Below are 49066 nucleotides of genomic sequence, written 5' to 3'. Positions count from 1 at the left end.
AGATATTTAGTTCCAGCCCCCAGATTCATCTGTGGAATCAATCTAAAATCTAAAATCTAAAATCTAAAATCGACTGATGGACGCAAGCCCCCGACAGGAGTCGTGGAAAGCCAAAAAAATTAGATATTTAGTTCCAGCCCCCAGATTCATCTGTGGAATCAATCTAAAATCTAAAATCTAAAATCTAAAATCGACTGACCGGCCTCTGCAAGCTGTTGAGTATTTAACCATGGCCCCACATGAACCCAGCGCCTTTTCCAAGAATTTGCCCGATCCGAAGCGGCTGCCTGCTGTTGAAATAGACGAAATACTCACTAGCATTCAACATTCTCACAGTTTCTATTACAAAGTGATGAATCTTGAGGTTTGGGCGCTGGTGGAAACCTTGGATGGGATGTTTCCCGGCGCTTGGGGTCAGTTTATGAGCAACCGCCAACTTGCAGTTAAACAGTTTTTGGAACGCGATCGCGTTCCAAATTCTCCGGTTGATGCTGAGGATGCGGGGGAGAAGTCCGATCGAAGTCAGAAGAAGGAAGAAGCCGGGAGTCAGGAGTCAGGAGTCAGAAACAAGCAGGAAGAAGAATAAAAGCAGATTTTCAGCTTTAAACCCCCCGTACTCCCAGGGCGGTTTCATTCTCACCAAAAACATGAATTTTGTAGGGGCCGTGCTACCCCTACAAGAAAATGAAACCGCCCTGCGGTACTCCCGTGATTAAGAGGAGTAGGGGGGATCGAAACTCAGCTACAAGCGACATTTATTATGGGTTTCAATCTTAAGTTGACATACAGCGGATTCCAGGTTTATAAAGTACACCCCAGAAACCGGGTTTCTTCTGGATTTCTCGCCAGAAACCGGTTTTATTCAAGAAACCCGGTTTCTCTGTACTTCACTTACCTGGAAAGTGCTGTAAATGCCGATCGCCCGTTAGCGAAGCCCTCGAAGAGGATCGCCCTTACAGGTGAATTTTGGCATCAACTTGAGGCAATCCCATGCTGTAGTTGACAGCGCGGCTGTTGAGATTGTAGCTGATTTGACCTTTTTGTAAGAGCGATCGTACCAAGTGTTCCAACTCCGAACCGATGCGGCGGAGGTTGTACTCGGTCAAGTCTTCGCCCTCGTAAGCGTCTACGAGTTGGTCAAATTTGGCATATACCTCTTTGACTGACTCGTCATTCCAGTTAAGTTCGTTATCTGGGTCAATGTCGAGGGTCAAAAGGTCGTTGCTGGGTACGAGTTCGTTATCTTCGAGGATGGCGGTGTATATGCGAATATGGCGGGTTGTTGACTTAAGCTGCATGACTTCTTATGTGTAAAGATTTTTTGCTGAATTAATTGTAATGGCACAGAGATGCGCGGGGAGGGTTGGCGATCGTCAATTTCTCGGAATCCCGAAATTTTTTAGTTGTTCGGCAGTCCAATTTTTGTAATATTCAGTTTTCTCTAAAGCATCGGAAGCTGGCTTCAGCTTAGAATTTACTTGAACAGTGAAGCCCGGATACGGCATCCTCCTAGTATGAAGCCCGTCAATATTAAAATCTTCTTCGGGATGGATGTGAAAAGCCAGCAAGCCCAATTCTGAAATCTGATTATTCAATTTGTCTATCAATTCTTTAGTTTCGGGCGCAGTAATTGCGGTTTTTTCGGGATTAATTACTACCATGATTTCAAATTCCGAATTGTAAAATTCATAAATCGATTTCATTATGGCAGAATCGCGATCGAACTCAGTCCGCGCTGAAAACCGCTCGATTTTGAATAAAATTTGATTAGCCAAACGTGCTTTTTTAGTGAAGGGACAAATCGGTAAATCGCTGAAAACTGGATGCGGTAACTCGACAAACTCGGTCATCCATCTGAGGGTAGATTCTATAATTTCCGTGTCAAATTCATTCATCGACAATCTATGTATTTGATATTTCACACTCATCATACTCTATTTGTATGGAGGGCGATGCACACCATTGGTGTCAATTTAACGCTATTTCCCTCAGTCCGGCAGGGGTTTAAACCCCTGCCTCATAGCAAAAGTCCTCTGAAGAGGACTGAAGAACTCATTAGTCCTCTTCAGAGGACTTTTGCTATTAGCCAGGGAATTCATTCCCTGGCGGACTTTCGGTTAAATTCACACCAATACATTGCCCACCTTGCTGTTTACTATTGGCGATCGAATTCATTCGTGAATTGTGCCATCTGGCATAATTGCACCTGCGAGTTTTGCCTTTTCCAGATTTACCACCCCACTTAGATTCGCTCCCTTTAGGTTGGCTTTTTCTAGGTTTGTACAATTCAAATCTGTACCGCGCAAATCGGCTGAGCTAAGTGTTGCCCCACTCAAATCTACCTGCACTAAACTTGAGCCGCAGAGATTAGCCTCAGTCAAATTAGCCCCACTCAATTTTACTGAGTAAAGCTGTACTCCCACCAGATTTACGCCTGTCAGGTTAGCACCGCTTAAGTTTGCATTGGCTAATTTTGTATCTTTCAAATCGGTTTGGCTCAGGTCGGCCGCAAGTAGGTTAGCATACTCTAAATTTGCCTGTTTCAGATTTGCTCCACTCAAGTTGGCCACAGCTAGTTTTGCACCTCGAAGGTTTGCTTTACTCAAGTTAGCTTCACTTAGGTTTGCTGTAGTTAGGTCAGCACCCTTCAGATTTGCTTGACTCAAATTTGCTGCACTCAGATTCGCCTGAAGCAGTTTTGCGGCCTCCAAATTGGCTTTGGTTAAGTTTGCACCGCTCAAGTTAGCTTCACTCAGGTTGAAACAATTTAAGTCAACACCAGCTAGGTTTACGTTGGAAAGTGAAGCATTAGCAACGATTAAGTAAGCACCTGCTTTAACAGGGTCAAATCCTGTGGGGAAAATAGTCTGTGCGTTGCACAGCGCTTGTTCAAGTTTTGCTCCCTCAAGGTTTGCCCCTTCAAGGTTTGCCACGAATAGGTTAGTATTACTTAGGTTTGCATTACTCAGATCAGCATTCATCCATTGTGTTTGCCTCAAATTTAAGCCAGTCAAGTTTGCTTTACTGAGGTTAGCCATACTGAAATTCGTCCCCGGCGACAAATTAACATCGCTGAGATTTACTCCACTCAAATTAGCTTCACTTAGGTTTGCATAAAGCAAATTTACTTCACTTAAATTTGCATTTATGAATTGTGTTTTGCCTAATTGTGCTGATCTGAGATTCGCTTTGTTAAGGTTGGCATCACATAAATTTGCCTCACTCAGGTTAGCGCTTGATAAGTTTGCTTCAGAGAGTTCTGCACCGCTGAGATTAGCGCTACTCAAATTAACCTCAACCAGGGATTTTCCGCTCAGATTTACTCCGGCTAGATTAACTCCCGTAAAATCTCGTTCTCCCTGATTATACCGTTGCAAAAAATCCTCAGCACTGATAGTGGGTTCCAGATTTTCTAGTCCAGAATCATCAATTTTTGCCTCTTCCTCAGATTCCACAGTATCCGCATTCGCAGGAGTAGCCACCGACTGTTCTACCGCTTCGCTAGATACTGGAATCGGTGTCTCCTCGATCGCCTCTTCGCGCAATAACCGATCCACCCGATCGCTAAACCGCCTCACAACCTCAGCATCATCAACCTTCTCACCAGCATTCGAGCTTTTCTCAACCGCATTCTCAACATAATACTTATCTACAAAACTTTGCAACCCAGCATTATATCCCTGTCCTACGGCCTGAAACCTCCATTCGCCATTCTTCTTATACAAGCGTCCAAATTCTAAAGCCGTTTCTTGGGAAAATATCTGATTTAAATTGTACCGAACCAATTCGCTAATATTCTCTGAATTGTAAAGCCGGATAAAAGCATTTGTAACTTGACTAAAACTTTGATTCTTTTCCTGTCCCTCGTGAATAGTCACCACAAACACAATTTCCTGAATCGCCGAATTAATTTTACTCAAATCCAGATAAACCGTCTCATCATCTCCCTCAATTTGTCCATTCCTGTTGTCTCCCGAATGCCGCACCGCACCATCCGGCGATGTCAGATTGTTGTAAAATACAAAATACTTTTCATCAGGAATCCGACCGTCCGCCGCTAACATAAAAACAGATGCGTCAATGTCGCAGTTTTGTGCTGTCTGGCTGACTTGCCAACCCAGGGCGATCGCAATTTTACTGAAATTAGGAGTTTCTTTAGAAAGATTGAACCTTTCACCCTTCGTTAATTCGATACTCATATGCGATAATTCCCTTACCTCATAAATGGTATTAATTATCTCATCTATGTTAACCCGATCGCAAATTGGATTTTATCTCGAAGACATCGAAACCCCAATTGGCAGAACCGTCAATTTAACTCTTACCGGACTAATTCTCCTATCTTCGACCAGCTTCATCGCCGAAACTTACCCGATTTCGGAAACTGTCAGAATTAATTTGCAAACTCTCGATACAGCGCTTTTAGTTGTTTTTGTGTTTGAGTATTTATTGCGACTATGGTGTGCCGAAAATCGAGTTAAATTTATTTTTAGTTTTTTTTCAATTATTGATTTGCTGGCAATATTACCATTTTTACTGGGATTTGTCAACGTCAGTTTTATCCGAATTTTTCGCTGGTTTAGAATTCTCCGACTCATCCGCTTTCTGGAATTAAAAATTTCTATTTTCCGCATCAGCAGCGAAGATGGCGTGATTTTTGCTCGGATTTTGTTTACTTTGCTGGCAATAATTTTTGTTTATTCTGGTTTAATTTATCAAGTCGAACATCCGGCAAATCCCGAAAGCTTTGCAACTTTTTTGGATGCTGTTTATTTCTCGGTTGTCACCATGACGACTGTGGGATTTGGCGATGTTACGCCGATTTCGGAATCCGGCCGTTTTCTAACTATTTTGATGATTCTGACGGGAATTGCTCTAATTCCTTGGCAATTGGGGGACTTGATTAAACACTTAGTTAAAAGTGCTAATCACGGAGAAGCTGTTTGTAAAAGTTGCGGTTGGTCTGTACACGATGCTAATGCTAGATTTTGTAAAATGTGCGGTACTCAGTTAGATAATGGTTGACTGTTGACTGTTGACTGTTGACTGTTGACTGTTGACTGTTGACTACTGCCTCACCCTAGATAATTCATCCGTGTATCCGTGTCAAAATCCGTGTAGTGCTTTCCTTCTTTAAGCTAAGGGTAACAAAATTTCAAATTCAGTGCCTCTGCCTAACTCCGATCGCATTCTGAACGCACCGCCGTGTTTACCCGTCACTATTTGATAGCTAACTGCTAAACTGGTTTCTTTGAGGGCGCGTTTTTCCGTAGAGAATGATTCTATGATTTTTTTGTACTTACTAGGTGACATTCCTGGCCCGTTATCTGCTATGCAAATCGAAACCCAGCGAACATGAAGTTTATCTAAATCCGGCGCAGGTTCGGGACAGCAGACTTGAGTTGTGATTTCAATTTTAGGCTGGCGATCGGCGTCTCTGACTCCTCCACCTTTGAACTCTTTTGCCAATTCTTGACCGACTGCTTCATTAATTAATGTATGAATAGCATTGGTCAAGATATTCATAAATACTTGGTTTAGCTGTCCTGCATAGCACGGCACTGGTGGCAGGTAGCCGTAGTTTTTCACTACTTGGATTTCCCTAGTCAAACGACTTTTGAGCAGCAAAAGTATGCTGTCTATGTTGGCGTGCAAGTCGGTGGGTTTGGGATAAATATCGTCGATGTGGCAGAAGTTCTGCAAACTGGTTGCTAACTTGCTCAAACGTTCTGCGCCTGATTTGATGCTGGCAACAGTTCGGAGAAAATCGTTTTGCAAAAAGTCATAGTCTATCTCTTCTTTGAGCCGTGCTATTTCCGGCGGGGGTTCGGTACAGTGCGCGTCGTAAGCTGAGAGCAATTCCATCAAGTTTTTGCTGTAGTCGGTGACGTAGGTTAAATTCCCCCAGATAAAGCCTACCGGATCTAAAATTTCGTGGGCTACTCCGTTGACTAAACGCCCTAAACTAGCCATTTTTTCGCTTTGAATCATTTGAGTTTGGGCTCTTTCGTAGCGGACTTGAGTTTCTATGCCGCGAATTTGCCAGTACGCGATGTTTAGTGCGTTAGGGTCTAAGAGGCGGTAAGATTGGGAGTCTATTTGGACGACGATCGGTTCTGCCTGCAATTCGGGCGATCGACGCAGAGCTTGTGGGGCTGCTGCCAAAATGGTTGTACTCTCTGCGAGCAATAATATTTCGAGGCGAGCGTAACTGTAGAGAACTTTCAGCGGCAGGTGCAAAAATAGCTCTGGGCCTTGGGGTTTGAGCAAATATTCCAGCAGTTGCCTGCGGGATATCATGCCAGCAAACTCTTCTGCTTCCATCAACACGACTCCCGGCACTAGGGGATGCTGTTCAAACATTTCGGCAACTGCCACGGCTAAGCAGCTCGATTTAACCTGAAAGTCATACAGGGGCAAATCCCAGAGTGTAGACTCTAGGGAAAGGTCTTGATGGCTGCCTTCGGAGAGTGAAGGGCCAAGGAGTTTGGAACTGAATTTATTTGCCACTGGAACTTTTAGTTGCCGAAACGCTGGGAAATTGAAATGAGAACCTACTACTAAGCTACCCTATCATTTCACTTTTCTGAGCGAACAACCCAGAATATTCTGGAGTTGATCATGTTGTGCCAACTATAGGCAGGAGAATTTCAAATTCAGTATTCTTACCTGGTTGCGATCGCAATTTGAGTTGGCCCCCGTGCTTTTCTGTGACGATTTGATGGCAGATAGCCAGCCCCATACCGCTGCCTTTGCCTGCTGGTTTAGTGGTAAAAAAGGTGTCAAATATCTGCTGGTGATTTTCTGGGGCAATGCCGGGCCCGTTATCGGCAATGCAAATTGCCACCCGCTTGCCGAGTTCGGTTTCTATAACTTTAGTGGTAATTTCGATTTGGGGCTGCCAGTTGTCCCCGCACGGGGTGTGTATTTCTCGATCTGCTGCGTACTCTGTCAGGGCGTCTAGAGCATTAACTAACAAATTCAAAAACACCTGACTCAACTGTCCGGAGTAGCCGCTAACTAGCGGCAGTTCGCCGTAATTTTTAACCACTTCTATGCTGTTTTTAAAGCGGTTTTTCAAAATTAACAGCGTCATCTCCACGCATTCGTGAATGTCTGTCTCGGCTGGTTTTGTCTCGTCCATGTGAGAGAAGTGGTGCAGCCCGTTAACTATTTTTAGCAATTGCGAGGCTCCCAACTCCATCCCTTCTAAGGTAATCGGCAAATCTTCTTGTAAAAAATCAAATTCAATTTCCTTTTTAAGGGCATCAATTCGGGGACAGGGTGCCGAATATTCTTCTTCATAAACCGACATTAGCTGTAGCAAGTTTTCAAAATAGGACAGCAGAAAAGTTAAATTTCCCCAAATACAGTTCAGCGGATTTCTGATTTCGTGGGCGACTTCTGCTACAATCCTGCCCAAACTCGCCATTTTTTCTGTTTGGATGAGTTTGGCTTGGGTTTGTTTGTGGAGTAACTTATTTGTTAATTGGTGAATTCTTGATTGAGCGACCATTAATTGGTGTACGTCTAACAGCTTGTAGGTCTGGGGGGCTATTTCCACTACTACGGGTTCGTAAACTAATTCTGCTGACCTGTAAAGAGATTCCTGAGCCGCTTCTACTATTAATTTACTGCCTGGAACCACCAGCAAATCTTGTTTGGAAAACCTGTACAATACCTCTATCGGTCGCTTGAAAAACATTTCTAATCCGTAGCGACGGTTAATTTTTTCAAAAAATTGACGCCTGGATATTATGCCTACAAAATTACCCCGATCGGTCAAAATGACGCCGGGAAGCATGGAATTTTGTTCAAAAGCCTGGGCTACTTCTTTTGCCTGTTGAGTTAATTCAATTTGGCAGTTGTAAAGTGGCAGGTCTAGGAGAGTTGATTCTAAGGAGATGTTCCAAGTACAAATTTCAGGTATATGCAACACTGATAACTCCGAGCTAGTCTCACGCACAGCAAACATAGATGAAACCCCTGTTAAAAATTGTATTCATGAACAACTTAAGTTGCTATTAATTCATAACGGGTAATTGGTAGCGGGTAGTTGCTAATTTGTCAAATTACAACAGCACCCGATGGGAAAACCCGATCGCAGTAGCATTATCTGCTAAAGATTTTGTTTCTAAGTCAATATTAAACGATCGAAGCTTTTGTGGAACTTACGGAGTAGGCGCTTTAAACTTTTTACCATGATATACCTGCGATCGGGTGTTTTCGGAAAATTTTTAATATTTATAACTAATTATTGTGATAAATTATACCATTTTTCCAGTTATCGAAGGGAATTGGAGAACCGCGAGCGGGTTATCAGTGAATATACGGGCATCCTTCAAGGGTTCGAGGGCCCGGATTAGCCATCGTCCAAGGGGCTTGAGGCTGCAACTGTCCAGACTGGGGCCCAGGCCAAAGGAAGTTCGGCAACGGATTCGCTTTCTTCGGATGTAACTGAGATGTTGCACCATTCTCAACAAGCTTTTTATGAACAGGCTTTTCGGCCTGTTCCACAAGAAAATTCACTCTTTGACAGAACAGGCCCGAAAGCCTGTTAAGCGAGAATGGTGCAAGATGTGAGATGTAACTGAATGTAACGGATAGAAGGCTTTAGTTATCTAGGAGAGAAGGAAGAAGCAATGTTCCGCAAGGGTTTGTGGAATTAAGAACATCCTAACCGTATTGGCTGTTGCTATTCCACTCAAAAGAAATGCAACTTTAGGCAACTTCCGAACCTCGACAGTCATCAGTTTTTTGCAATCTGCAATCTCCAATCAGCAATCTCCAATTCTCTTAGGGTTCCACCTCCGGCCAGAGGCGTTCTAGCTGATACCGCCAAGCGGCAAGAGTGTTTTCGCGAGACTCTCGGCCTAGTTCCATTTCACCCATCAATCCCTCTGCGTAAAAACGGTCTAAAGTCTGAAGGGTAGTTTCCACAGACTGTCCCTGCATCTTCGCAGCTTTGATGATTTGACGGATGCGGCTTTCTATCAAACCGTCGAAAAAGTCAGACAAACCTCTCTCTTGCAAAGCCAGCAGTCTGGCGACGGCGGCTGAGAAATCGGAGGCTGCGAGTGTGGCCGGGCTGTGCTGAAATACTCCCCACAAAACGTTTTGATGTAAGGCGTAGCGAGTTTCGAGGGTGGTGTCAAAGTTAGCTTCTAGCAGTTTATCAAGAAATGGTTGAGCTTCCTGGGCATCGGCGATCGGCAGCAAAATCCGCAGCCAACTCCCGTCTTCTGAAAGGAGGACTAACAGGCGAAAATTGGGGGTTTCTACTTGCCAAGAAGTGGCAGCAGGCATCTCAACACTCTCACCAAATAAGTCTTTAAGGGTATTGCTAATTTCTTCGGGAGTCATAATGATTTTAGATTTTAGATTTTAGATTTTAGGTGTCAAAATTTGTCGTATTTACCAGTATCGCATAGTATCAACTCCATCTCTAATCTCTAATCTCAAATGGATTTAGTAAAAGTAGGATGTATACCGAGCACATTTCAACGCTTGGTGTTTAGGCGTGCACCTTACCCTATCGATATTTACCAATATCGGTCAATCTAAAATCTAAAATCTAAAATCTAAAATTGGTTTATGGTAGCCAGCGGGGGTGATAGCCGGCAAAGGGAAGTTCTTCTGGCTGTAGTTTGGCGGGAGAACCGTCTGCGGGTATTTCTACTAAGGGTAGCAGCCAGAGGCGGCTGGTGGCGATCGACTGTCCACTATCGTTGCGGGGACTGTCTGCTGCTGAGGGAGTTGCTGCTGTGACTGATTGGTCGAAAATTAATGCCAGTCCGTCGGGAGATAAACTGATTTGGGTATCTAATTGGTTGGGCAAAATCAGCAGCGGTTTGATGGTTCCTACCAAACGAGTACCCTCTTTTTTGAGGTCGATGGTGGCGATGAAAGGCTGTTCTTTGTAGCTTTCTGTTTTGAGGCGTTGGGCTAACAAACAGTAGAGACGCTGAACTTGGTTGTCTTCGTTTTTGCGGGGATCGAAATAAACAGCCATAATGCTGCCGGGAATACGCAATATTTCTTGTTCTACACCTTGGTTATCTAAGATGAAAAGCGATCGAGTAAAATCGCTGTTGTATTTAACATAGGCGGCGGCCGAGTTGTCGCGGGCCATCCCCAATACTTGTTCGTATTTTGGCAAAAATTCGACTGGATCTGCTTCGGGTTTGAGGGGGACGATCGCTAATCCTTGTTTTTGAGATATTACCATCGATATGCTATCGGGGCGAATCATAAAATCTCCGCCTTGTTCATTTTCCAATGGTCTGGGCGGCACTTTTTCTTCCACAATCCAAGGACTGAAATCGCCGGGATTGCGGCGGTTGACGCGCTGGACAACTATGATTTTTCCGTCGGCTGAGAGGTCGAATTTGAGGTTTTGGTAATCTTTGGAGTCTAAGATTTTGTCGATTCTACCGGCTGGGTATTTTGGTTGATTTCCTGAGCCTGATTGGGGGTTGAGGCCGGTGGTGACTGTGAAGAGTTCTTGATTGAGGGTGCCGCGAGTACGGGCGATAGATCGATCTGTGGCGGAGAATAAAATGCGATCGCTGTCGGGATATGGTTTAAAATCGGTGACAACTAAATCTTTGGGAGTCAGCGGTATTGGTTTCGAGTCGCTGCTGGTGAGATTGACTAGCATTAATCTGCTTTCTGTTTCGCCTTGGACACCGATGTAAGCAAAAGCTCGATCGCGGCTGCGAAAGGAACTGCTAAACGGTTGCATTAGCGTTCCTTTATTTTGGTTTTTTTCTCCGAAATACTTGTCGGTTGCTCCGGCGAGTTTTAATGTGTAGGTAACGCCGTAGGGTGCTGGATCTTTGAGGGTGTAAGCCATGCGCCTTCCAGCCCAACTAAATTTACCGGGGAGGGGGGGTTCTAGCTTTAAGTTTTCCTCGACGGTGGGCTGGTTCATCGGCCGAAAGAATGTGAGGATAAAGCCGGTATCTTCGGCGCCGATTTGTTTGTTTTCCCAGGTAAATTCTCGCACTCTGGGTGCTGTGCGATCGCCGCTCAGCAGCAGCAGCCCGATTAAGAAGCTCAGCACTAGCATGAGGATGATGGCCGTGCGGTCGATCGGCTGTTTGAATGGCCCAATAGCGAAGGGTGAAGGATTAATTTTTTTCTTAAAAATACTCACCAATCTTTCTCTCCTACTTTCTGCTGAAAATTAACTACCAAATTTTCCCTATTAAATTTTACACTTATGGGCCCATTCCTAACACTCACCCAGCCATTTTTTTACCACAGTAAATGGCTGCAACGAGTTAGTTCCCGTAACAAACCTAGTTTTTGAAACTTGTGGTGCCTCCAGGACTGAATGAAACTTAAGATATTAATTAGGTGGGACACGCTGCAGTTTCAACAGGTTTGTTTACTGAAACAGTTGATTGATGGGGATTAAATCCATCGGTGATATTTTATCTATCGGCAGATCCAAACCAAAAGCCACTCTACATGAAATTAGAGTTGCCAGCACCCCTAAAAACAGTGCTGTTAATTGAATATCCTGCCAAAAACAAGTTAGTCCTTCTTTCCACAAACCGTAGTTAGTTACTGCGTAGGTAGGAAGGTCGCCTAGAGCTACAGCAATCACGGCACCTAAATTACCTTTTAAGTGATATCCCAGCGGTATACTTATACATAGATTCACAAAAGTCAGCAGATTTCCCATAGCTTGGTACTGAGACTTTCCTACGGCTAACAGACAAGAACCCATCAGATTGTAGAGGGTGGTGTGCCAGATACCTAAAGCCAAGATAGGCATCATCCAAGATGCCGCCTCATACTCTTTCCGATACAGTGTTAAAATTAACTGATCTCCGAAGCTCACAAAAATTGCTAAACCTACGGCTAATGGTATTAGAATTAACTTGCGGTTCTTAAGTATCTTCGCGCGCAACTCCTCCCGCGGCAACTCTGCCAGCATAGAAATCGAGGGAAAAATGACCCGGCCGCTAATGGCGATGATGACTTGGCGCGGCATATCGCCGAGAGTAAAAGCGATGCCGTAAATGCCCAAGGTTGTTAAAGTAAATATTTTCCCCAGGATGAGTCTATCGGCTTGAGAACACAAGAAATACAAAGCCGTAGACAGAAATATCCATTTCCCATAAGAAAATATTTCTTTAACTGCTTCTTTATCCCAAGCAAAGCGGTTTGACTTGCCGGGAATCAAAAAATGGCTCCATACTAACTCTATTAAAGCTCCACTCAAGCCGCCTGCAACGATCGCCCAGACGCTGCGATCGAACCAGGCCCAGACAATCATTACTGTAGTAGAAAAAATCTGTTGGCCCAACTCAAAAATTACTACTTTCTTCACTGCCATTTTGCGTTCTAGGCTGGATGTGGCAGTGGATTTAAAGCCTCCTATTAAGGAATTTATACCTATTACTGGAATCAACCACTCCAGACGGGTATCTCCATAAAAACTCGCAACAGGCTGGGTAATTATAATCAAACAAATCCAAACGAAAAAGCTGCGAATGACTTGCAGTGTCCAAGCGGTGTTGAGAAATTGAGGATCTTCCCCGCGCTTATTCTGGATGATGCTTGGGCCTAGACCTATGTCTGAAAATAAGTTGATCCCTATGATGAAAACGTAGGTTAGACCTACGAGACCAAATAGTTCGGGTAAAAGCAGACGCGTCAGGATTAAGTTACTGCCAAATCGGATAATTTGACTGCTTGCATAACTGGCGATCGTCCAGGCCGCACCTTTGATAGCTAATTTTTTTTCTGCTGACATATACTCAGAATTTATTTACTAATGACGAGTGTAGTTGCTGAATTTACTTTTGGCAACTACTACAGGATGCTTTTGCAAGTTTGATCGCTGACTGTACAGTATCTTAATTTGTATACGCAGGACGGTTCTGGACTGTCGATCTCGCAATCAAGGTAAAATTTAATCTGATACTTATTCCACATCTAATAATCATAAGGGTTTTTTGGTTCAGGAATTGGTTTGAGGGAGGATGCTTGAATGGTTAATTTGCGCTTGCCTTGCAGTTCTTCTACGATCGTTTCTCCTTCTATTTCTAGCCAACTGTCTGGGGCAAAGGCGGCGCGGCTTTGACCGATCGGTAGTTTTACAGGCAACCCGATCGGATAGGCGTCTGCCGCGCAGCAGGTAATGATAAAACGCCCGAGCCACATATATTGTTCGGCTATGTTGGGGGGGTGAATTACAAATCCTTGAACTTTGACTTTTTGACCTCTGTATGTATCCGGTTCGGGGTTGAAATTTAACAGCCGCACCCATTCGACGAGCGATCGATTTTCTGGTTTGGTAGTATTGCGAAATTCTTGGGGTTGCAGTCTGGTGATGGGCAGGGCTTCGGTGAGGCCCCGTTCTAAAGCTGTCTGGCTGGTAAATGTGCGTGGCGTTATTAGTAAACCTATTAATGCGACGCTCAACATTAAGGTGCTGCCGATACTGGGGGGAAACAAAGTAACGTGTTCAACTTCTGTGATTCTGAGAGAGTTATTTGCTGTTGATGTCCGCGATTGCTTTGTGGTGCGATCGAGTTTTAAGAGTTCCCAAGTTTTTAAACCGCCAATAACTATTAAGCCGATTCCTCCTGCTAGAGTCAAGCCAAAGTAATTGGGGTGAATGAGAATGCTTAATTTGCCCGTGATCCAATATTTGAGGAGCAATATTCCCCAGGCTAAGATAGCTAGGGCATCCAGCCAGGGGCTAATTTTTTTTAAATTCATTTTTTAAGAGTGACTGGGAAGGAAGAGGGTAGAAGGAAAAGAAAAAAAACTATCCGTATATCGGTGACTTCTGTGTCGGGGAGCAAGGTAATTGAAAATAGCCCAGCGAAAATCATCGTATGAGTTGTCTGTTTGAGCTAGTTTATTAACCTAAATGCAAGTTAATAGAAAGGGTCATTAAAAAGGTTAACTGAGCTGCTAATACAATTAAGTAAACTACGGCTCTACCTTTGAAAATTGACAGCATTAAACCGATACCTTTGAGGTCAATCATCGGGCCGAAAACGAGAAATGCTAACAGCGAACCGCTGGTAAATGTGGAAGCAAAAGACAGGGCAAAAAAGGCATCTACTGTAGAACAAATCGATACGACTGCAGCTAATAGCAGCATGGCTAGAATCGAGGAAACGGGGCCTTGGCCGAGGTTGAGAATTAGTTCGCGGGGGGCGCCAACTTGAATGATGGCTGCGATCGCACTTCCGATTACCAACACTCCTCCTAATTCGCGCAACTCCTGTACCATAGTATCTAAAAGCAGGCGCAGACGCTCTTTAGAAACGGGGTGGAACATTGAGGAAAGTTTCGAGGTTTTTTCTGTTTTGGCTGTTTGTAATGGCTTCCAGTTGTCTTGTAGCAAAGATTCGATCGGCACCACCCCCCCCGGCTGACCGAGCATAAATGTTCCCGACTGCAACAGCAGCGGAGTGTTAGCTTGGACGAGTTCTTTTTCGGAAAACTCTGGTTTTGGCAGAGGAATCGCACGGGCTACAGAGGGTTGCAGCAGAGGCCGCAAGTCTTTTTGGGCGCTGAACACCCAGCCGATAATTGTGGCTATAGACAGAGAAAATACCACCCGAAAAACTACAATTTCTGGCTGATCCCGAAATGCCGTCCAAGTAGCCCAAATTACCACGGGGTTGATGGTGGGGGCCGCCAGCAAAAAGCCGATCGCGGCTGGTGCGGGTACTCCCTGCATCAGTAACCTGCGGGCTACGGGCACGTTACCGCACTCGCACACGGGAAACAAAAAGCCGATCGAACTGCCCATCAAAGCCGCCAGCAGCGGGTTTCGCGGGATGCGCGATACGAGTTTGCGTTCGTCTACAAACCCCAGCAGCAAACCTGAAAATAAAACTCCGAGCAGCAGAAAAGGTATTGCTTCTACTAACAAGCTGAGAAACAGGGTGAAAGCATTATTTAACTGATTTGTCAGGGCGGGTTGCATCGATCACCTACTGGTAGATTGCTATTTAGCTATACGTCTTTGGTAGAACTCCTTGTAGATCATACCAAAGCATAGCACTAAGTTAAGATCCCGTTAATTTTATTTTGTCTTTTTTTTGCGGAAATTTGTAGAGCTTCTAATTTAATCAATGCTGATGCCTTGAATGATTGGGAATGGTTAAACTTGTTTTAATTTGAATGAACTTCTATTCATATCCGCCTCGTACAGCCAATCAATAATTGACCGAAATTATCCAGGATACAAGCCCCCGAATTTATCCCTGGGGTCAATGCTTCAATTCTAAAATCTAAAATCTAAAATCTAAAATCGATTGACTCTGCGAACCGTCGCCGATTTGATAGATATTTCGGGTAAAAATAATTGTTTTCACGACAAACTTCTAGGGGACGCACTGGCAGGTGTGTAGCTGGCTGAGCGTTACGGAGGGTTGCGAGTACCGGATCGGGGATATGGGATAAAATCGCCTCAAATGCCTTAGCACGGGCGAGGGCGGGACGCCCTCGCGATAGCCAGCTAAAATTCCGGGGCGTCACCCCCCGACTTACTGCTTTTAAATTGTCTGCTGACGGGCTGCATCGTGTTGGCGATCGGGCAATTCCGATTTTCTTCTATTATCAATCACTTATATTTCTCAGCCTAATATTTTATTAACAAAAGGTTAAGACAACTACCTAAGATTAATGAATAGTTAAATAGTAGAAACAAGCGTTAATACCGCTCAAGTCAGTATAAAATAAAGTCAGGTATAATTACAAGGGCGCATTTATCTCGGCGATCCTCAATCTTGCCTAATACTTTAAGTGGTAAAATTTTCCTTGGTACAGTCAGTTTTTTGTGTAATTTAAAATGCAGTTTGCCAGGGGGATGTCTGTCCACTCAGCAACTCACCTGCTGACCTTTGGTAGCTGAATGTCTGGCAAATAGAACCCCAAAAAAAGCGTGCTGATAAATTTATGTTGAATACCTCCTGCGTAGAAAGACCAGTCCAACCCCTCTCCGAGGCTGACCTAGGAGAACTTTGTTTAGACTCTACTCTCCAAGAATTGTCGCTTTACGATTTTCAGGTAGAAGCTACGGATTGGGGAATACGAATTTCTCAGATGTTAGAAGCTAATCCGCTGTTACCGGGAGTCATTGTGACCCATCAAGGTGAATTTGCCGGTATGATTTCCCGGCGGAGATTTTTAGAATTTATCAGCCGTCCTTTTGGGCGAGAATTATTTTTAAAGCGACCGGTGAGGGCTTTGTACCGCTTTGCCGAAACTGAGAGTTTAATTTTTCCCAGCAATACTTTAATCGTGGATGCAGCCAGGAAGTCGCTGTTGCGATCGAAAGAACTGCTTTACGAACCGATTGTGGTTCAAGTGTCGCCTCAAACTTATAGTTTGCTAGATGTGCACGAACTGTTAGTAGCTCAATCCAACATTCACGAACTAGCGACAAAATTGCTGAGGCAGCAAACTCAATCTCAACTAATTCAAACCGAAAAACTAGCGAGTTTGGGACAGATGGTAGCTGGAGTTGCCCACGAAATTAGAAATCCCGTCACCTGCATCAGCGGAAATATCGGGTTTTTGTCCAACTACTCGAAAGACATCATGGAGTTGCTGTCGGCTTACGAAGAGATTGTGGGTGACAGCGAAAAAATTGACAAACTCAAAAAACACATAGAATTTGATTTTTTGCAAGAAGATTGGGTGGAAATTCTCAAAAGTATGAAAGTTTCATCGCAGAGGCTGACCGAACTCGTCACCAGCCTGCACACCTTTTCTCACATGGACGAAGCCCACTTGAAGCAAGCTAACATTCACGAATGTATTGACAGTACGCTGCTAATTATGAAAAATCGTCTGAAGTACGGATTTAAAGTAGTTAAAAACTATGGGGATTTGCCTTTGGTAAAATGTTACTCGGGTCAGTTGAGCCAGGTATTTATGAATATCATCAGTAATGCGATCGACGCTTTGGAAGAGGTAAAAGCAGAAAAAGAATTTATGCCTGCGATTACTATTGAAACCGAGGTAATAGAAAGTTGTGACGGAGACTGTGTGAATTCGGAATTAATTCAAAATTATGTTAGGGGCGATAGACCAAATGCCAAACAGCTATTATCCGCCAGCCAAAACGGCGACTTATGCCCAGAATCTGCGGAAAAAAATCAAAATAACGCTTGGATAGCCATCCGAATTGCCGATAACGGGCCGGGAATTCCGCCCGAAATTCAGCGGCGGATTTTTGAGACATTTTTCACCACTAAACCGGCGGGGAAAGGTACCGGTTTGGGGTTGGCAATTACCCATCAAATTGTTACGGAAAAGCATAAAGGCAAGTTAAATTTGCATTCTACGCCCGGTACAGGTACTGAATTTGAAATTTTGTTGCCATGGATTTGAATGCCTGGGCGACTTGTCGATATCGATTTACCGCCCAAGCGGGGGCGGGTTTATTAGAGGAGCAATTTTAGGCGGAGATTGTTTGTAAAACCCGCCCCTACCAATCCGTTACGCTCGAAGCTGCACGGGCATTACCAAGAATGTAGCATTGACTCCGCCCAAAGGCTGGAAAATTACGGGGGCTAAAGCACCGTTTAATTGCAGTTGAATTTCTGGGGATTGAGCAGTTTTCAAAATGTCAATTAAGTATTTCACGTTGAAAGCAATATCGATGCTATCTCCCGAAATCTGTGCGGGCATTGACTCTTTGCCACAGCCGACATCTTTAGCATCTACAGACAAAGTAATTTCCTGATTTTCCTCGTCGATGCTGCATTTGAGAATATTGTTTTTTTGGTCTGCAAAAACGGCTATTCTTTCTACGGCTGCTAAGAACGATCGCCTTTCTAAGGTAATTTGTCGCTCAAAAGACGGTGGAATCAACTGCCGGTATGCGGGATATTGCCCTTCCAAGGTGCGGGTTGTCAGCCGCTGGTCTGCCCATTCAAACACTACTTGACCGTGTTCAAAATGCAGGGTGACAGGTTCAGTCCACTGGCGCATCACCAGCATTCTTTCTACTTCCCGCAATGCTTTAGCGGGGACTGTCACCTCAAATTCTTCTTGGGTTTCTTCGCCTTCAGCTTTTTCATTGGCAGTTTGAACTACTGCCAATCTGTGGCCGTCTGTAGCTGCAAATTCCAGGCAATCTTGCAATACCTTTAAATGCACGCCTGCAAGTACCTGTTTTGCCTCGTCGGGGCTAGTAGCAAATAAAGTTCCTTTGAGTCCTTCTATCAAGGCTTCCGGTGGCAATTTAAGGATTGTTCCGGCTTCGATTGCGGGCAATTCTGGGAATTCTTCCGGGCCCATGCCTCTAACTTGGTAGCTGCCAGAACTGCAAGTGAGATATGCTACGGTGTCTCCCGCTTCGTCTTCTAGAGTAATCTCTCCATCTGGGAGTCTCGAAACAATATCGTTGAGTAATTTAGCGGGTATGGTAAAACTGCCACCGCCAGTCACTTCTGCTGCGAAGCTGGTACGAATGCCTAAACTGAGATCGAAAGCTGTCAAGCTAACCCGCTGATTTTCCTCATCCGCGACTAAGAGCACGTTGGCTAGTACCGGATGTGTCGGGCGGGAGGGAACGGCCCGACTTACCAACGAGAGGTTGGCGTTGAGGTCACTTTGGGTGCAAACCAATTTCATTGTAGGAAGGTTAATTAACCGGATTTGAAACAGAAACAAATGGTATCACAGAAAGCCGGCGGGTCGGTTTTTCTGTGTGTAGGGCTTAAGCATGGGGCTAGAAACCGGGTTTCTAGGCAAAATTTTGCCTGTAAAAACGAGAAATCTTCCAAGAAACCGGGTTTCTGAGGTTAGTGCGCGTCGCGAATTATGTGTTTTGGGTGTGCAGGGATCGCTAGTATTTTTTAATTTATGGAATTATTTTTGTATCGATCGCCCTGTGGAAACTGTGGAAAAAAAAGCTAACTGCTTGCTGCGTGTCACTTATAGATAATAAATACCTGTGGAAAACTTGTGGAAAAACTGGTGCGGTCGATCGCCTTTTTTTGTGCAAAAGCTGTTTCGGGCGATCGAGTAAAGTTTTCCACAAACAGAGGGCAACTTTTCCACAGGTTTTTCCACAGGCAATATCGAATCCGGTGGCATCGAAAGTGTGGGTTTGTTTACGCTCACCCCGTCTGCACCGGTGCGTCGCTCAAAGATTGTGGATACTATTTAAGATTTAAGGGTGGCGACGCACCCTACGCCATGAGTGAATGTGTGAAAAGAGGTTCAAGTTTTGCGGCTGACAACGTTAATTCGATCGCTCAACTGACGCAAAGTTTGAGCCAAATTCGGGTCAGTGTTCCGCAACTGAGCAATTTTGTCGCAACTGTAAAGCACAGTCGTGTGGTCTTTGCCACCGAACACTTCGCCAACTTTCGGCAAACTCAAACCAGTATGCTGCCGAATTAAATACATCCCTATTTGACGGGCAAGACTAATTTCTCGCCGCCGGGAACTGCCTTTCAAATCTTCAACAGAAACATCAAACTCCTCAGCCACAACTGCAATTACTGCATCTGGCGTTGCCTCTACACTTTCAGTTTGCGGATTCAAAACCGGGGCGATATTTTCCACAGTCATCGGCAAACCAGTAATTGAAAGATATGCTACCGCCCGAATCAAAGCACCTTCCAATTCCCGAACGTTGGAAGTGTAACTAGAAGCAATGTATTCAATGACATCTCGCGGCAGGCGCATATTTTCATACTCAGCTTTTTTCTGCAAAATTGCCATCCGAGTTTCCAAGTCTGGCAATTGAATGTCGGCAATTAATCCCATGGAAAATCGGGAACACAAACGCTCTTGCAGGCGGGGGATTTGCTGCGGCGGACGGTCAGAAGCTAAAACTACTTGGTTCCCGGCTTCGTGCAGAGTATTAAAAGTGTGGAAAAATTCTTCTTGAGTATATTCTTTACCTTCAATAAATTGGATATCATCTATTAATAAAACATCTGCCGCCCGATAATGGTCGCGGAAAGTTTGCATACTGTCTTTGCGAATGGCGGCGATTAAATCGTTAGTAAATTTCTCAGTAGAAACGTAAAAAATCTTGGCGTTGGGGTCAATTTCCAAGCGATAATGACCGATCGCCTGCATCAAATGAGTTTTGCCCAAACCAACGCCACCGCACAAAAATAGGGGATTGAATTCTCGGCCGGGAGACTCAGCTACCGCGAGGGAGGCTGCGTGGGCCATGCGGTTGTTGGAACCGACGACAAAGCGGGAAAATAGGTATTTGGGGTTTAAATTGGCGGGTTTGGGGGGGTGAAGCGAGTGGCTTTCCGGGACATCCGCGATGGGGGAGGGCCAAATTATGGCCGAGTCGCTGCTGCCGTCTGTTTCGTTTCCCCCGGCAATTGTCAAGTAAATGTCTACGGGATAGCCGAGAATTTCTGCGACTGCATCGGCAAGGATTTCTCTGTAATATTTTTGCAACCAATTGCGAGCAAAGGGGTTGGGGGCGCTGACGATCAAACAGTTATTTTCGAGTTGTTCTGCCCTGGCAGTTTTGATCCACGTCTCAAAGCTAGGTCTGCTCAGTTGTACCTGGAGACGTTCAAGTATCTGATTCCACAGACTTTCGAGGGGAATGTCCACTGCTCACCTCTGCCGATCGGCATTCAAGATATTAATTCTACAGTCTAGAGAGTTTAGTCCTCAGATGCTAAAGTTTAAGGGAGTCTGCCGTAGCACGGGCCAGGGCCCGACGCCATCGCCCACAAATTTGGCGGCTCTGCAGTCCTGCGCCAGCTATCGGGGAGCTGCTCAGCAAATATTTAGATTTGGCAGGAAAGCCTTAAAACATGGCAATGAAGAGTTCTACTGGCAAATTTTGGAAGCAACCGGCAATTTACATATTGCTGCTGGTAACGGGAGCCGGGGCCGCCATGTTGGGCGATCGTCTGACGGTTTCTCAATTTCGTGCAAATTCTGGCGATTCGGGACAAAGGGCGCTAGAACCGAAATTGCAACTGCCTCCTAATACAAAGGATCAAGCTAGGAAAGTCTTGCCGCCGGTTCCCTTGTCGGGGGACGCGGCTAATGTGAATTTTATTGTGGCTGCGGTGGCAAAAGTTGGCCCGGCAGTGGTTCGGATCGATGCTTCGCGCCTGGTGAAACCGGGAAATAGAGGGCTGTCGCCGGAAGATTTTTTTGGGATAGAACCGAATTCGGGTGGCCGGGGCGGGATCGAACGGGGCACTGGTTCGGGTTTTGTCATCGGTGCCGACGGCCTGATTCTCACTAACGCTCACGTTGTAGAGGGAGCCGATACGGTAAATGTAACTCTCAGGGACGGCCGCAGCTTTCAGGGGCGGGTGTTGGGGGCGGATAAGGTGACGGATGTGGCTGTGGTGAAGATTGAGGCGAATAATGTACCTGTGGTGACGATCGGCAATTCGGATAAGCTGTTGTCTGGGGAATGGGCGATCGCCATTGGCAATCCTTTGGGTTTGGACAATTCCGTAACTGCGGGGATTATTAGCGCTACGGGGCGATCGAGCACTGATGTGGGCGTACCCGACAAGCGGATCGGTTTTATTCAAACAGACGCTGCAATTAATCCGGGGAATTCTGGCGGCCCGCTGCTGAATGCTTCGGGCGAAGTTATTGGCATGAATACGGCGATTATTCAAGGTGCTCAAGGACTGGGGTTTGCGATTCCCATTCAGGCGGCCCAACAGGTGGCGAAGGAACTGATTACGACGGGGAAAGTCGAACACGCTTATTTAGGCATTGAAATGGCGACGCTGAATCCAGAGGTTAAGCAGCAAATTAACAGCAATGCTACCAGCAGCCTGCGAGTTGCAGTCGATCGGGGTGTGGCTATTGTTAGCGTTGTTCCTAATTCTCCGGCAGCCGCATCCGGTTTGCGGGCTGGAGATGTGATTCAAAAAATTAATAATCAGCCGATTATTCAGTCGGAAGCTGTTCAGGAGTTCGTGCAAAATGCTAAGGTTGGCGGGCTGTTGCAAATGGAAATTAACCGTAACGGGCAAATAGTTAATTTGACTGTTAAAACGGGAAGTTTGCCGGTTCAAAAAGTTGGATAAGAAGGAAAGCACGACACGGATTAGGACACGGATACACGGATTAATTATTGAGTGAGTAAGTTAGATTTTGTTCCTCCATTCAACCGACAAAACGGTAACAACAAATAACCAATAAGGACTAACCAATAACTATGGCAGAAATCTTACAAATCTCACAATTAGGAAATCCCGTATTGCGCCGCCGATCGCAAGTTGTCGAGAATATTAAAGACGATCGCATTCAAGAGTTGATTGACAGCTTAATATTTACAGTACAGCAGGCAAACGGAGTGGGGATTGCCGCCCCTCAAGCGGCTCAGTCCGATCGCCTGTTCATCGTCGCATCTCGCCCCAACCTGCGGTATCCCCAAGCACCCAACATGGAGCCCACAGCGATGATTAATCCCCGGATTGTGGCTGCATCAACAGAGACAGTCAAAGACTGGGAAGGCTGTTTGAGCATTCCGGGGATTCGGGGATTGGTGCCCAGAAGTAGGGCGATCGAGATAGAATACACCAGTAGAGACGGCAAACTCCACCGACAAGAATTGACAGACTTTGTGGCCCGAATTTTTCAACACGAACACGACCATTTAGATGGAATCGTGTTTTTAGACAGGGTGGAAAATACCCACGAACTGATGACTGAGGATGAGTACCAGCAGCAATTTGTCAAGCTGCTCTGACCATACGGGAGCAATTCTCCAATCCCAAATCCCAAATCCAAAATCTAAAATCTAAAATCGATTGACCGAGGACGAGTACCAAAAGCAATTTGTCAAGCTGCTCTGACAGTTGGTATAATTGTTAGCAGTAATATCAGAGATGTTGCAAACAGGAGAGCAAATGTCTATCAACTTAGAAAAAGGCGGGAGAATCAATCTCTCTAAAGAAGCACCGGGGCTAAAAAATGCCGGGATTGGTTTGGGATGGGATACCAATGCTACAGACACCGGCGCAGCGTTTGACTTAGATGCTTCCGTGTTTATGTTGGGGGCTACTGGGAAAATTCCCGGCGAAAAATACTTTGTTTTCTACAACAACAAGGAGTCGCCGGACACTTCTGTAATACATCTGGGAGATAGCAGAACCGGAGAAGGATTTGGCGATGATGAAACCGTTACAGTCGATTTAACCAAAGTCGATCCGGCGGTGCAAGAAATTGTGTTTGTGGTAACTATCCACGAAGCAGAATTGAGAAGGCAAAACTTCGGTCAAGTGCGGAATGCTTTTATCAGGATTTACGACACTACTACTAACACAGAAGTAACGAAGTACGATTTGGACGAGGATTTTTCTAGGGAGACAGCGGTAGAGTTTGGCAGACTTTACAAGAAAGACGGCGAGTGGAGGTTTCAAGCTGTAGGAGAAGGCTACAATTCCGGCTTGCAAAGCTTTGTAGATAAGTATGCCGGATAAAAGGTCGTTAGCGAAGCCCTCGAAGAGGATCGCTCCTAACTAAATAAATCGAGGGGAAATTCGGAAGCAGGAATATTTCCCTCGATTTTAAGCCAGACTCATGAGGTGACAAACCAGATGGGAATTCAATTAAAGAAGGGCGAAAGATTTAATCTTTCTAAAACATCTCCAAGTTTAACAAAAGTTGCGATCGCCCTGGGATGGGAAATAGCAACTGAACTAAATTTTTCAGACTCAAACCAGCAAAGCTGCGATATCGATGCCTCGGTTTTTGCATTAGGTACGGACGGCAAAATCCCCGATGAAAGATACTTTGTATTTTACAATAACTCGCAGTCGCCGGACGGAGCGATCGCCCATTCGGGAGATAATCAAACCGGTCAAACTCAAGGGGATGACGAGACAATTGATGTAGACTTGGAAAAAGTAACGGCTGCTGTTGAGGAAATGGTTTTTGTGGTCACGATTCACGACGCACAAGCTAAACATCAAAATTTTAGCCAAATCAGAAATGCTTTTATCCGATTGTACGATCGCCAAACCGGCAGCGAACTAGCGCGCTATGATTTAACAGAAGCTTTTTCTGAAGAAACAGCAGTCGAGTTTGGACGGTTGTATAAAAAAGAGGCAGCTTGGAGATTTCAGGCCGTAGGACAAGGATATAAAGCAGGGTTGCAGAGTTTTGTTGACAAGTATCATTCAGAGATTCAACAGCCAGAAAAACCTGCACAACGTACAGTAGAACTGCCTAGATTACCAGTTATTGAAGATAGCCACAAAAGTCAGAAAGCTATAGCATTAGACAAAAAGCTTCAGGAGAAAGCGCCGCACATTTTCAATCTCGCTAAGAAAGCAGATATCTCGCTCAAGAAAGCAAATCTAACAAATCACAATGCTCAAGTAGCGCTTTGCCTTGATATTTCTGGTTCCATGTCTTCGCTATACAGTTCAGGAAAAATTCAGCGTTTGGCAGAGAAGATTTTGGCTTTGGGATGTCGGTTTGATGACAACGCAGCGATCGACATATTTCTGTTTGGAGTGAACCCACACAATCCCGGTGAAATGTCGATCGACAATTTCTCAAACTTCATCGACCATATACTGCAACAGTATCCTTTAGAAGGAGGTACTTACTACGGTAAAGTGATGAAGGAAATTAGAAACTTCTATTTTCCTGACGGTAGGGGTAGCAGGCGCTACGCAGCTATTAAAGCCGATAGACCTGTCTACGTCATGTTTGTAACTGATGGAGAAACAGCCGACGAATCGGAAAGCAAGCAGCAGCTACAATGGTCGTCCCACGAGCCGATATTTTGGCAGTTTATGGCGATCGGCAAGTCGCAGAAAGATGTCAAAAGTAAGGGAGTTCGAGGGTGGTTAGCAAGAGCCGTAGCGAGCGATTTTAGCTTTTTAGAGCAGCTTGACCAAATGGGCGATCGCTACCTAGACAACGCCGATTTCTTCAGTTTAGAAGACCCGGAGCATATTGCCGATGAGGAATTATACGATTTGTTGACTGCTGAATATCCGCATTGGGTAAAATCAGCACGAATCAAAAATCTCTTACCCTAGAAACAGCTTTTGCCGACAAACAAAATGCTAGCTTAGGGCAATCATTCAACTTCACCATAAACCTTACAAAATCACAAAGCTATGGCTATCAACTTAACCAAAGGACAATCAATAGTTCTCAGCAAAAGCGAATACGACTTGTCCAGACTGACAATGGGTTTGGGCTGGGATGTTGCACAAGCTAAAAAAGGTCTTTTCGGGCGAAGCAGCGGTGCAAATTTTGACTTAGATTCCTACGCTATGCTGCTGGGAGAAAATGGCAAAATAAAGAACTACAAAGAGGATGTAATTTATTACTCTCATTTGGAATCAAAGGACAAAACAGTTGTTCACTCAGGCGACAATCTCACGGGGGAGGGAGAGGGAGACGACGAACAAATAGTGGTGAAACTGAGTTCTTTGCCAGCAGAATATCACAAAATTATTTTGGGCGTAAATATTTACGATGGAAAAGAGAGAAAACAGCATTTCGGCCTGGTACAAAATGCTTTCGTGAGAGCTGTAGATGCCGCAGGCAAAGAAATCGCTCGCTATCGCTTGTCAAATGACCCATCTTATGAAGGAAAATTAAATATGTTGATGGGAGAAGTCTATCGAGAAGGCGGCGAGTGGAAGTTTAAGGCTTTGGGAAATCCTTTGGCTGAAGATATGAACGGTGTTGTCGGTTCGTTTATGCGGTGATATCAAATCTGTTAAATTCAGGCTTGTAGGGGCGGGTTCACCCAAAATACCTGTCAATAATTGACAATCTATATAAACCCGCCCCCTCCCAGCCCGCCATCAAAATGCACATTTTCCGTAGAATTGTAGGGGCGGGTTAACCAACAATATTAGCCAATAATTGACGATATAAATAAACCCGCCCCCCTCCAACGGTAAATCGCAATGCACATTTTCTGCATAATTGTAGGGGCGGGTTTCACCAAAATATTAGCCAATAATTGACGATATAAATAAACCCGCCCCCCTCCAACGGTAAATCGCAATGCACATTTTTAGTATTTGATCGAAGTCAAGGTTGATGTAGGTTATTTGTCGGGTGGGGGCGGGTTTATATAGATTGTTTGTGGGAATTAAATGTTATTCGTGAACCCGCCCCTACAAAAAATTACGAATCAATCTTTGACCGGCCGCATTGTCGGGAACATCACCGCATCGCGGATGCTTTGAGTATTAGTTAAAAGCATCACCAATCTGTCTACACCGATACCCATTCCCGCACAATTAGGCATTCCCAAAGATAAAGCTTGAATAAAGTCTTCATCCATTGGATGCGCTTCATCATCGCCCGCATTTTTCTGTGCTAACTGTTCCTCAAACCGCTTTCTTTGCTCTTTCGGATCGTTCAATTCTGAGAAGCCGTTCGAGTATTCTGTACCGTTGATAAATAGCTCGAAACGTTCTACAAATCCGGGCTTGCTGCGATGTCCTTTTGCTAAGGGACTGACTTCAACAGGGTAGTCGATAATGAATGTAGGTTGAATGAGTTTGGGAACAACTAATTTATCAAAAACTGCATACAGCACGTAGCCTAAACTCTGTTGTTCTAACTTAGACAGGTGCAATTCTAACTTGGTTGCAGAGTCGATCGCACTTTCCAAGTCCAAACTGTCAAAATCCAGCCCAAACTCGTCTCTGACAGCTTCTACCATCGTTTTCACTTGCCAGTGTTTGCCCTTGAAACCGGGATATTTTTCGCTGTAGTCGAACTTGCGTTCTAAACTAATCGTTTCCCCCTGATTTTCAATTTCCTTGACATCCCCAAATACCGCCGCCGCTGCGAAACATATCACGTCTTCGACTACTCCTAAAATGTCGAAAACATCAGCATAAGCTTGGTAAACTTCTAAAGAGGTAAACTCAGGATTGTGGGTGCTGTCAATGCCCTCATTCCTAAATGCTTTCCCTAGTTCAAAGACTCGCTCGAAACCGCCGCAAATTGCTCTTTTTAAGAATAATTCTGGAGCGACTCGCAAATACAAATCTACCTCTAAAGCATTGTGGTGAGTGATGAATGGCTTAGCAGCAGCACCGCCGTAAATAGCTTGCAGTGTTGGCGTTTCTATTTCGTAAAAATTGGCTTGCCAGAGATAGGAACGGATGCTTTGAACGATGCGGCTTCGCAGCATAAAACGGTTGAGCGCATCTTGGTTGCTTGCCAAATCCATTTCGCGGTGACGGCGGCAAACTTCGGGGTCGTTAATTCCATAATAAGAATCGGGAAATTGAATGGTAGCTTTTGATAAAAGCTTGAATTCCCTCACTAAAATAGAAAGTTCTCCCCTGGGGGTGCGGCAGCCGATACCTTCGACACCGACAAAATCGCCGACATCGAGCAATTTTTTAATTTGTTCAAAGCTCAAACCGACTTCGCCGGTGACGATTGCTTTCTCGATTTTGAGTTGAATTTTGTCTGTGGCGTCTTTTAAATCGATGAAACCAATTTTGCCGCTGTCTCGCTTGGAAGTGATGCGGCCAGCTAATCGCAGGGAAATTTCTTCGGGGTCACTTTGTCCGTTTTCGAGTTCTTTTCCCGGCTGACTAAATATTTCGCGAACTTGCTTGGCTGTGTGCGATCGCGCGTAGGATTCACTGGGATACGGTTCTATGCCTTGCGATCGCAGTTCGTCTACTTTTTGACTGCGGACTTCGGCTTCACTGAGAGTCATTAGTTATTGCCTGATTAAAATTACAAATATCTGACATCTTGCACTATTCTGGCGATCGTGCGATCGAGCGTTGCTCAAATCAACGCCCCACACGAAAATTCCTCTTTGTGGAACAGGCATCTTGCCTGTTCGCGATCGAGCTGCAAAATGTCAGAAACACCAAACTCTATCATAACTGGGTGGCTTTGAGAGCCAATTTGCCAAATAAATAAGTTACACCCTCTCGTACCCCGATCTCACAGATCCGCACTCGCCCCAGAAATATCTCCGATAAAAATTTACAATCGACTGCACAAAGCGACCGAAACATTAAAAAATTAAGTTGTCTGTCGATCGCAACAGGTGAGATGATATGTAGTGCAGCCTCACGGCAGTTCCACAGAAACTGAACAGCAGAAACGCGAGCGATCGAACTCGGCTCATCGCACCTCTGTCAGAATCGACCACACACACTCTCTCTTAACATATAAAAACCAGAATTATGGCTGTTGCAACCCAATCACTCGAAGAACTCTGCATCAACTCTATCCGCTTTTTGGCCATCGATGCGGTAGAAAAAGCAAAATCAGGACACCCGGGACTGCCGATGGGCGCTGCCCCTATGGCCTTCGTGCTGTGGGATCGGTTCATGCGGTTCAACCCCAAAAACCCCAAATGGTTTAACCGCGATCGCTTCGTCCTCTCCGCCGGCCACGGCTGTATGCTACAGTACGCCCTCATGTACTTGACCGGCTACGATAGCGTCACCCTCGACGACATCAAGCAATTTCGTCAGTGGGAATCCAAAACCCCCGGACACCCCGAAAACTTCGTCACCGAAGGCGTAGAAGTTACCACTGGCCCCCTGGGACAAGGAATTGCTAATGCCGTCGGTTTGGCAATGGCAGAAGCTCACCTCGCTGCTAAGTTTAACAAGCCCGACCATAAAATTGTTGACCACTACACCTATGTCATCATGGGTGACGGCTGCCACATGGAAGGCATTTCTGGCGAAGCTTGTTCTTTGGCCGGACACCTCGGACTCGGCAAATTAATTGCTTTGTACGATGACAATCACATTTCTATTGAAGGCGACACAAGCTTGGCCTTTACTGAAGATGTGGGCAAGCGTTTTGAAGCTTACAATTGGCACGTTATTACAGTAGACAATACCGCTCTAGACGAAGATACTAACCTAGAAGCAGTTCACAAAGCTATTGAAGAAGCCAAAAAAGTCACGGACAAACCGTCCATGATTAAAGTCCGCACAGTTATTGGTTACGGTTCTCCTAACAAGCGCAATTCTTACAGTTCTCACGGTGCTGCTTTGGGTACCGATGAAGTGAAAGCAACTCGTGATTTCTTGAAGTGGGAACACGCACCGTTTGAGATTCCTGATGATGCTTTGTCACACTTCCGCAAAGCAGTCGATCGCGGTGCTCAAGCTGAGCAAGAATGGCAGAAAGCTTTTGATGCTTATAAAGCAGCATATCCTGCAGAAGCAGCAGAATATGAGCGCACAGTGGCCGGCAAACTTCCTGAAGGTTGGGATAAAGTTTTGCCGACATACAAGGCAGAAGATAAAGCCGATTCGACTCGGAATCATTCTGGAAAATGTTTGAATGCTTTGGCAGGTGTGTTACCTGAATTGATCGGCGGTTCCGCTGACTTGGCATCTTCTAACATGACTTTGCTTAAGGGTGAAAAAGACTTCCAAAAAGGTCAGTACGAAGGACGTAACCTGCGCTTTGGTGTGCGGGAACACGGCATGGGTGCGATCGCCAACGGTATGCTTTTGCACGGCGGTTTAATTCCTTACTGCGCCACTTTCTTGGTATTTGCTGACTATATGCGGGGAGCAATTCGCCTCTCTGCACTCTCGGAAGCTGGAGTTATTTACGTAATGACTCACGACTCCGTAGCCTTGGGCGAAGACGGCCCAACTCACCAACCCGTGGAAACCATCGCTTCTCTGCGCGTAATTCCCGATTTGTTGGTAATGCGCCCTGCGGATGGTAACGAAACATCCGGCGCTTACAAAGTGGCCGTTGAAAGCCGCACTCGCCCAACTTTAATGGCTTTGTCGCGCCAAAATCTGCCCAACTTGGCCGGAAGTTCGATCGAAGGAACAGCCAAAGGCGCTTACATTTTGTCCGACGACGGCGGCACTCCCGACATCATTTTAATCGGCACCGGCGGCGAAACCTACCTCTGCGTTGATGCCGCTGAAAAATTGCGCGCCGCAGGTAATAAAGTGCGCGTAGTTTCGATGCCTTGCTGGGAATTGTTCGACTTACAAGATGCCGCTTACCGCGAATCTGTACTGCCGAAAGCTGTTACTAAGCGGTTGGCCGTTGAAGCAGGTTCTAGCTTCGGCTGGGGACGTTATTTGGGTTCTGAAGGCGATAGCCTCAGTATTGACAGATTCGGTGCTTCTGCACCGGGCCCGGTTGCTTTAGAAAAGTTTGGCTACACCGTTGATAATGTGGTAGCTAAGGCTCAGGCGCTGTTGGGCTAATAGCAGCAGCATAATTTTTGGTGGGGCGGGCTTCGGGCTCGCCCCATTTTTTATAGCAGAAGGAAGAAGTTCGGCAACGGATTCGCTTCCTTCCGATGTAACGGATGGATGGAAGAAGGCTTTAGTTATTTAGAAGATAAGGAAGAAGGAAGGAAAAGCTAAAATCTAAAATCTAAAATCGGCATCTAGGGTTTCACTTCGTCATACCTCACATCTTGCACCATTGTCAGGAACAGGCTTTTCTGCCTGTTCCACAAGAAAATTCATCTCTTGTGGAACAGGCCGAAAAGCCTGTTCATAAAAGGATTGAGAATGGTGCAACATATGAGTTATACCCAACCTAGAGCTCGCTACAGCTCGCGAATCATTGAGAATTGCTATATTAAGACTTACGGAAGAAAAACCAGTTTCTACCACTATATTCGGTTTGGCAACGAGATTTTTATGAAGAAACCGGGTTTTTAGCCCCCCGTGCCTCCATAACTGTATATTTCAGAGAGTTAAGATAAGTTATAAGTTATTGCCTTAAATTACTCCTTCCCCATTTGCCATTCCGTTTATGATTTGGAATTTTTTAAATCACCTGTTATTCACGGGAAATTATATTCCTCAAGGCTACTGTTACCTTTGGCCGCCAGAGCTAGTCGCACTCCACATAGTGTCAGACTCTATCATTGCCCTGGCTTACTATTCAATACCCCTCTCGCTAATTTATTATTTTATCTTTCAGCGAAAAGACTTGCCCTTTCGCAATATCTTTTGGCTGTTTGCAGCCTTTATTATCTCCGGCGGCACTACTCATGTGATGGAAGTTTGGACGCTTTGGCATCCTGTTTATTGGGTTTCTGGGATTCTAAAAATTATTACCGCCGCGATTTCTGGTTACACCGCTTTTGCATTAATTCCTTTCGTTCCCCAAGCCTTAACTCTCCTGAGTCCAACTCAATTAGGGATGATCGATTCAATACTGCAAAAAGAAATAATTGAACGCCGAGAAACGGAAGCTCGCTATCAAACTTTAACTGAAGCTTCGCCGGTGGGAATATTTTATGCAGATGCTGGAGGAGACTGCTTGTATGTCAACGAACGCTGGTGTCAAATTTCGGGAATAACTTGTGATGAAGCTTTGGGCAAAGGGTGGTTGCAAGGCATTCATCCAGACGATCGCGATCGGGTTTGTTCTGAATGGTATAGCGCCGCGCAGGAGAAATTGCCGTTTAAATCTGAGTACCGCTTTCAAGGCATTAATCACCCTCAAATCAGTTGGGTATTCGGTCAATCTGTCGGTCAAATCGGAGAAAATGGGGAGGTTAAAAGTTATGTGTGTACTATTACTGATATTACAGAACGCAAGCAGATAGAAGAGGAAAATCGACGGCTCAATGAAACTCTGGAGCATCGAGTTTCTGAGCGCACTGCTCAAATCGAAATTTCTAACCACCAATTGCAAAAAGAAATAGCTTACCGCGAAAAAATTGCTCTCACTTTGTTGGAATTGACGCAACTGCAAAATGCTATTCTTAATAGCGCTAACTACACAATTATTTCTACCGATTCCGACGGTACAATTAAAACATTTAATCGGGCGGCAGAGCAACTTTTAGGTTATTCGCTAGAAGAAGTAGTGGGGAAAGTCACCATAGCAATAATTCACGAGCCTCTGGAGGTCGCTCAAAGAGCTGAAGTTCTTTCTCAAGAATTGGGAGTTAAAATAGAGCCGGGAATTCAAGTATTATTTACCTTGCCGTGCCGGGAAATCGCGGACGAAAATGAGTGGACTTATATTCGCAAAGATGGTTCGCGGTTTCCGGTACTGCTGTCGGTGACGGCCTTATTTGATAGTAGCGGAAATATTAACGGTTTTTTGGGTATTGGTCAGGATATTAGCGATCGCAAACAAGCAGAAAAAGAGCTGCGTGACCTCACAAATGCCATGCAAAATACCGTGGAAGGCATTTCGCTGCTTGATATTGAGGGACGCTACGTGAAGGTTAACCGAGCTTACGCTCATAAATGCGGTTACGAACCGGAACAAATGCTTGGCATGGAATGGCAGCTTACCGTACATCCGGGCGATGTTGAGATGATGCTCTCAGCTTATCAGGAAATGTTAATTTCTGGGAAAGTAGAAGTTGAAGCTAGAGGAGTCCGAAAAAATCGCTCGTTTTTTTATAAGCAATTAACGATGGTAAAATCTTGCGACGCACAAGGGATATTTAACGGCCACCACTGTTTTATGAAAGATATCACTGAGCGCAAACTAACTGAAACAGCTTTGCAGGAAAGCGAATTTAAGTACAGGCAAATAGTTGAATTAGCAGAAGAAGGTATTTGGGTAATTGACAGAAATGGTCTCACGAATTACGTAAACCACGCAATGGCGCGTATGCTAGGTTATAGTGAATTAGAAATGTTCGGTCGCCCACTTTTTGAGTTCATGGACAAATCGGAAAAAGAAAAAGCTCTCGATCATATCGAGCGACGGAAGCAAGGTATTGGCGATCAACACGAATTTAAATTCAAAAGCAAGGACGGCAAAGATATTTGGACTCATATGTCTACCAGTCCAGTCATGGACTCCCAGGATAATCTGCTGTCTTGTTGCGCCTTGGTTTACAACATTACAAGCCGCAAAGAAGCAGAGCAGCAAATGCTGCAACTGACAGAAGATTTGAAGCGTTCCAACGAGGAATTAGAACAATTTGCTTATGTGGCTTCCCACGATTTGCAAGAACCGCTCCGAGCCGTTACCAGTTACACTCAATTGCTTGCCCAGCGCTATCAAGGAAATTTGGACGATCGCGCAGATAAGTATATTCATTATATTGTCGATGGCGCCACCAGAATGCAGCAGTTAATTAACGATTTGTTGGCGTATTCGCGCCTGGGAACGAGGGGTCAGGAGTTTGAGCAGGCGGACTGCAACGCTGTGGTTAAGCAAACTATGTGCAATTTGCAAATTGCGATCGCCGAAACAAAAGCTGTAATCACCTGCGACGCGATGCCAACCGTGATGGCGGATGAATTTCAACTGGTGCAATTATTCCAAAATTTGGTCGCCAACAGCATCAAATTTTGTCGCCAAGATATCCCGTTGATTCATATCGCTGCCTGCAGGCAAGAGAGTGAATGGGTGTTCAGTGTCCGCGATAACGGCATTGGCATCGATCCGCAGTATGCCGATCGCATTTTCATCATTTTTCAACGCCTGCACGGACGCCGCCAATATTCCGGTACTGGTATAGGTTTGGCGATGTGCAAGCGCATTGTTGAACGCCACGGCGGTCGCATCTGGGTGGAATCCCAAGAGGGAAAAGGAGCGACTTTTTACTTCACTATTCCTATAATTAGTACCTGAAGCCTCAAAATTCAATTTTGTTTTTATACTTTAAAGGATACGCCAGTTATGAGCGATCGAAGCACTGTTAGACCTATAGAAATTCTGCTGATTGAGGATTCTCCCAGCGATGCGGATTTGGCAAGAGAAGTCCTCAGTCAGGGTAAAATATTGAATAACTTGCATTTTGTGGAGGATGGAGTCGAAGCAATCAAGTTTTTGCGCCAAAAAGAGCCCTATCTCAGGGTACCTCGTCCTGATTTGATTTTGCTCGATTTGCATCTGCCGAAAAAAAGCGGTATTGAAGTGCTAGAAGAAATTAAAACTGACCCCAACTTAAAATTAATTCCTGTAGTAATTCTCAGCACTTCAGCAGCGCCGGAAGATATTTTTAAGTCATACTCCCTCCACGCCAACTGTTACATAACAAAACCGGTAGACTTCATAGAATTTACTAAAGTAGTCAGGTTAATTGAGGAATTCTGGCTGGCCGTCGTCAAACTTCCTCTAAATTAAACGAACAGATGCTTCGCTTATGAGCGCTCTAATTTTTTTTAACCTATGGAAATTATGCTGGTGGATGATTTGCTCAGCGAGGCTGAATGGGGTTTATAAAAGCTGGCTACCAGCCAATTTTTAACAATTTGCCTAAGAGTAGGAAATATGGTATTAGCAATAAAATTTTTGAATAAAGAAGGCTTTTCTGTTCGGGTTTGCGTCCCGATTTAATTCTGCTGGACTTAATTTTGTATAAAAAAACGGTTGGTAAATATTGATATAAATTAATTCAGCACTCAAGTTAAAAATGATTCCGGTGGTAATTATGACAAAATCCATAGCCGATGAAGAGATTCTCAAGTCTTATGCCCTGTCAGCCCGGTGCTACATCACTAAGCCTATCGATTTTAGTCAAGTCGCTAAGCTGGTGAGATGGATTGAGGATTGGTGGCTGGTGGTGGTGACAGTTCCCAAATAATAATTTTCAAGTTGAAAATGGCAAGGGAAAGCAAAAAAGTTTAACCTAAGATTGGTAGAGTAAAAATTTTACAGTCAAAAACGTCTAAGCTATGTGGATTAAGATTCTGTTAGTAGAAGACAATCCTGCTGATGCTGATTTACTTGCAGAACTGTTAGAAGTATCTGTGGGCGTCGAGTGGGAACTGGTGTCTGTTGAGTTCCTGCATGAGGCGATCGCACAATTGTGTAAACAACCCTTTGATGTCGTTTTGCTCGACCTTTCTTTGCCCGACAGCCGCGGTTTGGAAACCCTAACTCGCCTGCGAGAAGTTGCTCCTGATGTGCCAATGGTGGTAATGACAGGCTTGGACGATGAGGCGATCGCCCTAGAAGCAGTTCGCTTGGGAGCTCAAGACTATATTGTTAAAGGTCAAATTACTACTCAATTATTAGTGCGGACGATCCGCTACGCGATCGAACGATCTCAAACATTTCAAATGCTGCGGGAAAGCGAGCGCCGCTTTCGGGCGATTTTTGACTCGTCGTTTCAGCTAACCAAGCTGCTGACTCCGCAAGGAATTGTGCTGGAAGTCAACGAGACAGCCCTCGATTTTGCCGGATTGCGATCGGAAGGTATTGTGGGCCGCCCAATTTGGGAAATGGCGATTTGGGCCCAGTCGCCACAGGTTTCCGAACAATTGCAATTCGCGATCGGCAAAGCAAGTCGGGGCGAGTTTTTCCGCAGCGAAATCGACTTATTAGGCAAAAGCGGCCAAATTATGACAGTTGATTTCTCACTGAAACCTGTTAAAAATGAAACAGGACAAGTTTTGCTGCTGATTGCCGAAGCCCGTGACATTAGCGATCGCAAACGAGCAGAAGCGGAAATTCTCAAAGCCCTCGCACGAGAAAAGGAACTTTCACAACTGCGAGCTAAATTTGTCACAATGGTTTCCCACGAGTTCCGCACACCTTTGACAACCATCCAATTTTCCGCTGGATTGCTGCAAGATTACAGTTCTCAGTGGCCCCAAGATAAAAAATCTACTCATTTTGTGCGGATTCAATTAGCAATTAAACGCATGACAGAGTTATTAGAAGATATCCTCGTAATTGGCAAAATCGAAGCCAATACCTTGCAGTTTCAACCGGTTTCCTTAAACCTCGAAAAATTTTGCCGTCAACTGGTAGAAGAGCAGCAGCTCAACGACAGCAACCAACACCCGATCGCCTTTCAATATGAAGGCGGCAACTGCGATGCTCAAATGGATGAAAAACTGCTGCAGCAAATCTTGGGAAATGTCCTCTCAAATGCCATCAAATATTCCCCCGTCGGCAGTACAGTTTCCTTGCACCTCAACTGTCAAAACAACGAAGCTGTGTTCCAAGTTCAAGACCGGGGCATCGGCATTCCCCAAGCCGATCGAGAGCGGATATTAGAAACTTTTTACCGAGCTCCAAATGTCGGCACTATTTCGGGAACAGGTCTCGGTTTAGCAATTGTGAAGAGGGCTGTGGAACTTCACGGCGGCCAACTCGCGATCGAGAGTCAAGAAGGAAAAGGCACAACTTTCACTATTACCTTGCCTTTAATTTACACCCCCAGTCAATAACAACTGAATTATTAACTATACATATCCGCAATTTAACGATTAATTAAGCCCCTAACAAACAAACTTATCAAGTATCTGAACCCAGAATTTTTACGAAAAACTACTAACTACAAGGAGCTAGCACCGTGGCTAAGATTTTGGTAATAGAAGACGAAGAAGCGATTAGAGAGAATATTTTAGAGTTGCTGGAAGCCGAGAATTTTGAAGGAATAGGAGCGAGTAATGGCCAAGTCGGCATCAAATTGGCGATCGAAAAAATCCCCGACTTAATTTTGTGCGACATGATGATGCCGGAAGTAGACGGTCACGGCGTCATCAAAGCTTTGCGCTCCGAACCATTGACTGCCACAATTCCGTTTATTTTCCTCACAGCCAAAGCCGATAAAGTTGACATTCGCACGGGCATGGAACTGGGAGCTGACGATTACATTACTAAGCCCTGTACGCCCCAAGAACTGCTAAAAGCCATTGCTATTAGACTTGAAAAACAAAAAACAATTAGCCGACAATCTCAAAAGACGCTAGACGAATTACGCACTAATATTAGTATGTCGCTGCCCCACGAATTGCGGACTCCTTTGAATGCAATTCTGGGCTTTTCTGAGCTAATTCTGTCAGAATATCAGGTCTTAGAGGAATCAGATATCTTAGAGATGATCGGTCAAATTCAAACTTCCGGTCATCGCTTGTATCGGCTGATTCAGAACTTTTTGCTGTATGCAGAACTGGAGATAGCAGCCACCAATCCCGAACTGCTAAAGGAGATGCGAAACAGCGAATTTAGCTGTGTAAAATCTTTGCTGAGTCAAAAAGCGCGGCAGCAAGCAAAACACGCGAATAGAACAGACGATTTACAATTGAACTTGCAAGATTCATCGGTAGCCATTGATTCTGTGAGGCTCGCAAAAATAGTTGAAGAATTATTGGACAATGCCTTCAAATTTTCTTTAGAAGGAACGCCTGTTTTATTAAGCACTTTCGTCGAAAATCAGACTTTTATTCTGTCTGTTAAAGACCAAGGCCGCGGTATGACTACCGATCAGATTGCACAGCTAGAAGCTTACAGGCAGTTCGATCGCAAACTTTACCAACAAGCAGGTTTGGGATTGGGCCTGGCTATTGTTCAACGCCTTGTAGAATTGCACGGAGGAGAATTTAAAATAGAAAGTTTGCCACAGCAAGAAACCAGAGTTTGCGTTTCCCTGCCTGTCTAAACCATTTTAGATTTTAGATTTTAGATTTTAGAATTGGGGATGATTTACTAGATCAGGGTTGGGATATTCCCTACAGTTGCATTATTTTGGGAAAATCCTATCAACAATATAGCAACCGTGGCCGATGATTGGGAAGTTTTTAATCGCACTTTCCCCATGCGATCGATTGCTTCTTCCTTCTGCTATTATGCAGGAGCGATCGCGCCTTTCAGACACCGCTGCATATAAATTTGAGCTACCTTATCATTAGGGTTGATTTCTAAGCAGGCCGAAAACAATCTTATAGCTTCGCCACACCTATCACTATTGTAGAGTACCAAAGCTTGCTCAAAGATTGTCTTTGTCTCTAACTTTTTCTGTCGTAACTCTGGCGGATCGGCCGCAAATACTTCATAAAGTGTTACCATTCGGGATTTGCCTTTAACTGTTACGCGATCGATCAACCTCAAATCATAAATATTGTTTAACTGTATAAAAGTATTGTGAGTAATTAACATCGAAACTTCATACTCTTTCGTTAAAGTTTCCACGCGGGAGGCTAAGTTTACCGCATCGCTAATCACCGTGCTGTCCATCCGACTTTGGCCGCCCACCGTGCCTAACATCAAAGAACCTGTATTGATGCCAATGCCAATTTGCAGCGGCGGGCCATCGACCTGATTACGACTAATATTATATTCGTTAAGCTCTTCTAGCATTGCAATTCCAGCTTTCACAGCATCGTCCGCACTGCCATCAAACAGCGCCATAATCGCATCGCCAATGTATTTGTCAATAAAACCAAAATTGTCAGTAATTGCCGGTTCCATCCGGGACAAATAACCATTAATAAATTTAAAATTTTCTTCGGGATTCATCCTTTCCGAAAGAGAAGTGAAATCGCGGATATCTGAAAACAGCACCGACATTTCTTTCTGTACCTGATCGCCTAATTTGACTTCCAGAATACTTTCATATCCCAGAAAGTGGAGAAATTGGTGCGGCACAAACCGCCCGTAAGCATCTGTTAATTTTTCTTCCGCTGCTAAAGCTTTTTGCAACTCGTCTGTGAATTGGCGGCGCTCGGTTTCTACCTCTAGACGTTCCGTGATGTCTTGAAAAGCCGCGATGGCGTAAACTATGTTTTTCCGTTCGTCGTAGATTGGAGTCGCCCAAACCTCGATCGGCACAATCCGATCCGATCCATGAACTTCTAGATCGTCCATACGCACAAATTCTCCCCGCAACGCCCGAACAATCGGTTGGCTATCCCTGGGATACAATTGATTAGTTCCAGCGTCGTAAAAATGATAAGCTTCAGGAAATTGCTCAGTACCCCCATCAAAAATTAAACCTTGGGCTAGTATCCTTTCGCCCCAAGAATTCATGTAAAAAGGTTTACCCTTACCATCCACAACAAATATTCCTACTGGCATCGCTTCCAGGAATTGAGTCAATCGGCTTTCGTTTTCTGACAGTGCCTCATTTAACTTTTCTTCGGCTGCCAAAGCTTTTTCTAAATCATTAGTAAACCTAATTCGTTCCACTTCTACCTGTCTTTGCAAACTAATATCCTTAGCAAAACCCTGATAGTAAAGCACTTCACCGTTAGCATCATAAACTGTGCGCGCATACTCAGAAATCCAGATAATGCTGCCATCTCGACAGTAAACCTGAGACTCAAACTCACACAGAGTACCGTGCTGTTTCATCAGCCCCAAAAACTCTTGACGGCGGTTCGGTTCCACGTACAATTGCTGCTGAATATCATTAATACTTTCTATCAATTCTGACGCAGAATCGTAGCCGTAAATTTCCGCCAGAGCAGGATTCGCACTGATAAAATGTCCGTCCGGCGTCGTCTGAAAAATACCTTCTAGAGCATTTTCAAATATCCCGCGATACTTCTCTTCAGCTTGAATTAGCGCCGCTTCAGCTTCCTTGCGTTCACTTATGTCACTAAAAGCAATAATCGCATAGGAAATGTCTCCTGTAGAATCATAAATTGGAGTTGCCCAACTCTCTACAGGAATAATTTTATTAGCTGTACGAATTTCTACACCCTCAGTCCGCACATTTTCGCCCCTAAGCGCCCGCATAATTGGCAATTCTTCCACAGGGCATCTCTGATTAGTCCCGGTTTTATAGAATTGATAAATAGCTGCTTTTTGCTCTGAATTAATATGTGGCACAGTGCCTTTGCCAAATACATCCCGCGCTTTCTGGTTAGCGTAGAAAGATTGCCCGTTTGCATCAAGTACACACACGCCCAATGGCATAGCTTCTAAATATTGCGTCAAGCGACTTTCGTTTTCATGGAGTTTGGCAATCAGCATCGCCTGCTTGCGGTTTAATTTTACCAACTCCTGATTCATTTCCTGCAGTTCTCTTTGTTTTTCCGCTAATTGTTTATCTTGAAAATATCTATATATTGCCTCAGTGACCGTTAATTTTAAGTCATCACATTGCCAAGGTTTAGGTATATATCGGTACAATTTAGCATAGTTAATAGCATTGGCTACCGCATCCAAATCGGCCTGGCCCGTCAGCATGATTTTGAGACAGTTCGGCGAGATAGCATGAACGCTCCTTAATAGTTCGTCTCCTTTCATGCTAGGCATGATATGATCCGAAATAACCAAAGGAACTTCATACTGTTCTGCTAAAAGTTCTGACAGCAACTCTAAAGCTTCTTCGCCACTTTGGGCCGTTTCAATTAAATATTTATCTTCAAAGGCTTTTAGGAGGTCTATTTCCAGACTATCGAGTATAGTCTGCTCATCATCCACACAAATAATGACTGGTTTTTTCATAAATTTGCTAGACCAGACTTAATCGCTTCAATTAATTCTTGATTCTGCCAAGGTTTTTCTATGAAAGCATGAAGATTAGCTTGATTTTTTGTGCGTTCGATTGCTTCTTTGTCGGCTTGTCCTGTCAGCATCACTGTCACAATTTGCGGATATTTTTGGTGGATTTTAATCAGCAACTCATCTCCTTTCATTCCGGGCATCAACCAATCAGAGACAATTACTAAAATATTAACCTCAGCTTCACAGAGCTCTTCAATAATTTCCAGGGCCTCGGCAGCACTTTCAGCAAATTCGCAAAGATATTTACCGTTAAATGCCTGTTGCAGTTCAATTTCCAGACTTTCCAACACTCCTACTTCATCGTCCACACACAAAATTGCTGATTTAGACATCGCTAGTTTCCTTCTTTAGTGGGGTAGGGTGAACCCCCATGGGCAGTACACCGTTTTCCAAATTCTACATTCTGCGCGGGTAGACTGCAAATTTTCGCCCCCGACTTCAGCATCCGGCGCTTTAGCTACTCAGTTAAATTAATCGGCAAACACACGGTAAATACTGTTTTACCGGGCCTCGACTCCACATCAATTTTACCTTGATGTTTTTCAATTATTTTTTTGACAATATCCAGTCCCAATCCGCTGCCTTCTCCCGCAGGTTTGGTGGTAAAAAAAGGCTCAAAAATTTTCGGAATAATCTCTGGTTGAATCCCCTTACCGCTGTCAATAATTTTTACCAAGAGGCTGGTATCTTGTTGTAGCGCGTCAATTGTTAAAGTCCCTTGATTGTCCATCGCTTGTAAGGAATTGTGAATTAAATTTGTCCAAACTTGATTGAGTTCATCAGGATAACATAGTACCACAGGCAATTTATCTTGATAGTTTCTGAACACTTCCACACCCTGCTTGATTTGGTTTTGGTAAAGAGTTAATACAGTTTCAATTCCATCCGTAATATTCACTTGTATTTTTTCCCCATTTACATCGTAACGCGCATAATTTTTCAGGGCAAAGACAACTTTGGCAGCGCGTTCAGTAGCGGTAGCGATGGTTCGGGCGCTTCTGTGAATGCTAGCAAAGTCGTAGGCTGTTTTTATAATATTTTCGCTGTCAGGATCTTTGAGCAACGACAAGAATTCTTGCAAATTTCCTTGCAATCCGATATTGACTAAAATGCTAGCAAGGCTGTCAGCATTGTCAAGACCTTCCGACTCTAGTTGCTGCTTCACTCCTTTTTTCAATACCCGTTTTTCTCGAGTAGATAAAGAGTAATTTTGTTGACTAGAACTGTACATCAAACGCAAGAAATCTTGCTGGCGTTCAGCAGACAGTTCTTTAAAAAAAACTGGCAAGCTTTCGAGATTGTTATCCAAAAAGCTGGTAATATTTCCAATAGACGACCGAATCGCTCCCAACGGCGTATTGATTTCGTGAGCAATGCCCGCAATCAGTTGCCCTAATGCAGCCATTTTTTCCGATTGCACTAATTGATTCTGAGTAGCTTGCAGTTGGTCTAAAGTAACTGTAAGTTCATTGTTTTTCTGTTGGAGTTTTTTTCGCAACTGGCACATTGCTAAATGGGTTTCTACCCTCACTAGAACCTCTTCCACCTGAAAGGGCTTAGTAATATAATCTACCCCGCCCACAGCAAAGGCTTTGACCTTGTCAAGTACGTCATTAATCGCGCTAATAAAAATTACCGGGATTTCGCAAGTTCGTTCATCAGCTTTGATCTTTTCGCAAACTTCATACCCATTCATTTCGGGCATCATAATATCCAGCAAAATCAAATCTGGAGGCATACCTTTGGCTGCCGAAAGCGCTAACTCACCGCTAGGTACCGGGCGAACTTTATAGCCCTTGCTGTTCAAAATTCCGGCTAGCAGCCGCAAATTAGCTGGGGTATCGTCAACTACTAAAATATTACCGCGATCGGTGCTAGGAATGTCGTTATTCATGTGATCTTGCTTGAGATATTAATTTTAAAAGTTTGTCGTACTCAAAATTTTCTATACAATTTGCGATCGCGCCTGCCGTTACTGCATCCTTTAAGCGAATTTGCTCTATCAAAGTATCAATTAAATCCATATCTGCATTCTGTATTGCTAGCTTTAAATCAGCTACCAGTGAATCAGGCAATTTTACGAAATCAGTCGCACTCATAGCGCGATCGCCCTCTTTGATTGCCGATAAATCACTTTGAGCCGGATCTTCATAAATATAGCGCACTCCGATATGTTTGTGCATAGCATCAAAAATATCGGGTTCCCGGAAAGGCTTCCTCATAAAAGCATCGCAACCCGCCGATAAAATAACTGCCCGTTCTTCCTCCAAAACGCTGGCTGTCAGCGCAATAATCGCAGTAGCTTGACCTTTAATAGTACCTTTAATGTATTGCGTAGCTTCGTAGCCGTCCATCACAGGCATTCTCATGTCCATCCAAATGAGATGCGGTTCCCAACTATCCCAAATCTCAATAGCTTCTTGACCGTTATTCGCTTCTTTTAGTTCAAAACCCAGAGGAGAGAGGATTTTAATTAACAATTGGCGATTGAGCGGTTTATCGTCTACTATCAAAATTCGATAGGTGTGTTGGTTGGGAACCAGGCCTATAACATTCCTGATCGGCTTTGGGCGTTCAATATCAGCCGCATCGACAGCAATAACTTGAATATCGAACTGAAAATTCGTTCCCTTACCAACAGCAGAACTGACGCTCATTTCACCGCCCATTAATTCCACAAATTTGCGACTGATGGGCAATCCCAAGCCAGTACCTTCTTGCGAATCTTTGCCTGTCTTGGTTTGCACGAAAGGTTCAAAAATATCGTCTAATTCATTGGTAGCAATACCGGGACCAGTATCCTCGACTTCAAAATGAAGGAAGAAGGAAGAGGTAGAAGCTGCATCGTCATTTGGGGTTGCAATGATTTGGTTGTTCGACTGACTGATTTGAGATATTTTAAGACCATTTATGGCGAAAAAATTTGTAGGTTTTGATACTGCAAAATCAGAAAAAATTCCCCCTTGTGCCTGCTGATTTCGGCCTAATGACTGCTTGCCAACTCTTACCGCTACACAGCCTGCCTCGGTAAACTTAAGAGAATTATTGAGCAGATTAATTAAGATTTGCCGCAACTTTAACTCGTCAGTTTTTATATATTGTGGCACATCGGGACTGCAGTCAAAAATCAACTGCAAGTGCTTGTCATCTGCTTTGAGTTGAAACATATCTTCCACGTCGTTTAGCAGGCGATAGAGGTCGAATTTTTGGGGATTGAGGGTGGTGCGCCCCGATTCAATTTTAGATAAATCCAGCACGTTATTAATCAGGGTAAGGAGGTGTTCTCCGCTGCTGCTAATTATGCTAATATTTTCTTGATGCTCTGGGGAGAGAGTTTGGCTGCGAGTCATCAGTTGGGAAAAACCGAGAATTGCATTGAGAGGCGATCGCAATTCGTGACTCATATTAGCAAGAAAGGTACTTTTAGCTTGATTCGCTACTTCCGCTTTGTCTTTAGCTATAGCCAATTCTGCCGTCCGCTCTTGCACTCGCTGTTCTAAAGTTTCAAAAGATTGTTGCAATTGTTGAGCCATGCTGTTAAATGACTTAGCTAATTCCCCCAATTCGTCGGAGCGTTCGCTTTCTACTGTTTTATCCCATTCACCTTTAGCAATATTTTGGGCTGCTGTATTTAAGCGCCAAATAGGATTTGTCACCCAGCGAGAAGTCAGAATGCCGATAACTAAAGCTACTCCTAAAGCTGCTAAACATAGCCAAATAGTAGTCTGGGTATTAGCATCTATTTCTTTGGTAAAATCTGATTCGGGAACAACTACCACAATCAGCCAGTCTAAACCTTTGCCATCTTGGAACGGTAGAACTTTTACAAATTGTCGCTTGTTCTCTATTTCAAAATTAAAGAGATAGGAAGTTTTTATTTGCTTTAATTCCTGAAAACGAACTGCTACATATTTAGCTGTAGCTTGAGTCGAGTGGTCAACACTCTCTTCTGCTTTGAACAGTTCTTTCTTATTATTATTGATGCGAAATGGTTGTTCGGCAGTTGAAGTTGCCAGTAAAGTACCATTCTTTTCCATAATAAATGCTTGCCCGGATTTGCCAATTTTGAGACTGTTTAAAAAACTCCCAATATGGTCTAGACGCAAGGCGCTAATTAATACTCCTTGTAGCTGATTGTTCTCGTATACAGGTTGGAGCGCACTGAGTATTAAGGTTGGTTCTAGAAACGAAATATAAACGGAACTCCAAGTTGGTTGTTCGAGATGAGCCGCATTTTTGTACGAAGGATGTTCGCGGATGTCAAAGTTTTTGACAACTGTTGCTAGGGTAGTGCGATCGCCTGTATCATTAGTATGGTAAGAATAAAAATCAAAACCAGTAGATTTGCCTGATAAATTAATCATTAGAGAGCCATTTGACAGTTTCTCTCCGGTTCGATAGTCTCCATTCTTGTTGCCAATGGAGGTAAAATTGATATATGGATATAATTGTACTTGGCGCCAAAGATATTTCTCCCAAGCGGATAAGTTGTCCATATTTAACAACCCGAGTTTGACAGCATCCAGCTTGGTTTGATTGATTTGATGGGGAGTTGTTAGGTAAACTTGCAGGTTTTGCTCGACCCGCAAACTCACCTCGCTCATTAACTGACTGGCTAGGTTATTAACTGCTTTTTGTCCGTTTCTAAAAGACAGATATCCTACGAGTCCCACGGCTCCCACGATTTGCAATACAAATGGAACTATGAGAACAGTTCGCAGCGATAATTTGTCTAAAATTTTAGAAACCATAAGATTGAGGGGTTTGGTGAACTTAGTCTAGAACCGTATTTGCACAACCTGTCTTAACTGCAGCACCATTTATTTACTGCCGATTAGCTAGGGGAATTGATGCGGGCTATTTTAGCTGTGGTAGATGCTCGACCCCGATCGCTTGTGAACCTAATGTTTGGTCGATTAAAGTCTATTATTTTACCCATTGTCGTATTATTGTTACCATTTAGGTAAAAGTTGCCGTCTCTGGCTGCGAGAATGGCCTGATACCCGATCGCGCGGGCGAGTTTAACCCGCATGGGTCAAGCGGTTTGGAGGCCGGCCAGGAAATTTGCGATCGGCACTCGCCATTTTCCGCAAGACGTGTTATACTTCAGAAAGTCGAGGGCACGTAGCTCAGTGGATAGAGCATCAGGTTCCGGTCCTGAGGGTCGGGGGTTCAAATCCCTCCGTGCTCACTTTGTATGTCGTTTGCGGAGTAAGGGTTTCAGGTTAATTGTATTACCGATAGTCCTATTTTCCGCTCAAATTTCGCTCCCATCTGTTCCAAGTATCTCCAAAACCACCTCCATATCTGCCAAGTTTGCGCCGGACTTTTTGCGCCGCGCTTTCAACTGGTTGAGCAAGTCGGCTGGCTCTGGAAAATCTGCGACGGTCGGAGCGGAGTTTTCCAATAGCTCCGTGCTCATGTAGATTTATAGAATGACTGATTTTGATAGACCGGGGACAAATTTTTGTCCTCGGCCTCAATTATTGTGATTTAAGCGTCAGTGTCAAAAATTGAATCGCCACTGTACTCGCAGGTCGCGGACTGATTGCGCCCCTGTTGCTTGGCACGGTAGAGTGAACGATCGGCAAGCGCAATCAAGTCAGCCGATGATAGTTCCGAAATCGGAATTAAGTTGGCGATACCCATACTAATAGTAACTACATCGCTCACATCAGAGGTTTTGTGAGGAATATGTAAAGCTTGAATAGCAGCGTGAATCCGTTGGGCCACCGAACTCGCTCCTTCAATATCTGTATTAGGCAAAATGATGGCAAATTCTTCTCCGCCGTAACGCGCCACTAAATCCGCCGGACGGTACACCACCTCTTGCACCGTCTGAGCAAGTTTGAACAGACAACTATCCCCCATTTGATGACCGTAGGAATCATTATAACGTTTGAAATAATCCACATCAAATAACAAAAGAGAAATAGGTTTTTTTTCCCGGTATAGCCGCTGCCATTCATGTTCTAAGCGGTCATTAAAACAGCGACGATTAGCAATTTGAGTCAACCCATCAATATTTACCACTTGTTCTAAGAGATGAGTAGCGCGCGCTAGTTCTTCGTTAGAGAGTGCCAGTTGTTGATTAATTTCTCTCATCCGCGCTTGAGCCTGCTGCCTTTCTGCCAATTCCTTCTGCAATTTCTGAAAAATATCCGCTTGTTTAATGGCGATCGCTAACTGATTAGCAATCTGTTTAACAAGGTCAACTTCAAATTCTTCCCATTGCCGAGGAGCAGAACATTGATGAATACATAACAACCCCCACAAATCTTGTCCATTGAGCAACGGCGCAACTAAATTAGCCCGAACCGGAAATTGTTTCCAAAGAGCGCGGTAACAGTGTTGAAGGTCAATATTATTGATATTTTCTACTATCTGCGTTCTCCATTCTTGATATGAATCAGGATATTGTTCACCACAACAATGGTCGTTAAATTGATTTTTGCTTACCAATTTACATCCTTCGCCTACGGATTCTGAAACAAACTCACCATATCCAAATTTACTATCAGGATCGAACTTAAATATGCCGACGCGCTCGGCATCAAGAAACAAGCGAATATCCTGCGAAGCAATCTCAAAAATTGTAGACAAATCAAGAGATTGACGGATGTGTTGAGTAATTTCTTGAAGTAATATCGCCTTGTCGTACTGTTTCCGCAGAGCGATTTCTGCTTGCTTTTGGGCGAGAATAGCTGCCTCTGCTGCTTTTTTTGCTTTAATAATTTCACCTTCGTATAGGATACGCTGGCGGATACAGATCAAGATGCAATTGTTGACGAAGCTTCCTCCTTTCTCCCGACGCACAGCGTTGATCAGCATCGGTATATCACTACCCTCCTTTGACCTTAATGAGAAGTAAATTTCCTCTACTTTACCATGGAGCTTCAACAGGGGGAAGAAATGGGTTTGATAGAAAATCCGGCTGGCCATTGGCAGAATGAATTCCATCTTCTGTCCCCGCAGTTCATCGGTTTCGTATCCGAGTAATTGCAGTAATGTGGCGTTGACCATTACGATCGTACCATCGTCAGCAAACGAGAGGAATCCACAGGGTGACGTGTTGAGTAGCTCGTCTATCTGGTAGGTCATGTTTGCCATACAAATCAGGTAGTATGAGGTACACTCAAATACTCCTTAATCATCTCGATCGTCTCTTGTGGATGACTCAGGTGCGGGCAATGTCCCGTAGCTTTCATCACCCGTAGCGTACTTTTAGGTAGGTGGCGGTGGAGGTAATCCCCTACCTGGGTGGGAGCAATCACATCATCAGCGCATTGCAATATCAGTGTAGGTACTGATGCCTTGGGTAAATCACTGCGATTGTCAGAGTAAAAAGTTACCTCGGCAAAGCGACTTGCAATCACCGGATCCGTAGAGCAAAAACTTGTCTCAAGTTCCTCCGTTAACTCAGGACGATCCTCATTCTGCATCACCATTGGCGCCAGAAAGCTTGCCCAACCAATGTAATTTTTCTCCATGATATCGAGGAGATCCTCAATATCTTTGCGCTCAAACCCTCCGTAATAATTTGGTAAATCATTGATGTAGCAAGGTGAAGGCCCTACGAAAATCAGGCGATTAAAGTAATTAGGAGCTTGAATTGAGGACAGAAGGCCGATCATACTGCTGACAGAATGACCGACAAAAATTACATCCCTCAAGGCTAATTGTTCACAGATATCGAGGACATCCTGAACATAGCCATTGAGGTCGCTGTACCGTTCATAACTGTAGGCACTAATATCAGACTGTCCCGAACCTACATAATCAAATAGGATAATTTTGTAATCCTTCTCGAAGGCCTGTGTTACGAAACGCCACATATTTTGATCGCACCCAAATCCATGAGCAAACATCATCGTCTGGGTGCCTTGTCCTAACACTTTTATATTATTCCGTAAGAAAATTTTTTTAGTCATTTGAGCGAGACGAGCATTAAATTAATTATAAGACTTTTGCGCGCTTTCATGAGGGACGATTGCTGATCCCACATAGTGGTAGACAACAATTCAGGATGTCGGATTAATTGAATGGCAACCTCAGCAATGGCAGGCTTCCTCAACATATAACGCTGCCCGATTTCCTAGGCGATCGCTTGTAACGATTCCCATTTCGCTGGGGCTTCCATTCCTTCAGCAATTATGCTGAGATTTAACCCCTCTGGGATTACAACTATGGGTTTTTGAATTCCGCGATCGCTCGGATCGCTGGCTAAATCGCGGACAAATGAGCGAGCAATTTTGAGCGACTTCACCGGAAAATTTTTCAGGTTGTTAAAAGCAGAATAGCCAGTCGCAAAATCCTCGACATAAATCCCCATACCATGCTTTGATAATTTGCTCAAAACATGGTATGTAATGTCAACATTAAGCATCATTACAGTTTCCGTAATCTGTAGCTATAGATATTTCGGCTTCATCTCGGTGCGCTCAAGGATGCGATCGCTCTTAGCGATTAAAGTCGGCTGGGTGAGTTGACGTGCCGACAGATTCACCGCGATATTAGGAAGAATTAGTCCTGCTGCTAGCCACTGCTGATATTGCCCACAAGCTTGCTCTAAAACCCATTTGCTCTTCGGGCAAAATCAATCTAGTTTTTTCGGCGAGGGGAATACATCGATGGCGATGAATCCAACCTACTTCAGGAGAATGCCCTCCTCCTACTATAACTTTAACACCAGCAAGGCTACCTGTTTGCAAATCGAGTAGAGACAGGATTTTATGATTTTTGAGATGTCATTGAAATATACAATTTAGAGAAACAACAGCTTACCCCTAGATTTTTACCACAACCAATTTAGTGGGATTACTATAGCAAAAGGCGGTGATGAAGAAGGCAATAAAAGCTCCTATTTCAGCAATTAAGAACCTGCCAAATATTGTCGCGGTTGCTATAAATGTTC

General features: G+C 44.4%; 38 protein-coding genes and 1 tRNA gene. 15 read left to right on the top strand and 24 right to left on the bottom strand.

The genetic code is table 11. The annotated features are described in order from the left end of the window. Window positions 1–229 precede the first annotated feature (229 nt). Entirely contained in the window at window positions 230–586 is a 357-nt protein-coding gene (locus QUA88_RS02005; RefSeq protein WP_333056758.1) for a hypothetical protein, read from the top strand. A 367-nt stretch (window positions 587–953) separates the two neighbouring features. On the opposite strand, the gene QUA88_RS02000 is transcribed toward QUA88_RS02005, so the two are convergent. The 3 genes from QUA88_RS02000 to QUA88_RS01990 all read right to left on the bottom strand — a co-directional run bounded on the left by QUA88_RS02000 (window position 954) and on the right by QUA88_RS01990 (window position 4199). Further along, a complete protein-coding gene (locus tag QUA88_RS02000; protein WP_333209099.1) occupies window positions 954–1298 on the bottom strand; it encodes an NAD(P)H-quinone oxidoreductase subunit M in 345 nt (114 codons plus the stop codon). A 75-nt stretch (window positions 1299–1373) separates the two neighbouring features. Next, window positions 1374–1895 carry a hypothetical protein gene (locus QUA88_RS01995; protein WP_333269955.1) on the bottom strand — a complete coding sequence of 174 codons (522 nt, stop codon included), beginning with the start codon at window positions 1893–1895 and terminating at the stop codon, window positions 1374–1376. A gap of 276 nt (window positions 1896–2171) precedes the next feature. Then, complete coding sequence (locus QUA88_RS01990) at window positions 2172–4199, bottom strand: pentapeptide repeat-containing protein (RefSeq protein ID WP_333269953.1); 2028 nt, start codon at window positions 4197–4199, stop codon at window positions 2172–2174. Between the two features lie 25 nt (window positions 4200–4224). Here QUA88_RS01990 and QUA88_RS01985 point away from each other — a divergent pair, with 25 nt between their 5' ends. Further along, entirely contained in the window at window positions 4225–5025 is an 801-nt protein-coding gene (locus QUA88_RS01985) for an ion transporter (protein ID WP_333269950.1), read from the top strand. A 108-nt stretch (window positions 5026–5133) separates the two neighbouring features. Here the strand turns inward: QUA88_RS01985 and QUA88_RS01980 are convergent, their stop codons facing one another. From QUA88_RS01980 to QUA88_RS01950, 7 genes are all read right to left on the bottom strand, one after another. Continuing rightward, the gene (locus QUA88_RS01980) at window positions 5134–6510 is read right to left on the bottom strand and encodes an ATP-binding protein (RefSeq protein WP_333056762.1); all 1377 of its coding nucleotides are present in this window, start codon (window positions 6508–6510) and stop codon (window positions 5134–5136) included. A 109-nt stretch (window positions 6511–6619) separates the two neighbouring features. After that, window positions 6620–7975 (bottom strand): ATP-binding protein, encoded by a 1356-nt coding sequence (locus QUA88_RS01975; protein ID WP_333209108.1) that lies wholly within the window; start codon window positions 7973–7975, stop codon window positions 6620–6622. An 821-nt stretch (window positions 7976–8796) separates the two neighbouring features. After that, window positions 8797–9363, bottom strand: coding sequence for a hypothetical protein (locus QUA88_RS01970; protein WP_333056764.1), 567 nt, complete (start codon window positions 9361–9363; stop codon window positions 8797–8799). Between the two features lie 229 nt (window positions 9364–9592). Beyond that, a complete protein-coding gene (locus tag QUA88_RS01965) occupies window positions 9593–11158 on the bottom strand; it encodes a hypothetical protein (protein ID WP_333056765.1) in 1566 nt (521 codons plus the stop codon). 234 nt (window positions 11159–11392) lie between these two features. Continuing rightward, complete coding sequence (locus tag QUA88_RS01960; protein WP_333056767.1) at window positions 11393–12769, bottom strand: oligosaccharide flippase family protein; 1377 nt, start codon at window positions 12767–12769, stop codon at window positions 11393–11395. Between the two features lie 182 nt (window positions 12770–12951). Next, the gene (locus QUA88_RS01955) at window positions 12952–13740 is read right to left on the bottom strand and encodes a TIGR03943 family putative permease subunit (protein ID WP_333056768.1); all 789 of its coding nucleotides are present in this window, start codon (window positions 13738–13740) and stop codon (window positions 12952–12954) included. 145 nt (window positions 13741–13885) lie between these two features. Beyond that, a complete protein-coding gene (locus QUA88_RS01950; RefSeq protein ID WP_333209110.1) occupies window positions 13886–14965 on the bottom strand; it encodes a permease in 1080 nt (359 codons plus the stop codon). A 974-nt stretch (window positions 14966–15939) separates the two neighbouring features. Here QUA88_RS01950 and QUA88_RS01945 point away from each other — a divergent pair. Next, window positions 15940–17379 (top strand): ATP-binding protein, encoded by a 1440-nt coding sequence (locus tag QUA88_RS01945; protein ID WP_333056770.1) that lies wholly within the window; start codon window positions 15940–15942, stop codon window positions 17377–17379. A gap of 108 nt (window positions 17380–17487) precedes the next feature. On the opposite strand, the gene dnaN is transcribed toward QUA88_RS01945, so the two are convergent. The 3 genes from dnaN to dnaA form a co-directional block, all read right to left on the bottom strand. After that, on the bottom strand, window positions 17488–18627 hold the full coding sequence (gene dnaN / locus QUA88_RS01940) for a DNA polymerase III subunit beta (RefSeq protein ID WP_006632140.1): 1140 nt from the start codon (window positions 18625–18627) through the stop codon (window positions 17488–17490). 303 nt (window positions 18628–18930) lie between these two features. Next, the gene (locus QUA88_RS01935; RefSeq protein WP_333056771.1) at window positions 18931–19119 is read right to left on the bottom strand and encodes a hypothetical protein; all 189 of its coding nucleotides are present in this window, start codon (window positions 19117–19119) and stop codon (window positions 18931–18933) included. 99 nt (window positions 19120–19218) lie between these two features. Further along, window positions 19219–20589: a chromosomal replication initiator protein DnaA gene (gene dnaA / locus QUA88_RS01930; RefSeq protein ID WP_333056772.1), complete on the bottom strand. Its 1371-nt coding sequence runs from the start codon at window positions 20587–20589 to the stop codon at window positions 19219–19221. Window positions 20590–20801: 212 nt separating this feature from the next. On the opposite strand from dnaA, the gene QUA88_RS01925 reads away from it, so the two are divergent. The 5 genes from QUA88_RS01925 (at window position 20802) to QUA88_RS01905 (ending at window position 25694) form a co-directional block, all read left to right on the top strand. After that, window positions 20802–22043, top strand: coding sequence for an HhoA/HhoB/HtrA family serine endopeptidase (locus tag QUA88_RS01925; RefSeq protein WP_333056773.1), 1242 nt, complete (start codon window positions 20802–20804; stop codon window positions 22041–22043). Window positions 22044–22174: 131 nt separating this feature from the next. After that, complete coding sequence (gene def / locus QUA88_RS01920) at window positions 22175–22708, top strand: peptide deformylase (protein ID WP_333056774.1); 534 nt, start codon at window positions 22175–22177, stop codon at window positions 22706–22708. A gap of 160 nt (window positions 22709–22868) precedes the next feature. After that, window positions 22869–23441: a TerD family protein gene (locus tag QUA88_RS01915; RefSeq protein WP_333056776.1), complete on the top strand. Its 573-nt coding sequence runs from the start codon at window positions 22869–22871 to the stop codon at window positions 23439–23441. 117 nt (window positions 23442–23558) lie between these two features. Then, window positions 23559–25013: a TerD family protein gene (locus tag QUA88_RS01910; RefSeq protein WP_333269940.1), complete on the top strand. Its 1455-nt coding sequence runs from the start codon at window positions 23559–23561 to the stop codon at window positions 25011–25013. Between the two features lie 81 nt (window positions 25014–25094). Beyond that, on the top strand, window positions 25095–25694 hold the full coding sequence (locus tag QUA88_RS01905) for a TerD family protein (RefSeq protein ID WP_333209118.1): 600 nt from the start codon (window positions 25095–25097) through the stop codon (window positions 25692–25694). A gap of 434 nt (window positions 25695–26128) precedes the next feature. Here the strand turns inward: QUA88_RS01905 and lysS are convergent, their stop codons facing one another. Both lysS and QUA88_RS01895 read right to left on the bottom strand, forming a co-directional pair. After that, the gene (gene lysS / locus QUA88_RS01900) at window positions 26129–27682 is read right to left on the bottom strand and encodes a lysine--tRNA ligase (protein WP_333269937.1); all 1554 of its coding nucleotides are present in this window, start codon (window positions 27680–27682) and stop codon (window positions 26129–26131) included. 309 nt (window positions 27683–27991) lie between these two features. Continuing rightward, window positions 27992–28129: a hypothetical protein gene (locus tag QUA88_RS01895; protein ID WP_333110366.1), complete on the bottom strand. Its 138-nt coding sequence runs from the start codon at window positions 28127–28129 to the stop codon at window positions 27992–27994. Between the two features lie 34 nt (window positions 28130–28163). Here QUA88_RS01895 and tkt point away from each other — a divergent pair, with 34 nt between their 5' ends. The 6 genes from tkt (at window position 28164) to QUA88_RS01865 (ending at window position 37300) form a co-directional block, all read left to right on the top strand. Beyond that, window positions 28164–30179, top strand: a complete 2016-nt coding sequence (gene tkt, locus QUA88_RS01890) for a transketolase (protein WP_333056780.1) — start codon at window positions 28164–28166, stop codon at window positions 30177–30179. 559 nt (window positions 30180–30738) lie between these two features. Then, window positions 30739–33537, top strand: a complete 2799-nt coding sequence (locus QUA88_RS01885) for a PAS domain S-box protein (RefSeq protein ID WP_333056781.1) — start codon at window positions 30739–30741, stop codon at window positions 33535–33537. Between the two features lie 48 nt (window positions 33538–33585). Continuing rightward, on the top strand, window positions 33586–34032 hold the full coding sequence (locus QUA88_RS01880) for a response regulator (protein WP_333056782.1): 447 nt from the start codon (window positions 33586–33588) through the stop codon (window positions 34030–34032). 307 nt (window positions 34033–34339) lie between these two features. Then, entirely contained in the window at window positions 34340–34492 is a 153-nt protein-coding gene (locus QUA88_RS01875) for a hypothetical protein (protein ID WP_333056783.1), read from the top strand. A gap of 91 nt (window positions 34493–34583) precedes the next feature. Next, window positions 34584–36086 (top strand): ATP-binding protein, encoded by a 1503-nt coding sequence (locus QUA88_RS01870; RefSeq protein WP_333209123.1) that lies wholly within the window; start codon window positions 34584–34586, stop codon window positions 36084–36086. 125 nt (window positions 36087–36211) lie between these two features. Continuing rightward, window positions 36212–37300 carry a response regulator gene (locus QUA88_RS01865; protein WP_333269931.1) on the top strand — a complete coding sequence of 363 codons (1089 nt, stop codon included), beginning with the start codon at window positions 36212–36214 and terminating at the stop codon, window positions 37298–37300. 185 nt (window positions 37301–37485) lie between these two features. Here the strand turns inward: QUA88_RS01865 and QUA88_RS01860 are convergent, their stop codons facing one another. The 5 genes from QUA88_RS01860 to QUA88_RS01840 form a co-directional block, all read right to left on the bottom strand. After that, on the bottom strand, window positions 37486–40092 hold the full coding sequence (locus QUA88_RS01860; RefSeq protein ID WP_333209126.1) for a PAS domain S-box protein: 2607 nt from the start codon (window positions 40090–40092) through the stop codon (window positions 37486–37488). Next, on the bottom strand, window positions 40089–40484 hold the full coding sequence (locus QUA88_RS01855; RefSeq protein ID WP_333056787.1) for a response regulator: 396 nt from the start codon (window positions 40482–40484) through the stop codon (window positions 40089–40091). The genes QUA88_RS01860 and QUA88_RS01855 overlap by 4 nt, the downstream gene beginning before the upstream one ends. A gap of 125 nt (window positions 40485–40609) precedes the next feature. Continuing rightward, complete coding sequence (locus tag QUA88_RS01850) at window positions 40610–42046, bottom strand: response regulator (protein WP_333209128.1); 1437 nt, start codon at window positions 42044–42046, stop codon at window positions 40610–40612. Next, window positions 42039–44903, bottom strand: a complete 2865-nt coding sequence (locus QUA88_RS01845) for an ATP-binding protein (protein ID WP_333056789.1) — start codon at window positions 44901–44903, stop codon at window positions 42039–42041. The genes QUA88_RS01850 and QUA88_RS01845 overlap by 8 nt, the downstream gene beginning before the upstream one ends. Window positions 44904–44986: 83 nt before the next feature. Continuing rightward, on the bottom strand, window positions 44987–45184 hold the full coding sequence (locus QUA88_RS01840) for a hypothetical protein (protein ID WP_333056790.1): 198 nt from the start codon (window positions 45182–45184) through the stop codon (window positions 44987–44989). Between the two features lie 86 nt (window positions 45185–45270). Between QUA88_RS01840 and QUA88_RS01835 the strand changes: the two genes are divergently transcribed. Beyond that, a tRNA-Arg gene (locus QUA88_RS01835) sits at window positions 45271–45343 on the top strand. A gap of 66 nt (window positions 45344–45409) precedes the next feature. Here QUA88_RS01835 and QUA88_RS01830 read toward each other — a convergent pair. The 4 genes from QUA88_RS01830 to QUA88_RS01815 all read right to left on the bottom strand — a co-directional run bounded on the left by QUA88_RS01830 (window position 45410) and on the right by QUA88_RS01815 (window position 48556). Further along, window positions 45410–45574 carry a hypothetical protein gene (locus tag QUA88_RS01830; protein ID WP_333056791.1) on the bottom strand — a complete coding sequence of 55 codons (165 nt, stop codon included), beginning with the start codon at window positions 45572–45574 and terminating at the stop codon, window positions 45410–45412. Window positions 45575–45645: 71 nt separating this feature from the next. Then, on the bottom strand, window positions 45646–47253 hold the full coding sequence (locus QUA88_RS01825; RefSeq protein WP_333269926.1) for a diguanylate cyclase domain-containing protein: 1608 nt from the start codon (window positions 47251–47253) through the stop codon (window positions 45646–45648). Between the two features lie 14 nt (window positions 47254–47267). Continuing rightward, complete coding sequence (locus QUA88_RS01820; RefSeq protein WP_333240552.1) at window positions 47268–48083, bottom strand: alpha/beta hydrolase; 816 nt, start codon at window positions 48081–48083, stop codon at window positions 47268–47270. A gap of 164 nt (window positions 48084–48247) precedes the next feature. Further along, complete coding sequence (locus tag QUA88_RS01815) at window positions 48248–48556, bottom strand: EAL domain-containing protein (RefSeq protein WP_333056820.1); 309 nt, start codon at window positions 48554–48556, stop codon at window positions 48248–48250. Window positions 48557–49066: the final 510 nt, after the last annotated feature.

Origin of the sequence: Microcoleus sp. D3_18_C2 (assembly GCF_036702395.1) — a bacterium.
Taxonomy (GTDB): Bacteria; Cyanobacteriota; Cyanobacteriia; order Cyanobacteriales; family Microcoleaceae; genus Microcoleus.
This window is presented reverse-complemented; position numbering and strand designations above follow the sequence as displayed.

Coding starts and splice junctions, on each gene's coding strand:
- QUA88_RS01985 (WP_333269950.1), top strand. CDS start 4,225: ATGGTATTAATTATCTCATCTATGTTAACCCGATCGCAAATTGGATTT.
- QUA88_RS01975 (WP_333209108.1), bottom strand. CDS start 7,975: ATGTTTGCTGTGCGTGAGACTAGCTCGGAGTTATCAGTGTTGCATATA.
- QUA88_RS01860 (WP_333209126.1), bottom strand. CDS start 40,092: ATGAAAAAACCAGTCATTATTTGTGTGGATGATGAGCAGACTATACTC.
- QUA88_RS01830 (WP_333056791.1), bottom strand. CDS start 45,574: ATGAGCACGGAGCTATTGGAAAACTCCGCTCCGACCGTCGCAGATTTT.
- def (WP_333056774.1), top strand. CDS start 22,175: ATGGCAGAAATCTTACAAATCTCACAATTAGGAAATCCCGTATTGCGC.
- QUA88_RS01990 (WP_333269953.1), bottom strand. CDS start 4,199: ATGAGTATCGAATTAACGAAGGGTGAAAGGTTCAATCTTTCTAAAGAA.
- QUA88_RS02000 (WP_333209099.1), bottom strand. CDS start 1,298: ATGCAGCTTAAGTCAACAACCCGCCATATTCGCATATACACCGCCATC.
- QUA88_RS01925 (WP_333056773.1), top strand. CDS start 20,802: ATGAAGAGTTCTACTGGCAAATTTTGGAAGCAACCGGCAATTTACATA.
- QUA88_RS01825 (WP_333269926.1), bottom strand. CDS start 47,253: ATGACCTACCAGATAGACGAGCTACTCAACACGTCACCCTGTGGATTC.
- dnaN (WP_006632140.1), bottom strand. CDS start 18,627: ATGAAATTGGTTTGCACCCAAAGTGACCTCAACGCCAACCTCTCGTTG.
- QUA88_RS01910 (WP_333269940.1), top strand. CDS start 23,559: ATGGGAATTCAATTAAAGAAGGGCGAAAGATTTAATCTTTCTAAAACA.
- QUA88_RS01820 (WP_333240552.1), bottom strand. CDS start 48,083: ATGACTAAAAAAATTTTCTTACGGAATAATATAAAAGTGTTAGGACAA.
- QUA88_RS01960 (WP_333056767.1), bottom strand. CDS start 12,769: ATGTCAGCAGAAAAAAAATTAGCTATCAAAGGTGCGGCCTGGACGATC.
- lysS (WP_333269937.1), bottom strand. CDS start 27,682: ATGACTCTCAGTGAAGCCGAAGTCCGCAGTCAAAAAGTAGACGAACTG.
- QUA88_RS01875 (WP_333056783.1), top strand. CDS start 34,340: ATGACAAAATCCATAGCCGATGAAGAGATTCTCAAGTCTTATGCCCTG.
- QUA88_RS01955 (WP_333056768.1), bottom strand. CDS start 13,740: ATGAATTTAAAAAAAATTAGCCCCTGGCTGGATGCCCTAGCTATCTTA.
- QUA88_RS01870 (WP_333209123.1), top strand. CDS start 34,584: ATGTGGATTAAGATTCTGTTAGTAGAAGACAATCCTGCTGATGCTGAT.
- QUA88_RS01840 (WP_333056790.1), bottom strand. CDS start 45,184: ATGCGGGTTAAACTCGCCCGCGCGATCGGGTATCAGGCCATTCTCGCA.
- tkt (WP_333056780.1), top strand. CDS start 28,164: ATGGCTGTTGCAACCCAATCACTCGAAGAACTCTGCATCAACTCTATC.
- QUA88_RS01945 (WP_333056770.1), top strand. CDS start 15,940: ATGTTGAATACCTCCTGCGTAGAAAGACCAGTCCAACCCCTCTCCGAG.
- QUA88_RS01845 (WP_333056789.1), bottom strand. CDS start 44,903: ATGGTTTCTAAAATTTTAGACAAATTATCGCTGCGAACTGTTCTCATA.
- QUA88_RS01880 (WP_333056782.1), top strand. CDS start 33,586: ATGAGCGATCGAAGCACTGTTAGACCTATAGAAATTCTGCTGATTGAG.
- QUA88_RS01915 (WP_333056776.1), top strand. CDS start 22,869: ATGTCTATCAACTTAGAAAAAGGCGGGAGAATCAATCTCTCTAAAGAA.
- QUA88_RS01850 (WP_333209128.1), bottom strand. CDS start 42,046: ATGAATAACGACATTCCTAGCACCGATCGCGGTAATATTTTAGTAGTT.
- QUA88_RS01970 (WP_333056764.1), bottom strand. CDS start 9,363: ATGACTCCCGAAGAAATTAGCAATACCCTTAAAGACTTATTTGGTGAG.
- QUA88_RS01950 (WP_333209110.1), bottom strand. CDS start 14,965: ATGCAACCCGCCCTGACAAATCAGTTAAATAATGCTTTCACCCTGTTT.
- QUA88_RS01855 (WP_333056787.1), bottom strand. CDS start 40,484: ATGTCTAAATCAGCAATTTTGTGTGTGGACGATGAAGTAGGAGTGTTG.
- QUA88_RS01995 (WP_333269955.1), bottom strand. CDS start 1,895: ATGAATGAATTTGACACGGAAATTATAGAATCTACCCTCAGATGGATG.
- QUA88_RS01905 (WP_333209118.1), top strand. CDS start 25,095: ATGGCTATCAACTTAACCAAAGGACAATCAATAGTTCTCAGCAAAAGC.
- QUA88_RS02005 (WP_333056758.1), top strand. CDS start 230: ATGGCCCCACATGAACCCAGCGCCTTTTCCAAGAATTTGCCCGATCCG.
- QUA88_RS01885 (WP_333056781.1), top strand. CDS start 30,739: ATGATTTGGAATTTTTTAAATCACCTGTTATTCACGGGAAATTATATT.